The 57,149-nt window shown below is 67.5% G+C and carries 53 protein-coding genes (2 of these 53 cut by a window edge); 40 read left to right on the top strand and 13 right to left on the bottom strand.

Translation table 11 applies throughout. The features are described from left to right. Positions 1–974 carry the 3' portion of a hypothetical protein gene (locus tag AU192_RS03330; RefSeq protein ID WP_242656892.1) on the top strand. Its footprint begins 475 nt before the window's first position, so the window shows 974 of its 1,449 coding nt (coding positions 476–1,449); the start codon falls outside the window, past its left edge; it ends in the stop codon at positions 972–974. A gap of 7 nt (positions 975–981) precedes the next feature. Here the strand turns inward: AU192_RS03330 and AU192_RS03325 are convergent, their stop codons facing one another. Continuing rightward, positions 982–1,191: a hypothetical protein gene (locus AU192_RS03325; protein ID WP_064394305.1), complete on the bottom strand. Its 210-nt coding sequence runs from the start codon at positions 1,189–1,191 to the stop codon at positions 982–984. 197 nt (positions 1,192–1,388) lie between these two features. Here AU192_RS03325 and AU192_RS03320 point away from each other — a divergent pair, with 197 nt between their 5' ends. After that, a complete protein-coding gene (locus AU192_RS03320) occupies positions 1,389–1,955 on the top strand; it encodes a diacylglycerol-binding protein (RefSeq protein WP_064394304.1) in 567 nt (188 codons plus the stop codon). Here AU192_RS03320 and AU192_RS03315 read toward each other — a convergent pair. The 3 genes from AU192_RS03315 to AU192_RS03305 form a co-directional block, all read right to left on the bottom strand. Next, positions 1,952–3,238 carry a DEAD/DEAH box helicase gene (locus tag AU192_RS03315; RefSeq protein WP_064394303.1) on the bottom strand — a complete coding sequence of 429 codons (1,287 nt, stop codon included), beginning with the start codon at positions 3,236–3,238 and terminating at the stop codon, positions 1,952–1,954. The genes AU192_RS03320 and AU192_RS03315 overlap by 4 nt on opposite strands. A gap of 201 nt (positions 3,239–3,439) precedes the next feature. After that, positions 3,440–4,492 carry an LLM class F420-dependent oxidoreductase gene (locus AU192_RS03310; protein ID WP_064394302.1) on the bottom strand — a complete coding sequence of 351 codons (1,053 nt, stop codon included), beginning with the start codon at positions 4,490–4,492 and terminating at the stop codon, positions 3,440–3,442. Positions 4,493–4,529: 37 nt separating this feature from the next. Continuing rightward, complete coding sequence (locus tag AU192_RS03305; protein ID WP_064394301.1) at positions 4,530–5,375, bottom strand: dienelactone hydrolase family protein; 846 nt, start codon at positions 5,373–5,375, stop codon at positions 4,530–4,532. A 55-nt stretch (positions 5,376–5,430) separates the two neighbouring features. On the opposite strand from AU192_RS03305, the gene glmS reads away from it, so the two are divergent. The 16 genes from glmS (at position 5,431) to AU192_RS03225 (ending at position 23,773) form a co-directional block, all read left to right on the top strand. After that, on the top strand, positions 5,431–7,299 hold the full coding sequence (gene glmS, locus AU192_RS03300; protein WP_064394300.1) for a glutamine--fructose-6-phosphate transaminase (isomerizing): 1,869 nt from the start codon (positions 5,431–5,433) through the stop codon (positions 7,297–7,299). Then, positions 7,299–8,192, top strand: a complete 894-nt coding sequence (locus AU192_RS03295; protein ID WP_064394299.1) for an alpha/beta fold hydrolase — start codon at positions 7,299–7,301, stop codon at positions 8,190–8,192. The genes glmS and AU192_RS03295 overlap by 1 nt, the downstream gene beginning before the upstream one ends. Before the next feature lie 36 nt (positions 8,193–8,228). Continuing rightward, entirely contained in the window at positions 8,229–9,650 is a 1,422-nt protein-coding gene (locus tag AU192_RS03290) for an NAD(P)H-hydrate dehydratase (protein ID WP_064394298.1), read from the top strand. 26 nt (positions 9,651–9,676) lie between these two features. After that, a complete protein-coding gene (gene gad, locus AU192_RS03285; protein WP_064394297.1) occupies positions 9,677–11,059 on the top strand; it encodes a glutamate decarboxylase in 1,383 nt (460 codons plus the stop codon). A gap of 51 nt (positions 11,060–11,110) precedes the next feature. Continuing rightward, positions 11,111–12,277: an alanine racemase gene (alr, locus tag AU192_RS03280; protein ID WP_064394296.1), complete on the top strand. Its 1,167-nt coding sequence runs from the start codon at positions 11,111–11,113 to the stop codon at positions 12,275–12,277. After that, on the top strand, positions 12,277–13,398 hold the full coding sequence (locus tag AU192_RS03275) for an alpha/beta fold hydrolase (RefSeq protein ID WP_064394295.1): 1,122 nt from the start codon (positions 12,277–12,279) through the stop codon (positions 13,396–13,398). The genes alr and AU192_RS03275 overlap by 1 nt, the downstream gene beginning before the upstream one ends. After that, positions 13,391–13,858 (top strand): tRNA (adenosine(37)-N6)-threonylcarbamoyltransferase complex ATPase subunit type 1 TsaE, encoded by a 468-nt coding sequence (gene tsaE / locus AU192_RS03270; protein ID WP_064394294.1) that lies wholly within the window; start codon positions 13,391–13,393, stop codon positions 13,856–13,858. The genes AU192_RS03275 and tsaE overlap by 8 nt, the downstream gene beginning before the upstream one ends. Then, positions 13,843–14,472: a tRNA (adenosine(37)-N6)-threonylcarbamoyltransferase complex dimerization subunit type 1 TsaB gene (gene tsaB / locus AU192_RS03265; RefSeq protein ID WP_064394293.1), complete on the top strand. Its 630-nt coding sequence runs from the start codon at positions 13,843–13,845 to the stop codon at positions 14,470–14,472. The genes tsaE and tsaB overlap by 16 nt, the downstream gene beginning before the upstream one ends. After that, positions 14,469–14,921: a ribosomal protein S18-alanine N-acetyltransferase gene (gene rimI, locus AU192_RS03260; RefSeq protein WP_064394292.1), complete on the top strand. Its 453-nt coding sequence runs from the start codon at positions 14,469–14,471 to the stop codon at positions 14,919–14,921. Before tsaB ends, rimI begins: the two co-directional genes overlap by 4 nt. Next, positions 14,918–15,943 (top strand): tRNA (adenosine(37)-N6)-threonylcarbamoyltransferase complex transferase subunit TsaD, encoded by a 1,026-nt coding sequence (gene tsaD / locus AU192_RS03255; protein WP_064394291.1) that lies wholly within the window; start codon positions 14,918–14,920, stop codon positions 15,941–15,943. The genes rimI and tsaD overlap by 4 nt, the downstream gene beginning before the upstream one ends. A gap of 181 nt (positions 15,944–16,124) precedes the next feature. Then, positions 16,125–16,427, top strand: a complete 303-nt coding sequence (gene groES / locus AU192_RS03250; protein ID WP_046754122.1) for a co-chaperone GroES — start codon at positions 16,125–16,127, stop codon at positions 16,425–16,427. A gap of 93 nt (positions 16,428–16,520) precedes the next feature. After that, positions 16,521–18,146 (top strand): chaperonin GroEL, encoded by a 1,626-nt coding sequence (gene groL / locus AU192_RS03245; RefSeq protein WP_064394290.1) that lies wholly within the window; start codon positions 16,521–16,523, stop codon positions 18,144–18,146. A gap of 52 nt (positions 18,147–18,198) precedes the next feature. After that, positions 18,199–19,719 carry an adenylate/guanylate cyclase domain-containing protein gene (locus AU192_RS03240; RefSeq protein WP_064394289.1) on the top strand — a complete coding sequence of 507 codons (1,521 nt, stop codon included), beginning with the start codon at positions 18,199–18,201 and terminating at the stop codon, positions 19,717–19,719. Positions 19,720–19,928: 209 nt separating this feature from the next. Further along, complete coding sequence (locus AU192_RS03235) at positions 19,929–21,326, top strand: sugar porter family MFS transporter (protein ID WP_064394327.1); 1,398 nt, start codon at positions 19,929–19,931, stop codon at positions 21,324–21,326. Continuing rightward, positions 21,323–22,465, top strand: coding sequence for an N-acetylglucosamine-6-phosphate deacetylase (gene nagA / locus AU192_RS03230; protein WP_064394288.1), 1,143 nt, complete (start codon positions 21,323–21,325; stop codon positions 22,463–22,465). The genes AU192_RS03235 and nagA overlap by 4 nt, the downstream gene beginning before the upstream one ends. 252 nt (positions 22,466–22,717) lie before the next feature. Then, a complete protein-coding gene (locus AU192_RS03225) occupies positions 22,718–23,773 on the top strand; it encodes a 3-deoxy-7-phosphoheptulonate synthase (RefSeq protein ID WP_064394287.1) in 1,056 nt (351 codons plus the stop codon). 14 nt (positions 23,774–23,787) lie between these two features. Here the strand turns inward: AU192_RS03225 and AU192_RS03220 are convergent, their stop codons facing one another. Continuing rightward, on the bottom strand, positions 23,788–24,078 hold the full coding sequence (locus tag AU192_RS03220) for a WhiB family transcriptional regulator (RefSeq protein WP_064394286.1): 291 nt from the start codon (positions 24,076–24,078) through the stop codon (positions 23,788–23,790). A 368-nt stretch (positions 24,079–24,446) separates the two neighbouring features. Here AU192_RS03220 and AU192_RS03215 point away from each other — a divergent pair, with 368 nt between their 5' ends. The 3 genes from AU192_RS03215 (at position 24,447) to AU192_RS03205 (ending at position 27,040) form a co-directional block, all read left to right on the top strand. Beyond that, complete coding sequence (locus AU192_RS03215) at positions 24,447–25,229, top strand: hypothetical protein (protein ID WP_064394285.1); 783 nt, start codon at positions 24,447–24,449, stop codon at positions 25,227–25,229. Between the two features lie 88 nt (positions 25,230–25,317). Next, positions 25,318–25,896 carry a sigma-70 family RNA polymerase sigma factor gene (locus AU192_RS03210; protein ID WP_064394284.1) on the top strand — a complete coding sequence of 193 codons (579 nt, stop codon included), beginning with the start codon at positions 25,318–25,320 and terminating at the stop codon, positions 25,894–25,896. Beyond that, entirely contained in the window at positions 25,889–27,040 is a 1,152-nt protein-coding gene (locus AU192_RS03205) for an anti-sigma-D factor RsdA (protein ID WP_064394283.1), read from the top strand. Before AU192_RS03210 ends, AU192_RS03205 begins: the two co-directional genes overlap by 8 nt. Here the strand turns inward: AU192_RS03205 and AU192_RS03200 are convergent, their stop codons facing one another. Further along, on the bottom strand, positions 27,041–27,445 hold the full coding sequence (locus AU192_RS03200; protein ID WP_064345682.1) for a DUF5319 domain-containing protein: 405 nt from the start codon (positions 27,443–27,445) through the stop codon (positions 27,041–27,043). A gap of 177 nt (positions 27,446–27,622) precedes the next feature. On the opposite strand from AU192_RS03200, the gene guaB reads away from it, so the two are divergent. From guaB to phoU, 5 genes are all read left to right on the top strand, one after another. Next, entirely contained in the window at positions 27,623–29,176 is a 1,554-nt protein-coding gene (gene guaB, locus AU192_RS03195; protein ID WP_064394282.1) for an IMP dehydrogenase, read from the top strand. A 56-nt stretch (positions 29,177–29,232) separates the two neighbouring features. Next, positions 29,233–30,360, top strand: a complete 1,128-nt coding sequence (locus tag AU192_RS03190) for a GuaB3 family IMP dehydrogenase-related protein (RefSeq protein ID WP_174522725.1) — start codon at positions 29,233–29,235, stop codon at positions 30,358–30,360. 24 nt (positions 30,361–30,384) lie between these two features. Continuing rightward, a complete protein-coding gene (locus AU192_RS03185; RefSeq protein ID WP_064394280.1) occupies positions 30,385–30,591 on the top strand; it encodes a zinc-ribbon domain-containing protein in 207 nt (68 codons plus the stop codon). Between the two features lie 42 nt (positions 30,592–30,633). Further along, positions 30,634–32,370: a GMC oxidoreductase gene (locus tag AU192_RS03180; protein ID WP_064394279.1), complete on the top strand. Its 1,737-nt coding sequence runs from the start codon at positions 30,634–30,636 to the stop codon at positions 32,368–32,370. Between the two features lie 71 nt (positions 32,371–32,441). Further along, on the top strand, positions 32,442–33,101 hold the full coding sequence (gene phoU, locus AU192_RS03175; protein ID WP_064394278.1) for a phosphate signaling complex protein PhoU: 660 nt from the start codon (positions 32,442–32,444) through the stop codon (positions 33,099–33,101). 6 nt (positions 33,102–33,107) lie between these two features. Here the strand turns inward: phoU and AU192_RS03170 are convergent, their stop codons facing one another. Both AU192_RS03170 and AU192_RS03165 read right to left on the bottom strand, forming a co-directional pair. Then, complete coding sequence (locus tag AU192_RS03170) at positions 33,108–35,459, bottom strand: glycoside hydrolase family 65 protein (protein ID WP_064394326.1); 2,352 nt, start codon at positions 35,457–35,459, stop codon at positions 33,108–33,110. Positions 35,460–35,461: 2 nt separating this feature from the next. Continuing rightward, a complete protein-coding gene (locus tag AU192_RS03165; RefSeq protein WP_235631278.1) occupies positions 35,462–36,214 on the bottom strand; it encodes a beta-phosphoglucomutase family hydrolase in 753 nt (250 codons plus the stop codon). 149 nt (positions 36,215–36,363) lie between these two features. Between AU192_RS03165 and AU192_RS03160 the strand changes: the two genes are divergently transcribed. The 6 genes from AU192_RS03160 (at position 36,364) to AU192_RS03135 (ending at position 41,375) form a co-directional block, all read left to right on the top strand. Then, positions 36,364–36,690 (top strand): CD225/dispanin family protein, encoded by a 327-nt coding sequence (locus tag AU192_RS03160; RefSeq protein ID WP_064394276.1) that lies wholly within the window; start codon positions 36,364–36,366, stop codon positions 36,688–36,690. Then, positions 36,690–37,097, top strand: a complete 408-nt coding sequence (locus AU192_RS03155) for a DUF2752 domain-containing protein (RefSeq protein ID WP_064394325.1) — start codon at positions 36,690–36,692, stop codon at positions 37,095–37,097. Before AU192_RS03160 ends, AU192_RS03155 begins: the two co-directional genes overlap by 1 nt. Positions 37,098–37,125: 28 nt before the next feature. Then, positions 37,126–38,685 carry a glutamine-hydrolyzing GMP synthase gene (gene guaA / locus AU192_RS03150; protein ID WP_064394275.1) on the top strand — a complete coding sequence of 520 codons (1,560 nt, stop codon included), beginning with the start codon at positions 37,126–37,128 and terminating at the stop codon, positions 38,683–38,685. 129 nt (positions 38,686–38,814) lie between these two features. Further along, positions 38,815–39,498, top strand: a complete 684-nt coding sequence (locus AU192_RS03145) for a hypothetical protein (protein ID WP_064394274.1) — start codon at positions 38,815–38,817, stop codon at positions 39,496–39,498. 54 nt (positions 39,499–39,552) lie between these two features. Further along, a complete protein-coding gene (locus tag AU192_RS03140; protein WP_165593260.1) occupies positions 39,553–41,118 on the top strand; it encodes a DNA polymerase Y family protein in 1,566 nt (521 codons plus the stop codon). Positions 41,119–41,147: 29 nt separating this feature from the next. Beyond that, positions 41,148–41,375, top strand: coding sequence for a DUF6480 family protein (locus tag AU192_RS03135; RefSeq protein WP_064394324.1), 228 nt, complete (start codon positions 41,148–41,150; stop codon positions 41,373–41,375). Here the strand turns inward: AU192_RS03135 and AU192_RS03130 are convergent. Further along, on the bottom strand, positions 41,372–42,412 hold the full coding sequence (locus AU192_RS03130; RefSeq protein ID WP_120275395.1) for a nucleoside hydrolase: 1,041 nt from the start codon (positions 42,410–42,412) through the stop codon (positions 41,372–41,374). The two genes, AU192_RS03135 and AU192_RS03130, sit on opposite strands and share 4 nt — an antisense overlap. A 24-nt stretch (positions 42,413–42,436) precedes the next feature. After that, positions 42,437–44,431: an SDR family oxidoreductase gene (locus AU192_RS03125; RefSeq protein WP_064394272.1), complete on the bottom strand. Its 1,995-nt coding sequence runs from the start codon at positions 44,429–44,431 to the stop codon at positions 42,437–42,439. A 55-nt stretch (positions 44,432–44,486) separates the two neighbouring features. Here AU192_RS03125 and AU192_RS03120 point away from each other — a divergent pair, with 55 nt between their 5' ends. Genes AU192_RS03120 through AU192_RS03110 form a run of 3 tightly spaced genes read left to right on the top strand, consistent with a single transcriptional unit; the run spans position 44,487 to position 47,630 of the window. Further along, positions 44,487–45,356: a MaoC family dehydratase gene (locus AU192_RS03120; RefSeq protein ID WP_064394271.1), complete on the top strand. Its 870-nt coding sequence runs from the start codon at positions 44,487–44,489 to the stop codon at positions 45,354–45,356. A 57-nt stretch (positions 45,357–45,413) separates the two neighbouring features. Further along, the gene (locus tag AU192_RS03115; protein WP_064394270.1) at positions 45,414–46,298 is read left to right on the top strand and encodes a universal stress protein; all 885 of its coding nucleotides are present in this window, start codon (positions 45,414–45,416) and stop codon (positions 46,296–46,298) included. An 18-nt stretch (positions 46,299–46,316) separates the two neighbouring features. Continuing rightward, positions 46,317–47,630: an adenylate/guanylate cyclase domain-containing protein gene (locus AU192_RS03110; protein WP_064394269.1), complete on the top strand. Its 1,314-nt coding sequence runs from the start codon at positions 46,317–46,319 to the stop codon at positions 47,628–47,630. On the opposite strand, the gene AU192_RS03105 is transcribed toward AU192_RS03110, so the two are convergent. Then, the gene (locus tag AU192_RS03105) at positions 47,627–49,111 is read right to left on the bottom strand and encodes an HNH endonuclease signature motif containing protein (protein ID WP_064394268.1); all 1,485 of its coding nucleotides are present in this window, start codon (positions 49,109–49,111) and stop codon (positions 47,627–47,629) included. The genes AU192_RS03110 and AU192_RS03105 overlap by 4 nt on opposite strands. 193 nt (positions 49,112–49,304) lie before the next feature. Between AU192_RS03105 and AU192_RS03100 the strand changes: the two genes are divergently transcribed. Both AU192_RS03100 and AU192_RS03095 read left to right on the top strand, forming a co-directional pair. Continuing rightward, positions 49,305–52,601, top strand: a complete 3,297-nt coding sequence (locus AU192_RS03100; RefSeq protein ID WP_064394267.1) for an error-prone DNA polymerase — start codon at positions 49,305–49,307, stop codon at positions 52,599–52,601. A gap of 17 nt (positions 52,602–52,618) precedes the next feature. Continuing rightward, positions 52,619–53,761 (top strand): MFS transporter, encoded by a 1,143-nt coding sequence (locus AU192_RS03095; RefSeq protein WP_064394266.1) that lies wholly within the window; start codon positions 52,619–52,621, stop codon positions 53,759–53,761. Here the strand turns inward: AU192_RS03095 and AU192_RS03090 are convergent. Further along, entirely contained in the window at positions 53,758–54,174 is a 417-nt protein-coding gene (locus AU192_RS03090) for a TIGR03667 family PPOX class F420-dependent oxidoreductase (RefSeq protein ID WP_064394265.1), read from the bottom strand. The two genes, AU192_RS03095 and AU192_RS03090, sit on opposite strands and share 4 nt — an antisense overlap. 22 nt (positions 54,175–54,196) lie before the next feature. Here AU192_RS03090 and AU192_RS03085 point away from each other — a divergent pair, with 22 nt between their 5' ends. Continuing rightward, a complete protein-coding gene (locus AU192_RS03085; RefSeq protein ID WP_064394264.1) occupies positions 54,197–54,835 on the top strand; it encodes a nitroreductase family protein in 639 nt (212 codons plus the stop codon). A 35-nt stretch (positions 54,836–54,870) separates the two neighbouring features. On the opposite strand, the gene AU192_RS03080 is transcribed toward AU192_RS03085, so the two are convergent. After that, positions 54,871–55,335 carry a tRNA (cytidine(34)-2'-O)-methyltransferase gene (locus AU192_RS03080; protein ID WP_064394263.1) on the bottom strand — a complete coding sequence of 155 codons (465 nt, stop codon included), beginning with the start codon at positions 55,333–55,335 and terminating at the stop codon, positions 54,871–54,873. Positions 55,336–55,385: 50 nt separating this feature from the next. Between AU192_RS03080 and AU192_RS03075 the strand changes: the two genes are divergently transcribed. Both AU192_RS03075 and AU192_RS03070 read left to right on the top strand, forming a co-directional pair. Then, positions 55,386–55,991: a class I SAM-dependent methyltransferase gene (locus AU192_RS03075; protein WP_064394262.1), complete on the top strand. Its 606-nt coding sequence runs from the start codon at positions 55,386–55,388 to the stop codon at positions 55,989–55,991. A gap of 267 nt (positions 55,992–56,258) precedes the next feature. Beyond that, a protein-coding gene (locus AU192_RS03070; protein ID WP_064394261.1) for an ATP-binding protein crosses the window boundary here: on the top strand, positions 56,259–57,149 show its 5' end (the start). 1,620 nt of this gene lie beyond the right edge of the window; the window shows 891 of its 2,511 coding nt (coding positions 1–891); the start codon lies at positions 56,259–56,261; its stop codon lies beyond the right edge, outside the window.

Raw genomic sequence — 57,149 nt, 5'->3', positions numbered from 1 at the left:
GCGTGCGCGCCAGACGCGCGGACTGGTTGGCGGCAGCGCACAGCGTCACCACGGGGGTTGGCGATCGGGCGGTCGCCAGTGAGTTGGTCGACCAGGAGGTGAAGCCGTTCGTGGACACGGTGATCGGCGGCGAGTGGCTCGAGGCAATGCGGGCGGCCACCGACGCGATCAATGCGGCTTACGAGGCCGTGGCGGCGGAACTCGCATCCGAGGCGGGCGCGACGTTCGAGATTCCCGGCGACCTCGGACCGGTGTGGACGCCGTCGACGGCGAGTGTCGGCGAGCCCCCGGCGGCGGGTGTCGGCGAAACCGCCGCGCGGAGTGTCCCGGCAACCCCAGGGGCGGTCGTTGCGGCAAACCCGACTCCACCGGCTCCCGTCGTGCCGGCCGGATGGGGCGCATCCGTGGCGAGTCCACCCCTTGCGCCGGCGCCACCCGCGCCGCCGCTGCCGATCGAACCTCCGGTCCCGCAGCCGGCGACCGCTTCGCCGATGCCCTCACTCGGCGGAGGGATGCCCGACTTCGGAGGCGGCCTAACGAGTTTCGGTCAGCAATTGGGAGACATGCTCGGCGGGTTGCTGGGCGACGGTGCGCTCGATGCCGCCGTCGACGACGGGGAGCCGGCGGGCCTGCCCGAAGAGGATCTCGGCGAAATCGACGACAGTGAAACGACAGAGACTGACGAGGCGTCAGAGGCGAGGGAGGCTGGCGAGGACAGCGATGACGCCGCGGCCGTGCCCGGCGAAGTCACCGATCCCGCGGTCGCCGAGCCGATGTGTCAACCCGAGCCGCGACCGAATTCCGATACCGCACCTCCCGAGGAGCCGGCCGCGACGGTGCCTCCAGAACCGCCGACCGTGACTGAAGAACCGCCGGCGGTGACGCCCGAGCCGTTGGTGGCGCCGCCGAAGCCACCGGACGCCGGCACCCCGTGCGAGATCGCCGCCGATGAACTACCGCAGGTCGGCGAATGAGCGACGGTTACGAACCGAAACCGAGGTCGGGGCCGTTGACCAGCAGCCGGACGCACTCGGCGGCGATCAATCGACTCCGGTGGTTCGTACCGCAGTGGTCGCACCAGAAATGGACGGCCCCGGTGTCGATCTCGTGACGCACGTCGCCCCTGGGCGTCATGGAGGTGCGCACACAGCGCTCGGACGTGATGGACGGTGGGTAGGTGATGGTTCCCATTGCCGCACCCCCTTCAGGAGTGAAACCCGGATACCCAAGACTGCATGACGATCACCACATTTGTGGTCACGGTTGGGTAACCAAATTGATGACAATCCGGCGTTGCCGCAACGGAGAGGCGGTCCAGCTACTACTGAAAGTTTGCTGGGCTGAGCAACTTTCGGCGCTGCAGACGAGTGCGCTGTAGCGTCCCTCTGGTGAAGTTGCGGCCGCGGGAGCTTTTGTTCTTCCTCATCCTGGGCGCGGGGGCGTCGCTCGTCGGCGACCACAGCCATGTCGTCACCGGCACCACCGAGTACTTCACCGATGCGGTGCCGTTCGTGTTCAGCAGCCCGATCTGGTTCCCGGTGCTCGTCGCGCTGGCAACGGTGTCACTGGCCGAACTTCGGCTGCGCCTACCGTCGCCGCGCGCCGACGTCACGGCGCGTCAAGGTCTCGCTGGTGTGGCCGCGGTGCTGGGCATCTACGTCACGACCGCACTGATCCACACCGCGCCCGTCGTTCCCGCGACCGCACTGATCGTCACGCTCGCGACCATCACCTGGTGTGCGCTGGGCGACGGTCCGTCGATCGTCGGCGGCTTACTGGCCGCGGTCATCGGCCCCGTGGTCGAGATCGTGATCGCCAAAGCGGGCCTGTTCGCGTATCACGACGCCTGTGACGGTCTGTTCGGCGTCGCGCCGTGGCTGGTGCCGCTGTACTTCGCGTTCGGTGTGGTGGTCTCGTTACTGGCCGAGATCGCGGCCAGGAACTCGCCGCGCTAGGCGCGTGCCGGACGCCGCGACCGCGTCGGGCGCCGACGCCGTTGCTGGTGGCCCCTGGCCGACGACGGCTGGTGCGGCCGCGTGGGTTCGGGCCTGCTGGCCACGATCGGATCACCGAATGTCCGCTCGCCCGGGGCGATTTCGCTCAGGACCGGATGCGACGAGCCGCTGAAGCGGGTGATCGTCGGCTTCACGCCGGCCTTGCGGGTCAGCTGTCGCACGTCGGACACCTGTTCGTCGAGCATCAACGTCACCACGGTGCCGTCGGCCCCCGCGCGCGCCGTGCGGCCCGACCGGTGCAGGTACGCCTTGTGTTCGACGGGCGGGTCGGCGTGCACGACAAGGCTCACGTCGTCGACGTGGATCCCGCGCGCGGCGATGTCGGTAGCGACCATCACGGTTGCCGAGCCGTCGGAGAATGCGGCGAGATTGCGGGTGCGCGCGTTCTGGGACAGGTTGCCGTGTAATTCCACTGCCGACACACCGCGCGAGTTCAGCTGTCGGGCAAGGTTCTTCGCGCCGTGCTTGGTGCGCGCGAACACGATGGTCCGGCCGGGCGATGCGGCCAGGTCGGCCAACACACCGAGGCGGGCGGCCTTGTCGACGTGCAGCACATGGTGTTCCATCGCGGTCACCGGCGATTGCTCCGAATCGACACTGTGCACAACGGGATCGGTCAGGTACCGCTTCACCAGCACATCGACGCCGCCGTCGAGGGTGGCCGAGAACAGCATGCGCTGCCCGTTGCGAGGAGTCTTGTCCAGCAGGCGTTTCACCGGGGGAAGGAAGCCGAGGTCGGCCATGTGGTCGGCCTCGTCCAGCACGGTGATCTCGACGCCCGACAGGTCGGCATGGCGCGATTTGACGTGATCTTCGAGCCTGCCCGGGCAGGCGATGACAATGTCGACGCCTTGACGCAGCGCCTGGATCTGCGGGTTGGGACCCACACCACCGATGATCGTCACCGAGCGCAGGTTGGTGGCCGCCGCCAACGGTGCCAGCGACGCGCTGATCTGGGCAGCCAGCTCGCGCGTCGGCGCGAGGATGAGGGCACGCGGGCGGCCGGGCACGCGTTTGGCCGGGCTCGCAGTGAGTCTGGTCACCACAGGCAGCAGGAAGGCGTAGGTCTTCCCGGATCCGGTGCGGCCGCGGCCGAGGACATCGCGACCGGCCAGTGAGTCGGGCAGCGTCGCCGCCTGGATCGGGAAGGGTGACTCGACGCCGTCGGCGGCGAGAGTGTCGACGACCGCCTTCGGCAGGCCGAGGTCGACGAAAGTGGGCACGGTTGTGCCACTGGGGATTTGCACAGACAAGTGGAAACTCCGAAAGTTCAGTGTGGTCGTCCTGCCCGGCGCGGATGATCCGCGGCGCTCGGTGTGACGATCGAACGGGGTCGATTATCGCCTTCGGCGATGCGGCAAAAGGCAGAACAGAAGATGCCGCTGTGCCCACTGTACAGGGGCAGCGGCGATCGGCGTAATCGGCTAAGGCAGCAAGCCGTGCAGTTCCTCGACGAATCCGACGATTTCACTGCGGTCGACGGAAAGCGGCTGCAGCAGAAGCGTCGTCGCACCGGCTTCGGCGAATGCGGCCAGTCGCTCCTTGACGTACCCACGAGGTCCGACCAGTGACACGCTGCGCACCAGTTCGTCCGGCACCGCCGCGATCGCCTCGGTCTTCTTGCCCGCAAGGTAGAGGTCCTGGATGGTGTTGGCGACCTCGCCGTACCCGTAGCGGGTGGCCAGGTTGTGGTAGAAGTTGCGGCCGCGCGCGCCCATACCGCCGAGGTACAACGCCAACTGCGGCTTCACCCAGGACAGCCGGTCATCGACGTCCTCGCCGATGGCCAGGGGAGCGCTGACCATGACGTCGAGTGGGCCCAACGAGGGGTCACGTTTGGCGAACCCGGCGCGCAGCGCCTCACCCCACACGGCGTCGGCCTGTTCAGGGAAGAAGAACACCGGCTGCCATCCCTCGGCGATCTCCGCGGTGAGTTCCACGTTCTTCGGCCCCAGAGCGGCGATTGTGATCGGAATACGTTCGCGTACAGGGTGATTGATCAACTGCAACGGCTTGCCCAGGCCGGTGCCCCGGGCCCCGGGTCCCTCGCTGGGCAGCGGAATCTGATAGTGCTTTCCGTCGAACTGCACACGCTCGCGACGCCACACCTGCCTGCAGATCTCGACCACTTCGCGGGTGCGCCCCAGCGGCGCGTCGAACGGCACGCCGTGGAAGCCCTCCATCACCTGTGGGCCGGACGTACCGATGCCGAGCCGGAAACGGCCGCCGGAGACATAGTCGAGACCCGCGGCCGTCATCCCCAACAACGTCGGCGTGCGGATGTAGATCGGCACCACGCCCGTCCCGAGTTCCATGCGCGTCGTCCTGGCCGCCAGGAATCCGAGCTGGCTGATCGCGTCGTACGAGTACGCCTCGGCCACCAAGGCGAGATCGACGCCGACCTTCTCGAGCTCGACGACCTGATCGACGGCCTGGAGAAACCCGTCGGTGTAGTTGAGGAAGATCCCGGTGCGCATCATCGAGTTATACACCCAACCGGTTGGTTGGTCACCCTCAGGGCTTCAGCAGCGCGACGACCTTGTTCTCCAGGTCCACCGGGTCTTCGGCGAACGGGTCGACGTTCGGGGCCTTCGGCAGGGCGATGTCGGGATCGGCGAAGTCGCGGTAGGTCTTGTCGCCGGTCAGGGTGTGCAGCAGGTAGCCGGTGATCAGCGCCCGCACCACCTTCTGGGTGCTGCGGTCGGCTCCTGGCAGGCCGACGGCGCGGGCCAGCCGACGGCCCTCGATCAGCCCGCCCGGCTTGGCCCCGTTGACCGTGCGCAGCGTGGCTTTGTTCCACGTCCGGGCCAGCTCGACCGCATTGGAGCGCAGCGTCATCGGGTCACCCGGACCACTGAGCACCAGGCCGGGTACCTCCAGCGTCGCCGCGGGCTCCTCGGCGGGTGGCGAGGTGACTGTGGGGAAAATCGCAACGACGGCTTTCGGCTTGACCGGCATCCCCGCCGCGGTGAACACGGCTGCGGACCCGCCGAACCCGTGCCCGACCACGCCGAGCTTGTTGGGATGCACGCTGATCTCTCCCGCTCCCAGCCGGACCCCGGTGATGATGTCGAGCGTCGTGCCCAGGTCATAGGCGAAGTTCAGCGCCGACGGCGCCAAACCCGTCTCGGTCGCCGGCGCCGCCGCGACGATGCCCCAGGACGCCAGATGCTCCAGCGTGCCGGAATAGCGGTCGGCTGTGGCGAGCCAATCGTGGCCGAACGCCACGCCGGGCAGGCTGAAACCGGAATCGGGGGTGAACACGACACCGGGAAGCCCGGCGAAGGCCAGGTCACCTCGCAAAACGCGGTGCGGACCGCGGCGGGTCAGGGCCTTGAAGAGCTTCTTCGTACTGGCCACCAGACGACCGTAGCCGACGGGGTTCTGAGCTGCTCTTGCACTACCCTGAATGGCTATGTGTGGAATCGTCGGCTATGTCGGGCAGCGTCCTGCCTGCGACATCGTCGTCGACGCGCTGCGCCGGATGGAGTACCGAGGCTACGACTCGTCGGGTGTGGCTCTGCTGGACGGACGCGGCGGGCTCACGGTCCGCCGCCGGGCCGGGCGACTGGCCAACCTGGAAGCCGCGCTGGCCGACGCCGACGCGTCCAGCCTCGGGGGCAACACCGGCCTGGGGCATACCCGGTGGGCCACCCACGGCAGACCCACAGACCGCAACGCCCACCCGCACCGCGACGCCGCGGGCAAGATCGCCGTCGTCCACAACGGGATCATCGAGAACTACGCCGCCTTGCGGGCCGAACTCGAGAAGACCGGGGTGGAGTTCGCCAGCGACACCGACACCGAGGTCGCGGTGCATTTGGTCTCCTGGCAGTTCCACCACGGCCCCACCGCCGGAGATTTCCCCGCGTCCGTGCTCGCGGTGCTGCGGCGCCTCGAAGGGCACTTCACGCTGGTGTTCGCCAACGCCGACGATCCGGGCACGATCGTGGCGGCGCGCCGCTCCACGCCCCTGGTGGTCGGCGTCGGTGACGGCGAGATGTTCGTCGGTTCGGACGTCGCCGCGTTCATCGAGCACACCCGCGACGCAGTGGAGCTTGGCCAGGATCAGGCAGTGGTCGTGACCGCCGACGGATATCGCATCACCGACTTCCACGGTGTGGACGACGGTGCGAACGCGCGGTCGTTCCATATCGACTGGGACATGTCGGCTGCCGAAAAGGGCGGCTACGAGTACTTCATGCTCAAAGAGATCGCCGAGCAGCCCGCTGCGGTTTCCGACACGCTGTTGGGCCACTTCGTCGACAACCGTATCGTCCTGGACGAGCAGCGGTTGTCCGATCAGGAACTGCGTGAGGTCGACAAGATCTTCGTGGTGGCATGCGGCACCGCTTACCACTCCGGGCTGCTGGCCAAGTACGCGATCGAGCACTGGACGAGGCTGCCCGTCGAGGCCGAGCTCGCCAGCGAATTCCGTTACCGCGACCCGGTTCTGGACAGCCATACCTTGGTGGTGGCGATCTCGCAGTCCGGCGAGACCGCCGACACCCTGGAGGCGGTGCGGCACGCCAAGGAGCAGAAGGCCAAGGTGCTGGCGATCTGTAACACCAACGGCAGCCAGATCCCGCGCGAATGCGATGCGGTGCTCTACACCCGTGCCGGACCCGAGATCGGGGTGGCGTCGACAAAGACGTTCCTCGCCCAGATCGCGGCCAATTACCTTGTCGGGCTTGCGCTCGCGCAGGCGCGCGGCACGAAGTACCCCGACGAGGTGGAGCGCGAGTACCGCGAGCTGGAGGCCATGCCCGAGCTGGTCGCGCGGGTGCTGGAGATCGTCGAACCGGTCAGGGCGTTGGCCCACCGCTTCGCCCAGTCGCAGACGGTGCTGTTTCTCGGCAGGCACGTCGGTTACCCGGTCGCGCTCGAAGGTGCGCTCAAGCTCAAGGAGCTGGCGTACATGCACGCCGAAGGCTTCGCGGCGGGTGAGCTCAAACACGGTCCGATCGCGCTGATCGAGGACGACCTCCCGGTCATCGTCGTGATGCCTTCACTGAAGAACGCGCCGATGTTGCACGCCAAGCTGCTGTCGAACATCCGCGAGATCCAGGCGCGCGGCGCGATCACCATCGTGATCGCCGAAGAGGGCGACGACACGGTCCGCCCTTTCGCCGATCACCTGATCGAGATCCCGGCGGTGTCAACGCTTCTGCAGCCGCTGCTGTCGACGATCCCGCTGCAGGTGTTCGCCGCGGGGGTGGCGCAGGCGCGCGGCTATGACGTCGACAAGCCCCGTAACCTGGCCAAGTCCGTCACCGTCGAGTAGTGGCGGGCCGGGTCGGGAACTTCAAGGGCGATCGGGCTCGCCGCCACTTCCTCGAGGTCTACCGGGCCGCGATGGCAGAGCTGCCCGAGGTCGCCGAATCACACGACGTTGCAACGTCATTCGGGTCCGTGCGGGTGTACCGGTTCGCCGGGCCGCCCGATCTGACGCCCGTCGTACTGCTCCCCGGTCGCAACGCTTCGGTCCCGATGTGGCGGGGCAACATCCCCCTGCTGCAACGGCATCGGCCGGTGATCGGGATCGACCTGCTCGGGGAGGCGGGGCTCTCCGTGCAGGAAAAACCGATCACCGGACCCGACGACGAGGCGCACTGGCTCGACGAGGCGTTCGCGGGCGCCGGGCTGGACCGAGTGCATCTGATGGGAGTGTCGATCGGTGGCTGGACGGCGGCCAACTACGCCGCCCGCCGCCCCGGCCGAGCCGCCTCGCTGGTGCTGCTCGATGCCGTGTTCACCTTTGCCCCGGTCGCAGTCAAGGCTGTACTGGCCTCGCCCGCGTTGTTCCTTCCCGGTGTGCCCGAGAATTTGCGCAGGCGCGTGCTCCGCTGGATCTCCGGCGGCGCCGACATCGACGAGGCGGCAACCGAAGCGGCACTGATCTCCTCCGGCTCAACCGATTACACCGTGCGCAAGGCGATGCCGAAGATGATCACCGACGAACAGCTGGGCTCACTGGTCATACCAGTGCTGGCCCTGATCGGGGGGCGCAGCGTGATGCACGACGCCGACCGGGCGGCGCAGCGGGCGCGGCGCCTGCTTCCGCGGGGCCAGGTCGAAGTGTGGCCCGGTGCCTCGCATGCGATCAACGGCGAGTACGCGGTCGAGATCACCGAACGGGCAGTCGATTTCTGGGCCGATGCAGACGGGCGAAACTGAGCCTCTCGGCACTGTTTGCCACTAACGTGAGCAGCGATGCGGCACTACTACACCGCGGACCAGATTCGCGAGGCTGAAGCGCCGCTATTGGCGTCCCTGCCCGACGGTGCCCTGATGCGCCGCGCCGCAAACGGTCTTGCCGTCGCGATCGCGCGCGAACTGGTGTTACGCACCGGCGGAGTCTCCGGGAGACGCATCTGCGCCGTGGTCGGTTCGGGCGACAACGGCGGCGACGCGCTGTGGGCGGCGACATTCCTCTGCCGGCGCGGCGCCGGTTCCGCCGCCATCTTGCTCAATCCGGACCGCACCCACCGCAAGGCGCTGGCAGCGTTCATCGCCGCCGGTGGGCGTGTCGTCGAATCGATTCCGGCGAGCACCGCTCTGGTGATCGACGGCGTGGTGGGGATCTCCGGGTCCGGGCCGCTGCGGCCGAACGCCGCCGAGGTGTTCGCCGCCGTCCACGAAGCGGGCGTTCCGGTGGTGGCCGTCGACATCCCCAGCGGCATGGACGTGCGGACCGCGGTCACCGAGGGGCCCCATGTGCGGGCCGCGTTGACCGTCACGTTCGGCGGTCTCAAACCCGTTCACGCACTGGGGGAATGCGGTCATGTCGAGTTGGTCGACATCGGTCTGCAGTTGCCGGCGTCCGACATGGTGTCGTTCGATGCCGCCGATGTAGCTGCTCGCTGGCCGGTGCCCGGCCCGACCGACGACAAATACACCCAGGGGGTCACGGGCATCCTGGCCGGCTCGGCCACCTACCCCGGCGCTGCGGTGTTGTGCACGGGTGCGGCCGTCGCGGCGACCTCGGGCATGGTCCGGTACGCCGGATCCGCCGGGCAGCAGGTTCTCTCGCAGTGGCCGGAGGTGATCGCCGCGCCGAACGCCAGCGCGTCGGGGCGGGTGCAGGCGTGGGCCGTGGGGCCCGGCCTGGGTACCGATGACACCGGCGCGGCCGCCCTGTGGTTCGCGTTGGACAGCGGGCTGCCGGTGGTCGTCGACGCCGACGGGCTGACCATCCTGGCCGCCCATCCCGATCTCGTCGACGGTCGCGAGGCGGCGACGGTGTTGACGCCGCACGCGGGCGAGTTCGCGCGCCTTGCCGGTTCGCCGCCCGGCGACGATCGCGTCGGTGCCACCCGCAGGCTGGCCGACCGGCTCGGTGTCACCGTACTGCTGAAGGGCAACGTGACCGTCATCGCCGAACCCGGCGGCCCGGTCTACCTGAACCCGGCGGGTCAATCATGGGCCGCCACAGCGGGTTCCGGTGATGTGCTGACCGGCGTCATCGGCGCTTTGCTCGCCGCGGGTTTACCCGCCGGCGAGGCGGCCGCCGCTGGTGCGTTCGTCCACGCCCGCGCCGCGAACCTGGCCGCCTCCGACCCAGGACCGCATCCCGCCCCGACGTCGGCGTCGCGCATTCTAGCGCACGTCCGAACCGCCTTAGCCAGTCTGTAAGCCAGCCTGTTACGAGAGGAAACCTCATGTCGCCCAGCCGCAGTCACGCACCGCAGGTTGCCCCCGCCTACACCGGACGGCTGGCGATGGCGCCGGTGCCGTCGCTGCGGTTGCCCGACGATGCGATGGATCCCGATGCCGCGTACCGGTTCATCCACGACGAACTGATGCTCGACGGCAGTTCCCGGCTGAACCTGGCCACGTTCGTCACGACGTGGATGGACCCGCAGGCCGAACGGCTGATGGCCGAGACGTTCGACAAGAACATGATCGACAAAGACGAGTACCCGGCGACCGCCGCGATCGAGCAGCGGTGCGTATGCATGGTGGCCGATCTGTTCCACGCCGAAGACCTGCGCGACGACGACCCGTCGAGCGCGATCGGTGTCTCGACCATCGGTTCCAGCGAGGCGGTGATGCTGGCCGGACTCGCGATGAAGTGGCGGTGGCGCGACCGCGTCGGCGACAAGTGGAAAGGTCGCACACCGAACCTGGTGATGGGCGCGAATGTTCAGGTGGTCTGGGAGAAGTTCTGCCGCTACTTCGACGTCGAGGCGCGATACCTGCCGATGGCCGAGGACCGCTACGTCATCACACCCGAACAGGTGCTCGACAACATCGACGAGGACACCATCGGTGTGGTGGCGATCCTCGGCACCACCTACACCGGGGAGTTGGAACCCATCGGTGAGATCTGCGCCGCGCTCGACAAACTCGCCACGGACGGCGGCCTGGACATCCCCGTTCACGTCGATGCGGCAAGCGGCGGCTTCGTGGTGCCGTTCCTGCATCCGGACCTGGAATGGGACTTCCGGCTTCCGCGTGTGGTGTCGATCAACGTCAGCGGCCACAAGTACGGCCTGACCTATCCCGGGATCGGCTTCGTGGTGTGGCGCAGTGCGGAGTACCTGCCCGAGGGCCTCGTTTTCCACGTGAACTATCTCGGCGGCGACATGCCGACGTTCACGCTGAACTTCTCCCGGCCCGGCAACCAAGTCGTCGGGCAGTACTACAACTTCCTGCGGCTCGGCCGTGGGGGCTACTCACAAGTGATGCAGTCGCTTTCGCAGACCGCGCGGTGGCTTGGTGACCAACTGCGCGAAAGCGAACACTTCGAGGTCGTCGCGGACGGATCGGCGATCCCGGTGGTGAGTTTCAAGCTCGCCGGCGACTTCGGTTACACGGAGTTCGACATCTCCCAGGGCCTGCGCGCGTTCGGCTGGCAGGTACCGGCCTACACGATGCCGGAGGGCGCCACCGATGTCACGATGCTGCGCATCGTGGTGCGGGAGGGGTTCTCGGCGGACCTGGCCCGAGCGCTGCACGACGACATGGTCACCGTGCTCTCCCACCTCGACGAGCTCAAACCGCGCGGCCACTTCAACCAGTTCCAGCCGTTCGCCCACTGACCGTCGGGCCTCCGCCCGTCGTCTGGGACAATCGGCCGTGGTGAAACGACGATGCACACGACCGAGCTGACGACGCCGACCGCGACCGCGGCCCCCCAGGCGGTGGTCGACCTCGACGCGATCGCCCACAATGTGCGGCTGCTGCGCGACCTCGCGGGCACCGCGCAGGTGATGGTCGTCGTCAAGGCCGACGGATACGGACACGGCGCCACCCAGGTGAGCCGGGTCGCGCTCGCCGCGGGCGCCACCGAACTCGGGGTGGCGACCGTCGCCGAGGCGTTGGCGCTGCGCGGGGACGGCATCACCGCTCCGGTGCTGGCCTGGCTGCATCCGCCGGGCACCGACTTCGCGCCCGCGCTGGCCGCCGACGTGCAGATCGCGGTGTCGTCGGTGCGCCAACTCGACGACCTGCTCGACGCCGTCGCACAGACCGGGCGCAGTGCCTCGGTGACCGTCAAGGTCGACACCGGGCTGAGCCGCAACGGCGTCGGTCGCGACAACTACCCGGCGATGATCGCGGCGGTCGAGCGGGCGCAGGCCGCCGGAGCGGTCAGCGTACGGGGGCTGATGTCGCACCTCGTGCACGGTGACCGGCCCGACGATCCGCTCAACGGCATACAGGCGCAGCGGCTCACCGAGATGCGGACCTACGCGGCCGAACAGGGTGTGCAGTTCGAGATCACCCACCTGAGCAACAGCCCGGCCGCGATGACACGGCCAGACCTGGGCATGGACCTGGTGCGCGTCGGTATCGCGGTGTACGGCCAGACCCCGATACCCGAGCGCGGCAACATGGGCCTGCGTCCGGCGATGACCCTGAAATGCCCTGTGACACTGGTCCGCTCGCTGCGCGCGGGCGACGGCGTATCCTATGGGCACACCTGGGTCGCCGACCGCGACACCACCGTGGCGCTGTTGCCCGTCGGGTACGCCGACGGGGTGTTCCGCCCGCTGAGCAACCGCATCGACGTGATGATCAACGGCAGGCGGTGCCGCAACGTCGGCCGGATTTGCATGGACCAGTTCGTCGTGGACCTCGGACCGGAAGGCAGGGCGGCAGAAGGTGACGACGCGATCCTGTTCGGGCCTGGCATCCACGGTGAACCGACGGCCCAGGAGTGGGCCGACCTGCTCGGAACCATCAACTACGAGGTCGTGACGAGCCCGCGTGGCCGGTTCGTGCGGACCTACACCGGATCGACGGACAAGACACCTTGATGGACAACGGGATTCCGATTTCACGCCGCGGCCGCAACGCGAACGGGCGCTGGCTCGCGGGTGCAGCCGGCCTGACCGCGGTCGGCAGCGCGGCGGGGATGTCGGCCGCGCGCTCGCTGCGGCGTCGACTCGACACCGTGGACCACTACAAGGACGAGGATTTCGAACTCCTCGACGCCGACCGCAGCTCCGTCGTCACCACACCCGACGGCGTGTCGCTGGCGGTCCGCGAGGTCGGCCCGCAAGACGCGCCGCTGACCGTGGTGTTCGCGCACGGATTCTGTCTGCGCATGGGTGCCTTCTACTTTCAGCGCGTCCGGCTGACTGAGCAGTGGGGACCTCAAGTCCGGATGGTGTTCTACGACCAGCGCGGACACGGTCAGTCCGACGAGGCGCCGCCGGAGACCTATACGGTGACCCAGCTCGGACAGGATCTCGAGGCCGTGCTGGCGGTCGTGGTCCCGCGGGGCCCTGTGGTGCTGGTCGGACACTCGATGGGCGGAATGACCGTACTGTCGCATGCGCGACAGTACCCGCACCACTATCCGAAGCGGATCGTCGGCGCCGCGATCATCGCGTCTGCCGCCGAAGGGGTTTCGCGCTCGCCGCTCGGTGAGATCCTGAAGAACCCGGCACTGGAGGCGGCCCGATTCGCGGTCCGGTACGCGCCCAAGATGGTGCACCGAACCCGCGGCGCCGCGAAGTCGGTGATCGCGCCGATCCTGCGCGCCGCGTCCTACGGCGACGAGAAGATCAGCCCGAGCGTCGTGGCGTTCTCGGAACGGATGATGCACGACACCCCGATCGCGACGCTCGTCGAATTCCTGCACGCGCTCGAGGTGCACAACGAGATCGACGGCCTGACCACGCTGGCCAAGGTGCCGACCCTGATCGCGTGTGGTGACCGCGACCTGCTGACGCCGATGGAGTACTCGCAGGCCATGGCCGCGGTTCTGCCGAAGGCGCAAGTGGTGATCGTCGGCGGCGCTGGACATCTCGTCCAACTCGAACAACCCGAGGCGATCAACGAGGCACTGGTCCGACTCGTCGAACGCGCGACACCGTCCAAGCTCGTCGCGTTGACGAGGCGGGTGCGCGAGAAGGTCCGCCATAATGGGTGAACGCAGCTCGGGCACGGCCGAACTGTCGACCGCAGAGGACACCGTCGCGCTCGGCGCCGAACTCGGTAGACAACTGCACGCGGGCGACGTCGTCGTCCTCTCCGGACCGCTCGGCGCGGGAAAGACGGTGCTGGCCAAGGGTATTGCTCAGGCGATGGAGGTGGAGGGTCCGGTGATCTCGCCGACCTTCGTGCTGGCACGCGTACACCGGGCGCGCCGATCGGGTGCGCCGGCCATGATCCACGTCGACATGTATCGCCTCCTCGACCACCCGTCGGTCGACCTGCTCGCCGAACTCGACTCGCTGGACCTGGACACCGATCTCGACGACGCCGTCGTGGTCGTCGAATGGGGTGAGGGGCTGGCCGAACGGCTCTCCGACAGCCACCTCGACGTGCGGCTCGAGCGTGCCCGCGACACCGAGGTTCGCACCGCGGTGTGGGAATGGAGCAAGGCGTGAACGTACTGGCCATCGACACCGCGACGCCTGCGGTGACGGCGGGCGTGGTCGGCCTCGACGGAGTGCAGGTGCTCGCCGAGCGGGTGACGGTCGACGCTCGGGCACACGCCGAGCAGCTCACCCCGAATGCGGTGGCGGCGCTGGCCGACGCGGGGCTCGGTGTCGACGAATTGGACGCGGTGGTCGTCGGGTGCGGCCCGGGACCGTTCACCGGCCTGCGCGTCGGGATGGCGACCGCCGCGGCCTACGGGCACGCGCTGGACATCCCGGTCCACGGCGTCTGCAGCCTGGATGCGATCGGTGTGGACACCGTCGGCGACGTGCTCGTGGTGACGGACGCGCGCCGTCGAGAGGTCTACTGGGCGCACTACCGCGACGGGGTGCGTGCCGACGGACCCGCCGTCTGCGCAGCCGCGGACGTGCCAGCGGGCGCCACGGCGGTCGCCGGGTCACCCGAGCACGCGACGCTGTTCGACCTGCCGCGTCAGGCTCCGGTGTATCCGACCGCGTCGGGGTTGGTGCGCGCAGTGGCGGACTGGAACATCGAACCGGCCCCTCTCGTCCCGCTGTATTTGCGCCGCCCCGACGCCAAACCGTCGGTGGCCAAGCGATGAGCATCGAGTACGGGCCGTTGAAGCCGTCGGATGCGGCCAGATGCGCCGAGCTGGAGGCCCAGCTGTTCGACGGCGACGATCCGTGGCCCGAGCGCGCCTTCCTCGCCGAACTCGCCGCCAAGCACATCCGCTACGTCGCCGCACGCGATCAGGACAAGCTCGTCGGATACGCCGGTATCGCCCGCCTTGGCCGAAAGAAGCCCTACGAGTACGAGATCCATACCATCGGCGTTGACCCCGCCTACCGGGGCCAGGGGATCGGCAAGCGCATGCTGGCCGAATTGCTCGACCACGCCTCGGGCGGGTGCGTGTTCCTCGAGGTTCGCACCGACAACGAAGCGGCGATCAAGATGTACGAGAGTTTCGGCTTCACCAATGTGGGGCTGCGCAAACGCTATTACCGGGCCAGCGGCGCCGACGCCTATACGATGCGACGAGACGCGACATGACGATCATCCTGGCCATCGAGAGCTCCTGCGACGAAACCGGCGTCGGCATCGCCGAATTGGGCGCCGACGGTTCGGTGCGGCTGCTGGCCGACGAGGTCGCGTCCAGCGTCGACGAACACGCTCGGTTCGGCGGCGTCGTTCCTGAGATCGCATCCCGCGCGCACTTGGAGGCGCTGGGACCGACGATGCGCCGCGCGCTGCAGGCGGCCGGCGTGACCAGACCCGACGTCGTCGCCGCGACGATCGGACCGGGCCTGGCGGGTGCCCTGCTGGTGGGAGTGGCTGCGGCCAAGGCCTATTCGGCGGCCTGGCAGGTCCCGTTCTACGCCGTCAACCACCTGGGCGGGCATCTGGCCGCCGACGTTTACGACCACGGCTCGCTGCCGGAGAGCATCGGTCTGCTGGTCTCGGGCGGGCACACCAACCTGCTGCACGTGCGATCGCTCGGCGAGCCGATCGTCGAGCTCGGCAGCACCGTCGACGACGCCGCAGGGGAGGCCTACGACAAGGTGGCGCGCCTGCTGGGCCTGGGCTATCCCGGCGGCAAAGTGCTCGACGAGCTGGCCCGCGATGGCGACCGGGACGCGATCGTGTTCCCGAGGGGGATGACCGGCCCGCGCGACGATCCGTACGCGTTCAGCTTCTCGGGGCTCAAGACCGCAGTCGCCCGCTACGTCGAGAGTCACCCGGAAGCGTCGACGGCGGATGTCGCGGCCGGCTTCCAGGAGGCGGTCGCCGACGTGCTGACGCTCAAGGCGGTGCGGGCATGCACGACCCTGGGGGTCGACACACTGCTCATCGCCGGCGGCGTGGCGGCGAACTCGCGGCTGCGCGAGCTGGCCGAGGAGCGATGCGCCGCCAACGGGCTGACGCTGCGCATTCCGCGACCACGCCTGTGCACCGATAACGGCGCGATGATCGCCTCGTTCGCGGCGCACCTGATCGCTGCGGGGGCCCGGCCGTCCCAGCTGGACGCGGCCAGCGATCCGGGTCTGCCCGTCGTGCAGGCACAAGTGGCCTGATCTTGTCGATACCCGGCCTTGAGTGCTAGCACTCTCGTGTATAGAGTGCTAGGTGGCACGCGACCAATCCCTGCGCCGGCACCCGCGACGACGGTGCGTGGGCACGGACGCATGCCGAACACCTGGTAACTGAGAGATCCGGATACCCGGATCGACACCCGAACTAGTGGAGGGCTCCATCGTGGCGAGCGTGAACATCAAGCCACTCGAGGACAAGATCCTCGTTCAGGCCAACGAGGCCGAGACCACGACCGCATCCGGTCTGGTCATTCCCGACACCGCCAAGGAAAAGCCGCAGGAAGGCACCGTCGTCGCAGTTGGCCCCGGCCGCTGGGACGAGGACGGCGAGAAGCGCATCCCGCTGGACGTCTCCGAGGGCGACACCGTCATCTACAGCAAGTACGGCGGCACCGAGATCAAGTACAACGGCGAGGAGTACCTGATCCTCTCGGCACGCGACGTGCTGGCCGTCGTCAACAAGTAAGCACCCGTGTTCCGCCCCGGGAATCCCCGTCTCACGGGTGATTTCCGGGGCGGCATGCGTCTATAGCGAATTGCGACTCAAAGAAAGACACCTATGAGTAAGCAGATTGAGTTCAACGAAACTGCGCGCCGCGCAATGGAAGCCGGCGTGGACAAGCTGGCCGACGCGGTGCGGGTGACCCTTGGGCCGCGCGGCAGGAACGTGGTGTTGGCCAAGTCGTGGGGCGGGCCGACCATCACCAACGACGGTGTGACGATCGCCCGTGAGATCGACCTGGAGGACCCGTTCGAAAACCTCGGGGCCCAGCTGCTCAAGTCGGTCGCCACCAAGACCAACGACGTCACCGGCGACGGCACCACCACCGCGACTGTGCTGGCGCAGGCCCTGGTCAAGGGCGGGCTGCGCAACGTCGCCGCCGGCGCCAACCCGATCGCGCTCGGCGCGGGCATCGCCAAGGCCGCCGACGCCGTGTCGGAGGCCTTGCTGGCCGCGGCGACGCCGGTCTCGGAGAAGAACGCCATCGCCCAGGTCGCGACGGTCTCGTCTCGTGACGAGACGGTTGGCGAGCTGGTCGGTGAGGCGATGACGAAGGTCGGCGCCGACGGCGTCGTGTCCGTCGAGGAATCCTCCACGCTGGAGACCTACCTGGAGATGACCGACGGCGTCGGCTTCGACAAGGGCTACCTTTCGGCGTACTTCGTCACCGACTTCGACGCCCAGGAGGCGGTGCTCGAGGACGCGCTGGTGCTGTTGCACCGGGAGAAGATCAGCTCGCTGCCCGACCTGCTTCCGCTGCTGGAGAAGGTCGCCGAGGCGGGTAAGCCGCTGCTGATCGTCGCCGAAGACGTTGAGGGTGAGCCGCTCTCGACGCTGGTGGTCAATGCCATCCGCAAGACCTTGAAGGCCGTTGCGGTCAAGGCGCCGTTCTTCGGCGACCGCCGCAAGGCGTTCCTCGACGACCTCGCCATCGTCACCGGCGGCCAGGTCGTCAACCCGGACGTCGGCCTGGTACTGCGCGAGGTGGGTCTCGAGGTGCTGGGCACCGCTCGGCGCGTCGTGGTGGACAAGGACAGCACCACGATCGTCGAAGGTGGCGGCACCAAGGAGGCCATCGAGGCGCGAAAAGCGCAGCTGCGCTCCGAGATCGAGGCCTCCGATTCCGACTGGGATCGCGAGAAGCTCGAGGAGCGGCTGGCCAAGCTGGCCGGCGGCGTTGCCGTCATCCAGGTGGGTGCGGCGACCGAGACCGACCTGAAGAAGCGTAAGGAAGCCGTCGAGGATGCGGTCGCGGCGGCCAAGGCCGCTGTCGAAGAGGGTGTCATCGCCGGTGGCGGTGCGGCGCTGCTCCAGACGCGCGGCGCGCTGGAGAAGCTGCGTGACAGCCTGTCCGGCGACGAGCGTCTCGGTGTCGAGTTGTTCGCGCGCGCCCTCGGTTCCCCGCTGTACTGGATCGCCACCAATGCCGGGCTGGACGGCGCGGTCGTGGTAAACAAGGTCGCGGATCTGCCTGCGGGACAAGGCTTCAACGCCGCGACACTCACCTTCGGTGATCTGGCGGCCGACGGCGTCGTCGACCCGGTCAAGGTCACGCGTTCGGCGGTGCTCAACGCTGCCTCGGTGGCCCGCATGGTGCTGACGACCGAGACCGCGGTGGTCGACAAGCCCGAGGAGCCGGAGGACGACGGCCACGGCCACGGCCACGGTCACCACCATCACTGAGCAGTAATACGAAACACCCCCGGTCACCAGGCCGGGGGTGTTTTGTTTTGCCATGGACCGCATTTTTCAGTGGGCATGGGATCGGTACGGGCCGCGGTATTCATGGGCCTTCTTGACGATCAGCTTCACGGTGTTGCTGCCGACCAACCTCGTTTTATCGTTCTGCATCGTTTCGTTGGAAGGCAGCGATAAACACGTCGAGGCGGCAATCGTGACGGTGATGGCGGTGCTGGCACTCGTATACGTATGGGTACTTCCCGGGGTTGGACATATTCGGCTCATGGAACGGTGGGCAGCTGGCAAAACAACCGAGCGCGCAGAGGTTTTGCGAGCCACCTACACCTGGGGCCGAGAAGCAGTCGCCCGTGCAGTAGTTAGCGGTGCGCTTATAGTCGCCCTCCTCGCGGCTTTTGTCGGTGTGATCGCGGGGGCTGACGGGTCGAGGCTCGTCCAGTATTCGATTCTGGGGGCCACAATCGGTATCGCGATCGCACTGATTGGGGTGCACAGTTTCGCTGAAGCTGCGATGAGACCGGCAAGACTTCACCTCGCCGGCGCAAGCGAGATTGGGGATGCCCTGCCGAGGACCCGTCCGAGTTTCGCCGCGTGGTCGAGCATCTCGATGATTGCTGCTATGTTCGCGTTCACCGTGGGCGGTGCGTTGGTGTCAGCCGCTGTCGATCACGTTCAGGAGGCGCCGGTTCTCGCCTTCCTCATCGCGGGTGCATTCACGCTCTTGTCTGCAGCGCCCGCCACTGTCGGCGCTGTCTTTGTCCCCTCCCTCCGTCCCATTCGTGACCTCGCCGAGGGAACAAAACGTGTTGCCGCCGGTGACTACGGCCAGCGCCTTCCCGTGGTACAGGACGATGATCTCGGTGCATTGGCGGCGTCGTTCAATCGGATGCAGGCGGGTTTGGCCGAGCGGCAACGACTTCAGTCTGCTTTCGGTACCTACGTCGATCCGTCGCTGGCGGCGCGGTTGCTCGAGCAGGGTGACGATGTGTTCACCGGTGAGCGGCGCGAGGTGACGGTGATGTTCGTCGACATCCGCGACTTCACACCATTCGCTGAGGCGAGTCCCGCAGAGGACATCGTCGCCCGACTCAATGCGCTGTTCGAGATCGTGGTACCCGCGGTGGTCGACGCCGGTGGGCACGTGAACAAGTTCCTTGGCGACGGCGCACTGGCAGTGTTCGGCGCTCCGAACGATCTCGCGAATCATGCTGACGCCGCGGTGACCGCGGCTGTGTTGATTCACCGTCTGGTCACCGACCGATTCGCGGGCGATCTGCGCATCGGTATCGGGATCAATACCGGAGTGGTGATCGCCGGGACCATTGGCGGGGGCAGCAAACTGGAGTTCACCCTGATCGGCGACACTGTCAACGTCGCGGCCCGCGTCGAACAGCTCACGAAGACCACCGGCGATCCGATACTTCTCACCAGCCAGACCGTCGACGGCCTAGATCGTCGACCTTTTGGGCTCCTCGACCGCGGCGCACACGCGTTGAAAGGGAAGTCCGCCAGGACGCAGGTATTCGGGCTCGACTCAACCATGAATCGTCTCGGTTGAGGTGGCTCACCTCTAGCACCTGTAGAGACATGTTTCAAGTCGTCGAGCGTGCGGCCACTGCGACAAATTCGTTGATTCTTCGCAACCAATGCATGCTCGACGTTGGGTCGGGCGTCGAAGGGAAAGGCGGCGCGCCTGCCGTTGCCGGTCCAGCCGTTTCCTTAGAATTTTTCTCCACCGGCGAGAGGATCAACGTGGGCAACACTGCTATCCGGCGATCCCCGCGACTGGGACTGCTGGTAGCCATCGCGGCGGCCAGTGTCGGTGTCATCTACGGCTACGACCTTTCCAACATCGCCGGTGCGCTTCTGTTCATCACCGACGAGTTCGGCTTGACCACTCGGCAGCAGGAATTGGTAACCACGGCGATAGTCATCGGCCAGATCGCCGGGGCGGTCGGCGGCGGGATGCTCGCCAACGCGATCGGGCGCAAGAAGTCGATGGTGCTCGTCGCCGTCGCGTACGCGGCCTTCGCGCTTCTCAGCGCGTTGTCGGTGTCGGTGCCCATGCTGCTGCTGTCGCGTTTTCTGCTTGGCCTCACCATCGGTGTGTCGGTGGTGGTCGTGCCGGTGTTCGTCGCCGAGTCAGCACCGGCGAAGGTCCGCGGTTCGCTGTTGGTCGCCTACCAGGTGGCCACGGTCGTCGGCATCATCATCGGTTACCTGGTCGCGTACTTCCTGGCCAGCTCGGGCAGTTGGCGGTGGATGCTCGGCCTGGCCGCGATACCGGCAGTGCTCGTGACGTTGCTACTGCTGTGGATGCCGGACACTGCGCGGTGGTACATGCTCAAGGGCCGGGTCGAGGAGGCCCGGCAAACCTTGCGCCGGGTCGAGCCGAGCGCCGACGTCGAGGCCGAACTCGCCGAAATCAGGCGCGCGCTCAAGGAGGAAACCGGCGGCGCGGTGCGCGAGATGCTCCGGCGGCCCTACCTTCGCGCCACGGTTTTCGTCGTGGTGCTCGGTTTCTTCATCCAGATCACCGGCATCAACGCGATCGTCTACTACAGCCCGAGACTGTTCGAGGCCATGGGCTTCGAAGGGTACTTCGCGCTGCTGATACTTCCAGCGCTGATCCAGGTCGCCGCCCTAGTAGCGGTGTTCGTCTCGCTCATGCTGGTCGACCGGGTAGGTCGACGACCGATACTGCTGGGCGGCATCGCGATGATGGTCGCCGCTAACGCCATGCTGATCGGCGTTTTTGTTGCGGGCACGGAGTTCGGTGGTGCGCTCACCGCGGTCGGGTTCCTCGGCGTGCTGTTGTTCACGATCGGGTTCACCTTCGGCTTCGGCGCGTTGGTCTGGGTATACGCCGGTGAAAGCTTTCCTACCCGGCTCCGGTCGACGGGTTCGAGTGCGATGCTCACCTCCGATTTAGTGGCCAATGCCATCATCGCCGCCTTCTTCCTGACGATGCTCAATTCGCTGGGTGGTGGCGGAACGTTTGCGCTGTTCGGCGTTTTCGCGCTGGCAGCCCTCGTGTTCGTCTATCGATTCGCGCCGGAAACCAAGGGGCGCCCGCTCGAGGAGATCCGGCATTTCTGGGAGAACGGCGGGCGCTGGCCCGATGAAGCCGGCGAGGCGCCCGAGGATGCCGGCATGTTGAAGTGACGCTCATCGCCGCGGGGACCATGGTCTTGGAAGACCGGGTCTGCAAACCGGGTTGGTTGGCTACAGCAGCCGGTCGAATCATCGATTGCGCACCGGGCCCGGCGCCTCGACCGCCCGACCACGACTTCCCGGATCACGTCGTGGTGCCCGGGTTCGTCGACATGCACGTGCACGGCGGCGGCGGTGCGTCCTACACCGACGGCGTCAGCTCAGAGATCGAACAGGCCGCCGAGTTCCACCTGCGCCACGGCACCACCACGACGGTGGCCAGCCTGGTTACCGGCTCACCCGACGACCTTCTGCGCCAAGTCCGGGTGCTCACCGAGGTGACTCGACAGAAAACCGTCGCCGGCGTGCACCTGGAAGGCCCCTGGCTGAGCGCGGTGCGATGCGGTGCCCACGACTCGACGCTGATGCGGAACCCCGACCCCGCCGAGATCGATGCTCTGCTTGACGCCGCAGACGGCACTATCCGGATGGTCACGCTGGCGCCGGAACTGCCGGGCAGTTTGGACGCCATTACCCGCATCGCGGACGCCGGTGTGGTCGTCGCCGTCGGCCATACAGATGCCAGTTACGACGACGCCAAGCGTGCGATCCAATCGGGCGCGACCGTCGGCACCCATGTGTTCAACGCGATGCGGCCGCTACACCACCGCGACCCGGGGCCGGCGTTGGCGCTGTTAGAAGACCCGCGAATCACTCTCGAGCTCATCGCCGACGGCGTACATCTCCATCCCGCGCTCGTGCGGCAGATCATCGAGGCGGCCGGGCCTCGACGGGTCGCGTTGATCACCGACGCGATGGCGGCGGCCGGACTGCCGGACGGCTCGTTTCGGATCGGCGCAGTCGAGGTGGAGGTCACCGAGCGCGTCGCCCGCGTGCGCGGGAGGCCGACCATCGCCGGCAGCACGGCGACCATGGATCAGCTTTTCCGGACCGTGGTCGGCCAACTCGGCGGCTCGGACGAGGCGCTGGCCAACGCGGTGCGGATGACGGCGACCACCCCCGCCAGTGCGTTGAAGCTCGACCATGTCGGCAGCCTACGCGCCGGCAGAGACGCCAATTGTGTTGTGCTGGATAACAATCTAGGTGTTCATACAGTGATGCGCGACGGTTCGTGGCTGCCCCGCCGCTAACAACGCGCGGATTCGAGCAGCATCGAATTTGGCCCACCTTCGCCCTCCGTATATCCTGGTCGGCGTGAACATCGTGACGCGCGCCGGCTATTGGCGCTTTATCGAGGCTCCGGGCGGAGCCGATAAGGCGCAGCGCTAAGCGACGCATCCACCCGGAGCCCAGGCAGTGACCACCAGGTCGCTGCCTTTCGTCATTCAAGGGCCCCGGGCTTTCACCGGGCGCCCACAATCTCTCCAGAAAGGCACCCGAACATGAATCTGGCGCAGACCGCCACCCCGCCCGCCACCTCGGACCGGCGGGTCCGCGGTTTCAGCGAGATCCCCAGCCCGCACGAGGTGCTCACCGAGTTCCCGCTGGGAGCCCGGCGCGCCGAGCGGGTGGTGCGCGACCGGGAGGAGATCGCCGACATCCTCGCTGGCCGCGACGACCGGCTGCTGGTTGTCGTAGGACCGTGCTCGGTGCACGACCCGTCAGCGGCACTCGACTACGCCAGCCGGCTGGCCAAGGTGGCCGACAAGCTCAGCGACCGCCTCAAGGTCGTGATGCGGGTGTACTTCGAGAAGCCGCGCACCACGATCGGCTGGAAGGGCCTGATCAACGATCCCGGCATGGACGGCACCTTCGACGTCGCCCGCGGTCTGCGCATCGCCCGTCACCTGCTGCTCGACATCGTCGACATCGGCCTGCCGGTCGGGTGTGAGTTCCTCGAGCCGACCAGTCCGCAGTACATCGCCGACGCCGTCGCGTGGGGTGCGATCGGCGCCAGGACCACCGAATCCCAGGTGCACCGACAACTGGCATCCGGGTTGTCGATGCCCGTCGGCTTCAAGAACGGCACCGACGGCAACATCCAGGTCGCCGTCGACGGGGTCAAGGCCGCCGCCGCACCGCACGTCTTCTTCGGCATGGATGATCTCGGGCGCGGTGCGTTGGTCAATACCGCGGGCAACGAGGATTGCCACGTCATCCTGCGAGGTGGCACCAACGGGCCGAACTGCGACGCCGAAGCCATCCGGACGACCGCGGCCAAGCTGACCGCGGCCGGGTTGCCCGGCCGCGTCGTAATCGACTGCAGCCACGCCAATTCCGGAAAAGATCACGTCCGCCAGGCCCAGGTCGCCGCGGACGTCGCGCAGCTGGTGCGCGACGGCTTACCGGTCAGCGGGGTGATGCTCGAGAGTTTCCTCGTCGCCGGTGCGCAGGCCCCCGAAGCCCGTCCCCTGACCTACGGGCAGTCGGTGACCGACAAGTGCATGGACTGGGCGACAACCGATTCGGTGCTGCACACGCTTGCCGACCGCGGGTAGGGCACCCGCGGCGGTCAGGAGGCGCGTCGGATACCGCGCTTCAGCAACAGTTCGCGCTCCGACTCGGACAGCCCGCCCCAGATGCCGTAGGGCTCACCGACGGCGAGGGCGTGTGCGCGGCACTGAGCGATCACCGGGCACTTACGGCACATCGCCTTGGCGCGCATCTCGCGTTGCGCGCGGGCGCGGCCGCGCTCCCCGTCGGGATGAAAGAACATGGAGGAATCTTCGCCTCGACAGAGCCCGGCCATCTGCCAGTCCCAAATGTCAGCATTTGGTCCGGGCAGTTGCTGCGGTTGTGGCATTGGAAACCCCTCTCTGCACATCCATTTCGGAAACGAACGGATGAGTGAGTTCAAAACCGATTCGAGCTCAAGTCGCCGATGACCACTCGTGCAGACAAAGTATGGGCGCTCACGAAATCTCGTCAATAGCTCGCACATGTCTTATTGACATAAGCGCAGGCCGAGAATTTACTTCACGTTCATCATTGCGACGCACAGACAACGAGAACGGTGCTAAACGGACCGATCGCGGTGGACCGCGGGACCCATTTCTCCAGTTCGCGTCAATTAGCCGTTCACGGGCAAACTTCGCCCGCTTACACGGAAGTAACATTGCGAGCACCAATTGTTAACCAGCGCGTCGCCGCAATTGATACGGTCGCGACTCGATGTCCGCAGAGACCGTTCTGGCCGCAGCTGCATTCGGCGACGATCCGGGCCGCTGGCCGTTGCCCGCCGGCGCCACCGCGCGCGAATTGTGGTTGCGCGCCGTCGCGGCGGGCGGACAGGGCCGCTATGCCAGCGCGCGTGTCGAACTGGCCAAGCTCTTCTTGGCCGCAGGACCCGAACGATCATTGGCCCACAGCACTGAGGCGTCGTTCCTGCGTCAGCTCGGCTGGCACGCCCGGGCGCGGCGATGGGATGGTCGGGCGTTGGCGCTTGCCGGATCGGATACCGAGGCGGCTGCCGATGCCTTGATCGGTCTGGCCGCCGACGCGCTGGGAGTCGGCCGGTTCGAGGCGTCGGCGCACGCGCTGGCCCGTGCTGCCGACCTGATGTCTGATCCGGCGCCGCCGAGACTGCGGGTTCGACTGGGGTGGGTGTCGGCCGAATTGGCCATGGCGCAGGGCCGCGGCCAGGCGGCCGTGGGTCACGCCGAACGCGCCGTCGACGACGCCGCTGCCTTCGGCTCGGTACGCCACGAGGTGAAGTCCTCGGTCGTGCTCGCCGCCGCCTGGTGCAGCGCGGGTGACCTGGCCGCCGCCCGGTCGGTGGCCGACGCGGCGCTCGACGAAACGCAGCGCTTCGGAATGGTTCCGCTGCAATGGGCGTTGGCCTGCTTGCTGGCCGACATCGGCAGCGGCGCGCATCCGGCACTCGACATGGTGGCGATCCGCGACCGGTGTGCCGATACAGTGCGTCGGCGGGGCGGCGTGTGGTCGGTGCGGTAACCGGGTCCACACGGAAGTGAAAGTTATTGTTTAGCTGACCGGCCTACCGGATCCGGTCCTGTTCGTAACGTTGGAGAGATCGCCCACGATGACATTTTCGGGAGAACGTCTCGATGCTGTCGTTGCTGAGGCCGTGGCAGGGAACCGAGACGCGCTCCGGGAGGTACTGGAGACCATTCGTCCGATCGTCGTTCGGTACTGCCGGGCGAGGGTAGGGGCGACAGAGCGCAGTGGCCTCTCAGCCGACGACGTTGCGCAGGAGGTTTGCTTGGCCGCCATCACGGCGCTGCCGCGTTACAAGGATCAGGGACGACCGTTCCTGGCCTTCGTGTACGGCATTGCCGCCCACAAGGTTGCTGACGCGCATCGCGCAGCAGCCAGGAATCGATCCGACCCGACCGATGTCGTGCCGGAGCGATACTCGCTGGACGCCGGACCCGAGCAGATGGCGCTCGATGCCGAGGCGTCGGCACGCATGAAGAAGCTCCTGGCGGTGCTTCCCGAGAAGCAGCGCGAGATCCTCATCCTGCGCATCGTCGTCGGGATGAGCGCCGAGGAGACCGCAGAGGCGGTCGGCAGCACGCCGGGCGCGGTCCGCGTCGCCCAGCACCGTGCGCTGGCGCGACTGAAGTCCGAGATCGTCGCGACGGGGCGTGACTATGCCTGACTTCGGACGCTGGACTTCCAACGGGGGAGATCCCTCGCTCAACGAGATCAACCGCACCGATCGGTTCCTCGATGCGCTGGCCACCGCGCAGCCGGTGTACTCGACCGATCCCAGTGAAGCGGAACTGGCTCAGCTGCTGGAGGGCTGGCGCGACGAGGTCCGCAACGCACCTCTGACCGCGACGGTCACACCGCGCGACGCGGTGCTGGCGCTCGACCGGGCCGCGGCAACGCGACGGCGTACGCGGACGTCGCTGGCGGTCGTCGGGTCGGCCGCGGCGGCGGTGTTGTGCATCGGCGGCTTCGGCGCGGTGGTCGCAGGCTCCGGACCGGGTGACTCGCTGTACGGCCTGCGCACCATGCTCTTCGGCGAGCAACAGGACACCCGCGACGACGCAGTCGTCCTGGCCGCGCAGACGCAGATGGCCGAGGTGCAGCAGCTGATCGACGACGGTCAGTGGCAAGCCGCCCAGGACAAGCTCGAGACGTTGACCACGACCGTGGCGACGGTGAACGACACCGTGCGCAAAGAAGAGTTGGTCACGCAGTGGCAGGAGCTGACGGTCAAGGTCGAGGCCCAGGACCCCGCGGCGACCCTGCCGCCGAATGCGCCGCCGCCGACCTTCCCCGAGGTCGTGGTGATTCCGAGCGACGGCGCGACCTCGTCGGAGACGACTGTGCCGCCGGGCACCTCTGAGCCGACCAGCACCTCCGAGACGTCCGCGCCGACCAGCCCGACCACTCCCTCGGCGTCCGCGCCGACGACACCGTCGACGTCGCCATCCGGGAGGCCCTCGCCATCCCCGTCGCCTTCGACGACGGCTGCGCCGGGCGCACCGTTACCCACGTCGGTGCCCGGCACTCCGCCGCCGACAGTGAGTGCCACGCCGCAGCCGACGTCGGCTCCGAACTCGCCGACGGCGCTGCCGACACCGACGGCGCAGCCGACCCCGTCGGCCACGCCACGGCCGACGCCGACGGCGGATACACCGCTGCCGACTCCGAGCACTTCCGTGGTCGAGCAGCAGGAGGATGAGGTACCGACGGCCGCGCCGACGTCACAGCAATCGACTGTGCAGGCGCCCGCGCCGAGAACGGCCGCTACGACGGTGACCGTCCCGGATGCGGTCGAGGAACCGAGCTAGTCAGCGATAGCCGTCGGATTCCGACGTCGCCTCGTTGAGCGAGGCATCGGCGTAGCCGCGGCAGTAATCCCACGTCACATAGGCGTCGGGTTCGGGATCGTAGGCGGGCTCGTGCGGGCGCACCGTGCCGTCGACCAGCAGTTGCAGCAGGTTGGCGCGCAGCATGTCCCAGTCGTGATAGTGGTCCTGCTGGCATTCGTCGCAGCACACGACCAGTCCGCGGATGCCCCTGTGCGCCAGAAGCGCCTCGTATACCGCCAGATCGGCGAGATCAGCCTCGACCGCGGTCCGCTCCTGCGGGTCCAGCGGCTGGCCCGGCTCGAGCGCGTCGAGGGCGGCCGAAGGGTCGCACGGGTCGTCGGCGAACGGGTCCGGTGGCAAACCCGGTGGCAGGTGGTCACGCACGAGTCCACACTACGCAGCGGAGCCGGGATAACGCTAGCCGTCACGCCGACGTCGTCGACGTATCAATAGTTACGTGCGTCATGGCACGTGAGACCGGGATGCCGGCCGCTAGCCGATAGGATGGTTTCTTAGCTCGACGACAGTGTTCGGCTGCGTTTGTATCTGGAGGCCCCCACCATGTCGATCGCCGAAAGCAGCATCCCCATCGCGGTGCCGGTGCCTACCGGTGGGGATGACCCGACGAAAGTCGCCATGCTCGGCCTGACCTTCGACGACGTGCTTTTGCTGCCCGCCGCCTCCGATGTGGTGCCCGCGACCGCCGACACTTCGAGCCAGTTGACGAGAAAGATCCGGCTCAAGGTGCCGTTGGTGAGCTCCGCGATGGACACCGTCACTGAGTCGCGCATGGCGATCGCGATGGCCCGCGCCGGCGGGATGGGCGTGCTGCACCGCAACCTCCCGGTGGCCGAGCAGGCCGGCCAGGTCGAGACGGTCAAACGGTCCGAGGCGGGGATGGTCACCGACCCGGTCACCTGCTCGCCGGACAACACGCTGGCCGAGGTCGACGCGATGTGCGCGCGATTCCGGATCTCCGGGTTGCCCGTCGTCGACGACACCGGCGAGCTGGTCGGCATCATCACCAACCGCGACATGCGCTTCGAGGTGGACCAGTCCAAGCCGGTCTCCGAGGTGATGACCAAGGCTCCACTCATCACCGCCCGGGAGGGCGTCTCCGCCGAGGCGGCGCTAGGACTGTTGCGGCGCAACAAGATCGAGAAGCTTCCGATCGTCGACGGGCACGGCAAGCTGACCGGGTTGATCACCGTCAAGGACTTCGTCAAGACCGAACAGTTCCCATTGTCGACCAAGGACAAGGACGGCAGGCTGCTCGTCGGGGCGGCTGTCGGTGTCGGTGACGACGCCTGGACGCGGGCGATGACGCTGGTGGACGCGGGCGTCGACGTGCTGGTGGTCGACACCGCGCATGCGCACAACCGCGGCGTGCTGGACATGGTCAGCCGGGTCAAGGCCGCCGTGGGGGACCGGGTCGAGGTGATCGGCGGCAACGTCGCGACGCGTGCGGCAGCGGCTGCGCTGGTGCAGGCCGGCGCCGACGCCGTGAAGGTCGGGGTCGGGCCGGGGTCGATCTGCACCACCCGCGTGGTCGCCGGTGTGGGAGCACCGCAGATCACCGCGATCTTAGAATCCGTAGCGGCCTGTCGTCCGTATGGTGTGCCGGTCATCGCCGACGGCGGACTGCAGTACTCCGGCGACATCGCCAAGGCCCTGGCCGCGGGTGCGTCGACCGCGATGCTGGGCTCGCTGCTCGCGGGCACCGCCGAGTCGCCCGGTGAGCTGATCTTCGTCAACGGCAAGCAGTTCAAGAGCTATCGCGGCATGGGCTCGCTCGGCGCCATGCAGGGCCGCGGTGCGGCCGGGGCGTTGCGCGGGTCCTACTCCAAGGACCGCTACTTCCAGGACGACGTGCTCAGCGAGGACAAGCTCGTGCCCGAGGGCATCGAGGGCAGGGTGCCGTTCCGCGGTCCGCTGGCGACGGTGATCCACCAGCTCACCGGCGGGCTGCGCGCGGCGATGGGGTACACCGGATCGGCGACGATCGAACAGTTGCAGCAGGCCCAGTTCGTGCAGATCACCGCGGCGGGGCTCAAGGAGAGCCACCCACACGACATCACGATGACGGTCGAGGCGCCGAACTACTACACCCGCTGACGAGCGCTTGCGCGAGGAACAGAACGTACTGACAGGAGAAACTGGCCATGCGAGACATGGTTGAGCTCGGCATGGGCAGAACCGCCCGCCGCACCTACGAACTCGACGACGTCAACATCGTGCCGTCGCGGCGCACCCGGTCGTCGCAGGACGTGTCGACGGCCTGGCAACTGGACGCCTACCGATTCGAGATCCCGGTGGTGGCCCACCCCACCGATGCGCTGGTGTCGCCGGAGTTCGCGATCGAGATCGGTCGGCTCGGCGGGCTCGGCGTGCTCAACGGCGAAGGCCTGATCGGCAGGCACGCCGACGTCGAAGCCAAGATCGCGCAGGTGATCGAGGCGGCGGAGAAGGAACCGGAGCCCTCGGCCGCGATCCGACTGCTGCAGCAGTTCCACGCCGCCCCGCTGGACCCGGATCTGCTCGGCGCGTCCGTGGCGCGCATCCGCGAGGCCGGCGTGACGACCGCGGTGCGCGTCAGCCCGCAGAACGCCCGCGCGCTGACGCCGACACTGCTCGCCGCGGGAATCGACCTGTTGGTCATTCAGGGCACGATCATCTCCGCCGAGCGGGTTGCCTCCAACGGGGAACCGCTGAACCTCAAGACCTTCATCTCCGAACTCGACGTGCCGGTCGTCGCGGGCGGCGTCCTCGACCACCGCACCGCGCTGCATCTGATGCGCACCGGTGCGGCCGGCGTCATCGTCGGCTACGGCTCGACCAGCGGCGTGACCACCAGCGACGAGGTGCTCGGGATCAGCGTCCCGATGGCCACCGCGATCGCCGACGCCGCCGCCGCGCGCCGCGAGTACCTCGACGAGACCGGCGGACGCTACGTCCACGTCCTGGCCGACGGCGACATGCACACCTCCGGCGATCTGGCGAAAGCCATCGCGTGCGGTGCGGACGCGGTGGTGCTCGGAACTCCGCTGGCGACCTCGGCCGAAGCGCTGGGCGCAGGCTGGTACTGGCCGGCCGCCGCCGCGCATCCGTCGCTGCCACGGGGTGCGTTCCTGCAAGTCGCAATGGGCGAGCGCCCGTCGTTGGAACAGGTCCTCACCGGTCCCTCCGACGATCCGTTCGGCTCGTTGAACCTGGTCGGAGGGCTGCGGCGCTCCATGGCCAAGGCCGGTTACTGCGACCTCAAGGAATTCCAGAAGGTCGGCCTGACCGTCGGGAGCTGAGTTTTCGCGCCTACCCTGGACGAGGTGTTCTTCTTCCTCTTCAGCTACGGCACCAAACAGAAGCATCTCGGTGCCGGGGAGGTTAGGACCTGCCCCCGCTGCCACAACACCACGCAGTGGTCGCGGGTTCGCGAGTTCAAGCAGTTCTCGCTGTTCTTCATTCCGGTGGCGCGTTGGAACCGTCGTCAGTTCGAGGTGTGCGGCATCTGCGGCACCGCCGTCGCGGTCTGACCGACGTGGAAAGTTACCCCTCGGTAACGCCATACTGGACGCATGGAACCTGACTACGACGTCCTGGTTATCGGTTCGGGGTTCGGCGGCAGCGTCACGGCGCTGCGGCTCACCGAAAAGGGGTACCGCGTCGGTGTGCTCGAGGCCGGCAGGCGCTTTGCCGACGAGGACTTCGCCAGGACCTCGTGGAACCTGCGCAAGTTCCTGTGGGCGCCGCAATTGGGCATGTACGGCATCCAGCGGATTCACCTGCTGCGCAACGTGATGATCCTGGCCGGCGCGGGTGTCGGGGGCGGCTCGCTGAACTACGCCAACACGCTCTACGTACCGCCGGACCCGTTTTTCAACGACCCGCAGTGGAAGGACATCACCGACTGGCGCGCGGAGCTCATGCCGCACTACGACCAGGCCCAGCGCATGCTCGGCGTCGTCACCAACCCGACGTTCACCGACGCCGACCGCGTGGTCAAGCAGGTCGCCGAGGAGATGGGTGTGGGCGACTCGTTCGTGCCGACGCCCGTTGGCGTCTTCTTCGGCCCGGACGGCACCAAAGCGCCCGGCGAGACCGTGCCCGACCCGTACTTCGGCGGCGCCGGACCGGCGCGCAGGGGATGTATCGAGGTCGGCGAATGTATGACCGGCTGCCGCCATAACGCCAAGAACACGCTGGTCAAGAACTATCTGTATCTGGCAGAGAAGTTCGGCACGACGATCCACCCGATGACCACCGTCACCGGCTTCGAGCAGCGCCCGGACGGGCTGTGGAACGTGCACACCGTCCGGACCGGTCGCTGGGTTCGCAAACAGAAGCGGACCTTCATCGCGTCGCACGTCGTGCTGGCGGCCGGCACCTGGGGCACGCAGCGGTTGCTGTTCAAGATGCGCGACAAGGGCAAGTTGCCGAACCTGTCCGACAAGCTGGGTGTGCTGACCCGCACCAACTCCGAATCCATCGTCGGCGCCGGACGATTCGAGGTGTCCGACGACCTCAACCTGACGCACGGCGTGGCGATCACCTCGTCGTTCCATCCCACCTCCGACACCCACATCGAGCCGGTGCGCTACGGCAAGGGCTCCAACGCCATGGGCCTGCTGCAGACGCTGATGACCGACGGCGACGGCCCCGAGGGCACCGACACGCCGCGGTGGAAACAGCTGTTCATCAACGCGCGCAAGGATCCTCGCGGCACGGTGCGGTTGCTCAACGTCCGGCGGTGGAGCGAACGCACGTTGATCGCACTGGTCATGCAGCACCTCGACAATTCGATCACCACGTTCACCAAGCGCAACAGGCTGGGCATCAGGCGCTATCTGAGCAAACAGGGCCACGGGGCGCCCAACCCGACGTGGATTCCGGTCGGGAATCGGGTCACCCGCCGGATCGCCGAGAAGATCGACGGCGTCGCGGGCGGCACCTGGGGCGAGTTGTTCAACATCCCCCTCACCGCGCACTTCCTCGGCGGCGCCGCCATCGGCGACGACGCGCAGCACGGCGTCATCGATCCGTATCACAGGGTGTACGGCTACCCGACCCTTTCGGTGCACGATGGTGCGTCGATCTCGGCGAATCTCGGTGTCAATCCGTCACTTTCGATCACCGCCCAGGCCGAGCGCGCGGCGTCGCTGTGGCCGAATAAGGGTGAGTCCGATCTGCGGCCGGAACAGGGACAGCCGTACCGCCGGTTGGCGCCCGTCGCGCCGCAGAACCCGGTCGTTCCGGCCCACGCACCCGCTGCGCTGCGCTGGTTGCCGATCCAACCCGTCACCTCGGCTGGTTGAGAATCGGCCGATTCGGGTAACTAACCCCCGCTTATCGCGACCGCACATCCTGCGAGTGAGGGGAGTCGCCGATGCGGACCGCTTATCAAGAGCAACTGACCGCACTGAGCGCCGATCTCGGCAAGATGTGCGGGCTGGCGGTCAGTGCGCTCGAGCGGGCGACGGAAGCACTGCTCGGCGCGGATCTCTCGCTCGCGGAGCAGGTCATCGCCGACCACGAGCACATCATCGAGCTCAACTGGCAAGCCGAGGAGGCGGCGCTGCGGATCCTCGCGCTGCAACAACCTGTCGCCAGTGACCTACGCAGGGTGGTCGGCTCCATCCACATCGCCGCGGACATCGACCGGATGGGCGCGCTGGCGGCCCACGTGGCCGGCATCTCGCGGCTTCGGCACCCGGATTGCGCGCTACCTGCCGACGGGCGCGCGAGCTTTGCCGAGATGGGTGCGCGCGCGGTGCAACTGGCGAAGACGGCACAGGAGGTGCTGCTGTCGCGCGATCCCGACAAGGCAGCGCGGTTGCGCGACGAGGATGACGCCGTCGACGCCGAGCACCGGCACCTGTTCACGCTGTTGATCGACCACAAGTGGCAGGATGGGGTGTGCTCGGCCGTCGATGTGGCGCTGCTGGGGCGCTACTACGAGCGGTTCGCCGACCACGCCGTCGAGATCGGCAAGCGCGTGGTGTTCGAGGCGACCGGCGGTCTGCCCGGTCACAAGCAGATCGGTTAGCAGGGCCTACGTCGGGCGCCGGCGCACCGGCTCGCGCCCCGGTGGTTGCTGAGGTGTCGGCAGCAGCGGCCGGCAATGGCGAACCGGAACGGTTGTGGGCTGCCGGGAATCCAGATGCAGGTCTTCGCCGCCGTGGCGGATCAGCAGTTCGCCCTCCGGGCCGTCACGCAGCGTATAGGTGACCTCGTCGTGATCGGCATTGATAGTGAGGCGAAAGTTCCTCCACCGCAATCGAAATCGAAGGCGAGAGATCCCGTCGGGCAGTCGGGGGTTGAGCTCGAGTACCCCTTCATCGTCACGGAGCCCGCCGAATCCGGCGACCATTGCGGCCCATGCACCGCCGAGCGACGCCATGTGCAGGCCGTCGCGGGTGTTGTGGTGGAGATCGCGCAGATCGATGATCGCCGCCTCGTAGGCGTAGTCATGGGCGAGTTCGAGATGACCGACGTCGGCGCACATCACCGCCTGTGTACACGCCGACAGCGACGAATCCCGTGTGGTTCGTCGTTCGTAATAGTCGACGTTGCGGGCCTTTTGTTCGGCGGTGAACGCATGGCCCTGCCAGTGCATCGCCAACACCAGGTCCGCTTGTTTGATCACCTGCGCCGGGTAGAGCCGAACATACGGCTCGTTCATCAGCAGTGGATAGATCGTGTTGGCGTGAAAGTCCCACTCGCGCAGCGTCGTGAAACCGTCACACTGCTGATGCACGCCCAGCTCCTCGTCGAACGGGATGTGGACCGTGTCGGCTGCGTGGCGCCACACCGCCATCTCTTCGGTGGTGACCCCGGCTGTCTGGGCGGCGTCGACATTGCGCGCACACGCCTCTGCGGCCGCCCGAAGGTTCGCGGCCGCCATCAGGTTGGTGAACACGTTGTCGCGCACGATGGCCGTGTACTCGTCGGGTCCCGTCACCCCGTCGACGTGCCACACCCCGTGACGGTCGTGGTGACCGAGCGACGCCCACAGCCGCGCGGTCTCGATGAGCACCGTCAGCCCGCATTCCTCTTCGAGCGAATGGTCCCCTGTGACAATGCGGTAGCGCTCGAACGCCATTGCGATGGCGGCGTTGACGTGGAAGGCCGCGGTGCCCGCCGGCCAGTAAGCCGAGCACTCCTCACCGCGGATGGTGCGCCACGGGTAGGCGGCACCGTCGAGGTCCAGCAGCGTCGCTCGCTCCTTGGCCAGCGGGAGAATCGAAGCGCGCCAACGCAATGCGTCGGCAGCCGCCGAGGGTTGGGTGTAGGTCAGCAGCGGCAGGACGAAACCCTCGGTGTCCCAGAAGGCGTGGCCGTCATAACCTGTTCCGGTGAGCCCCTTGCCGGGGATCGCGCGGCGCTCGGCGCGCGCGCTGGCCTGCAGGACGTGGAAGAGGGCGAACCGTACCGCCTGCTGACAGTCGGGGTCGCCCTCCACCTCGACGTCCGCACCGTCCCAGAAATCGTCGAGGTAGGCCCGCTGGGCATCGAGCAAACCCTGCCAGCCGGTGTAGCGCGCGCTGCTGAGCGCCGCCGCCGCCTGGTCGCGCAGTGCCGGGCGCGACCGCAGGCTGGACCAGCCGTAGGCGAGGTACTTGACGATGCGCAGACGCTGGCCGGGACGCAGCCCGCAGATGACCGTCGTGTTGGCCCAGTCCTTGCCGGCACCCGTGTCCACCTCGACACGACCGGGAACCTCGATGTCGTGGTCCATGGCCGCGGCCATCATCAGGTTGCTTCCACGGGTGCGGTGCAGGAGGATCGCGCCGTGTTCGGAGTGCTCGTGCTGCACCGGCTCCAACGGTCTTTCCAGGACGGCCGATACCCGCGGGTCCTTCGTTGACGGCGGCAACTCCTCGTTGGCCACCAGTTCCGATTGCGCCGTGACACGGACGAATTCGTCCTGCGCCTCGACGATGTACTCGATGGCCGCGACGCTGCGTTGGGTCAGTGAAACGATCCGCGTGGAAGTGATTTTGATCCGCTTACCTGCCGGTGAACACCAGCAGGCGGTGCGTCTGAGGGTGCCCGTCCGAAAATTTAGAACTCGTTCGTGGTCGAGCAGTTCGCCGTAACGCACGTCGAACGGTTCGTCGTCGACCAACAGGCGCATCAACTTGCCGTTGGTGACGTTGACGACCGTCTGCCCGTCCTCGGGCCAGCCGTATCCTGCCTCGGCGTACGGAAGGGGGCGAACCTCGTAGAACGAATTGAGATAGGTGCCGGGCAAAGCGTGTGGTTCGCCTTCGTCGAGATTTCCACGCATGCCGATGTGGCCGTTGGACAGCGCGAACAACGACTCCGACTGTGCGAGCATGTCGAGGTCGAGCGATACCTCGCGGATCTGCCACGGTTCGACGGGGTAGACGTCGTCGTGCAGGCTCACGTGAGCAGCTCCGCCAGGTCGGTGACCACGATGTCGGCTCCGTTGTGCCGCAACGCTTCTGCGTGGCCTACCCGGTCGACGCCGATAACAAGGCCGAATCCTCCGGCCCGTCCTGCCGCCACCCCGGAGATCGCGTCTTCGTACACAGCACCCTGTTCGGGTGTCACGCCGAGAAGCTCGGCTGCGCGCAGGAACGAATCGGGCGCGGGTTTTCCTGCGATGTTCTCCTCGCGCAACACGACACCGTCCACCCGGTGTTGGACGAATTCGGCCAGCCCAGTCATGTCGAGCACCTCGCGGGTATTGGCGCTGGACGACACCACCGCGATGCCCAGCCCCGCATTCGCGGTCGCTTCGAGATAGCGGCGCGAACCCTCGAACACCTCGACCCCGTCGGTCCGCAGAATCTGTTGGAACATCTGGTTCTTGGCGTTGCCCAGTGCGTGGACGGTTTCGTTCTGAGGCGGGTCGTCGTGAGCGCCCTCGGGTATCTCGATGCCCCGACTCGCCAGAAACGACCGCACGCCGTCCTCACGTTTCTTGCCGTCGACATAGGTGAGGTAGTCACTTTGCACGTCGAACGGTGTGAACGCCTCGCCGGTGAGCTCCGCTCGTCGACGGAGGAAGTCGTCGAACATCGCCTTCCATGCTTTCTTGTGCACGCTCGCGGTGTCGGTCAACACGCCATCGAGGTCGAACAATGCGGCGCGGATCCCAGCGGGCAGACCTAGTCTTTCGGTTTCAGGCACAAACCACCCATTCCCGTTATCGCGCGCAGACATACCTGCGTGTCGATGAACATACTGCAGCTTTGAAATTGACGCACTCAGCAAACAATTGCCTTATATTGAGCGAGCTTGTCCGTCCGACAGGGTGCTACTCGAGAAAAGGGACCCCCATGACCTATCCGCCTCAGCCTCCGCCGCCACCACCGCCGCAGGGTTATGGGCCGCCTCCCGGGGGTGGTTACCCAGCGCAGCAGCCCGACAGCAACCTCGTATGGGGAATCCTGGTTACGGTGTTGTGCTGCTTGCCGTTTGGCATCGTGTCGATCATCAACGCCGCCAAGGTGTCCGGCCTGTGGAGCCAGGGTCAGTACGCGCAGGCGCAGAAGGCATCCGACGATGCCAAGAAGTGGGCGATCTGGGGTGCGATCGCGGGTGTCATCGTCATCGTCATCTATCTCGTCATCGGCCTGGCGGGCGGCGGACTGGCTTACATGTGATCCACGTGCACTCGCTCACCGCGCCGCTGGCGGTCGCCACCGCCGCGGTGGGCGGGTGCGCGGTGATCTGGTTGGCGGATCCGACCGTGTCCGGCGGGATACTGCCGGTCTGCCCGACCAAGGCGCTGCTCGGCATCGACTGCCCCGGGTGCGGGAGCCTGCGGATGATCTATTCGCTGCTGCACCTCGACGTCGCCGCGGCGGTCCGCTTCAACGCACTCGGTGTGCTCGCGTTGGTGTTCCTGCTGTGGGCATACGGGACCTGGGTCTACGGGTCTCTGGCGGGCAGGCGGGTGCGCAGTTGGCAGCACCTGCGGTGGTCGGCTCCGGTGGCGGTGGTGCTGACCGCGGCGTGGTTCGTCATGCGCAACTTGCCGTTTGAGCCGTTCACCGCGCTGCACGTCTGACGTCCTCGCGGCCAACTAGACTGACCGGGTGACATCAGGATCTCCCCGACCCGTACTGGTTGTCGATTTCGGGGCGCAGTATGCGCAGCTGATCGCCCGACGGGTCCGCGAGGCGCGGGTGTATTCCGAGGTGATCCCGCACACCGCCAGCGTTGAGGAGATCAAGGCGCGCGACCCTCAGGCCATCGTGCTCTCCGGAGGGCCTGCGAGTGTCTACGAGGACGGCGCCCCGCAACTGAACGCGGAGCTGTTCGACCTCGACGTTCCGGTGTTCGGAATCTGCTACGGGTTTCAGGCGATGGCGCAGGTGCTCGGCGGTACCGTCGCGCGGACGGGAACCCGTGAATACGGCCGCACAGAGCTGAAAGTCACTGGGGGAGAGCTTCATTCGGACCTACCGACTACCCAGCCGGTATGGATGAGTCATGGCGACGCGGTCACCGAGGCGCCCGACGGCTTCGAGGTGGTGGCCGCCAGCAGCGGTGCGCCGGTCGCGGCGTTCGAGCATCGCGGCCGCCGGCTGGCGGGTGTGCAGTACCACCCGGAGGTGATGCACACCCCGCACGGCCAGCAGGTGCTGAGCCGCTTCCTGCACGAGTTCGCGGGGATCGACTCGACATGGACGCCTGCCAACATCGCCGACGCGCTCGTCGAGCAGGTCCGCGAGCAGATCGGTGAGGGGCGGGCGATCTGCGGGCTGTCAGGTGGCGTGGACTCGGCGGTCGCCGCGGCGCTCGTGCAACGCGCCATCGGGGACCGGTTGACCTGTGTGTTCGTCGACCACGGCTTGCTGCGGGCGGGGGAGCGGGCTCAGGTGCAGCGCGACTTCGTCGCCGCCACGCACGCCAACCTGGTCACCGTCGACGTCGCCGACCGGTTTCTCGAGGCGTTGTCCGGTGTGACGAATCCCGAAGGCAAACGCAAGATCATCGGACGGGAGTTCATCCGGGCGTTCGAAGGGGCGGTGCGAGGGCTTGTCGAGGGCGGCGGTCCGGACGTCGAATTCCTGGTGCAGGGCACGCTGTATCCCGACGTCGTCGAGTCCGGTGGAGGGTCGGGCACCGCGAACATCAAAAGCCACCACAACGTCGGAGGCCTGCCCGACGACCTGAAGTTCAAGCTCGTCGAACCGCTGCGGTTGCTGTTCAAAGACGAGGTCCGGGCGGTGGGTCGCGAGCTCGGCCTGCCCGAAGAAATCGTTGCGCGGCAGCCCTTTCCGGGGCCGGGGCTGGGTATCCGGATCGTCGGCGAGGTCACTGCCGCGCGGCTGGAGACGCTGCGTCGCGCCGATGCGATCGCGCGCGAGGAACTGACCTCCGCCGGGCTCGACAACCAGATCTGGCAGTGCCCCGTCGTCCTGCTCGCCGATATCCGTTCGGTGGGTGTGCAGGGTGACGGCCGAACCTACGGGCATCCGATCGTGCTGCGCCCGGTCTCCAGCGAGGACGCGATGACCGCCGACTGGACGCGCGTGCCGTACGAAGTCCTCGAACGCATCTCGACCCGCATCACCAACGAGGTGGCGGAGGTCAACCGGGTGGTGCTGGACGTGACGAGCAAGCCGCCCGGCACCATCGAGTGGGAGTAGTTCTCCCCTCTGTTTTGCATCCCCTGATCGACTGAACCCGCTTGACGCTGTCGGTGGGTGGGTGTTTACTCAGGGTATCGAACAAACGTTCGAAAAACCAGTGAGACAGACGATGCGGGAGGTGCTGTTGTGATAGCCGCCGTGAGCCTGAATCAGCGTCAGCTTACCCGCGCTGAACAGGTGGAACACCTGCGTCGCAAGATTGCGGCGGTATCCAGCAAGGTGGGCGGCAGCCGTCGTGGAGCGGCGTCGACGAGCGAGCCGCTTCCGGGCTCGGAAACTTTGCTGCCGATGCCCGAATCGCTGGACGGGCTGCTTCCGGCACCGTTGCCGCGCGGAACGGTGGCCGTGGTCTCGGGGGCCAGGTCGCTGCCGCTGAGCATGGTCGCGGCGGTGACGGCGAAGGGCGGGCACGCCGCGATCGTCGGCCAACCCGACGTCGGTCTGCTGGCGGCCGTGGAGATGGGCGCCGACCTGAGCCGGATCGCGGTCATCCCCGAACCGGGCGCCGATCCGGTCGAGGTCGCGGCCGTGCTGATGGACGGTATGGATCTGGTGGTGCTCGGCCTGGGCGGGCGGTCGGTGCCGGCCACCCGCGCGCGGGCGGTGGTGGCCCGGGCCCGCCAGAAGGGCTGCACGCTGCTGGTCACCGGTGGCGACTGGCAGGGTGCGTCGGCCCGGTTGGAGGCCTCGGTGTGCGGCTATGAGATCACCGGGCAGGGACGACCGGGCTTCGGCCGCATCAGCCGGGTCCGGCTGGCCACCCGGGCATGGGGGCGGTCGTTCGGTTCCGTCCGCGCGGTGGGCGGATGAGTGGCCCGCTCTTCCCGCGACTCGTCACGGTCGCGCGTTCTGGCCATCTGGTGTATGGACTGGCCGGCCGTCGCCGCGGCGGCCGCAGCCGACCTGCCGCCGACCGCCTCGATCGCGGTGACGCTGGCCAACCGGGTCATCGCCTGTTCGGCCTCGGCCCGATCGGCGGGAGTGCGACGCGGGCTGCGCCGCCGGGAAGCCCAAGCCCGGTGCCCGGAACTGCATGTGGTCACCGCCGATCCGGCGCGCGATGCCCGCCACTTCGAAAACGTCACGATCGCGGTGGACGACTTGGTGCCGCGTGCCGAGGTGTTGCGGCCGGGCCTGCTGGTGCTGCCGGTCCGGGGCGCGGCCCGCTACTTCGGGTCCGAACAGGCCGCCGCCGAGCGGCTGGTCGACGCGGTGGCCGCCGCCGGCGCCGAGTGTCAGGTGGGGGTCGCCGACCAGTTGCCCACTGCGGTCTTCGCCGCGCGGGCGGGGCGGATCGTCGAGCCCGGACAGGATGCGCTGTTCCTGTCGGCGCTGTCGATCCGCCAGTTGGCCACCGAGCCCAGCCTGGCCGCCCCCGGCCGGGAAGACCTGGCGGACCTGCTGTGGCGCATGGGAATTCGCAACATCGGACAGTTCGCCGCGCTGTCCCGCAGCGATGTAGCCTCGCGGTTCGGGGCCGACGCGGTGGCCGCACACCAGTTCGCCTGCGGCGAGCCCACCCGTGGTCCGTCCGGCCGGGACCCCGATCCCGACCTCGACGCCGTCATGGACTGCGATCCGCCGATCGACCGGGTGGATGCCGCCGCTTTCGCCGGACGGTCGCTGGCCGCCGACCTGCACCGCACCCTGGCCGCGTCCGGTGTGGGGTGCACCCGGCTGGCCATCCACGCCTGCACCGCCAATGGTGAAGAGCTGGAACGAGTTTGGCGTTGCGCCGAACCGCTGACCGAGGACGCCACCGCCGACCGGGTGCGCTGGCAGCTCGACGGCTGGCTGAACAGGCGCAACCCCAACGACCGGCCCACCGCGCCCATCACGGTGATCCGGTTGCGCCCGGTGGAGGTGGTGTCGGCCGAGGCGCTGCAGCTGCCGCTCTGGGGCGGGGTGGGTGAAGAGGATCGACTGCGCGCCCGTCGCGCGCTGGTGCGCGTGCAGGGTCTGCTCGGCCCGGAGGCGGTGCAGGTCCCGGTGCTCAGCGGTGGTCGGGGCCCGGCCGAACGCATCACGTTCACCCCGCTGGGGGATGAGCAGGTGCCGCGGGCCGATCCGTGTCAGCCTTGGCCGGGCCAGCTGCCCGAACCGTCGCCGACCGTGCTGCTCGACGATCCGGTCGAGTTGTTCGACGCCGACGGCCGTCCGGTGCGGGTGACCGCTCGTGGCCTGTTCTCCACCGATCCCGCGCGGTTGGACGCGCCGGGCAAGGCCGTCAAGGCGGGCAGATTGACCTGGTGGGCAGGACCATGGCCGGTCGATGAACGGTGGTGGGATCCGGAAGGCCGCAAAGCCGGCCGCACCGCCCGCGCACAGGTGTTGCTCGACGACGGGTGCTCGCGCGAAGCCCGACCGGGGCAGGCCTTGCTGCTGTGCTACCGGCAGCGACGGTGGTACGTCGAAGGGATTTATGAATGACGACCGCGCGATGGGGTACCCGTGCGTCGATGACCGCCATACCGCCCGACCCAGAACCGTCCAACACGCCGGACCTCGAACCCGGTGGTGGAGTGCCGCCGGGGTCGACGCCGCCCGACTCCGACCAGATCTCCGGTGTGGGCGCCGTCGAGTCCCGGCCGCGGCACCGGTGGACACCGACAGCCGTCGTCAGCGTCATCGCGCTCGCGATCTTTCTGCTGTTGTTCCTGGCGGTCGTGGTCTCGGTGATCCTCTAACCGTTCAGCGCTCGCGCGAGCGCGCCGACGCGGGCGATGAACCGGTCGAAGAACGCTCCCGGGTCGACGCCAACACCGATGAGCGCGTTGGCTTCCCGACCCCACCGGTTGCTCCAATCGGCGATGGTCATGCCGCGGGTCAGTGTGCCCGTCAACTCGACGTCAACGGTGGTCGGCCGGTAGGTGACGAGGTCGGGGTCCAGCGCCACCGCCGCGGCCAGCGGGTCGTGCAGATGCGCCAGATAACCCTCGCCCTGGTCGAAATGGAACTCGAAGTAGAACCGCATCGCGTCCTCCAGCACCCCGATCAGCGGGTTGTCCGACGCCGACCGGGTGCCGCGGTCGTCGGACACGCTCATCGCCACCGATTCCGCTCCGGCCTCCTCCGCGAGCCGGTTTAACAGGGCGGGTGTCATCGCGATGTGTTCGGTCAGGTTCAGCCCCAACACGATTGGGAGGTGCGAGGGTTTCTCGGCTCCCCACGCGGCCGACCACCCGGTGAACACCTCGGCGGCTGCTTCCGGGTCCACGCTGACGTTCCATTCGGCGACCGGGGTCGTGTTACCGCGGTAGTCGAACGCGCCGCCCATGATGACCAGCCGGCGCAGCAGCGTGGGAAGGGCGGGTTCGGCGCGAAGCGCCAGCGCGAGATTGGTCAGCGGACCCACGGCGATCGCGATCAGATCGCCGGGATGGGCGTGAGCGGCACGCACCCACGCCTCGGCGGCGTCGTACTCGGTGAGCCTGCGCTCGGAGGCGGGTAACTGCGCGTATCCCATTCCCTCAGGACCGTGGGTGTCCTCTGCGGTGCGCAGCGGCGAGCTGACGGGCTGCTCGGACCCTTTCGACACGGGGATGTCCCGCATCCGGCACACGTCCAACAGGCCGAGGTTGTTGCGGCAAACCTGTTGTACCGGAACGTTTCCCGCCGTCGATGCGATGCCGACCACCTCGGCGTCGTCGCTGGCGAACAGGTACGCCAGCGCCATCGCGTCGTCAACGCCGGTGTCGACGTCGACGAAGACTGGCTGTTTCACCTGGCCAACGATAGGGATCCGCGGTTACCAGTGCACACCCGGTACCAGGCGCACCGCGGACTTCACCGGCCGCGGAACTCGCACGGGCCGGGCGGGTCGCTTGGGGCGTCGCGCGGGGAGCGAGGCCGAAGGGGGTGTCGGTACGCCCCGAGCCGCAGCCGAATCCGGATACCCGAGGTAGAGCTGGTGCAGGATCCGCCGCGACAGCTTCGGCGTGAGGTAGTTGCCGAAGTCGGCGAGCGTGCCCAGTGGGGTGTCGATCCGGGCCGGCTTGTCGATCAGCGCACGCACCACCATCGCCGCGGCGTGCTCGGCGCTGATCGCTGGAACAGGATTGAGCCGGCGCGACGGGACGATCATCGGAGTGCGCACCAACGGCATGTGGATGGTGGTGAACGTGATGTGATCGGAAAGGGTCTCGGTCGCGACCACGTCAGCGAACGCGTCGAGGGCAGCCTTCGTCGGGAGGTAGGAGCTGTACTTCGGGTTGCGTGCCTGCACTCCGGCACTGGACACGTTGACCACGTGGCCGAATCGCCTTTCGCGCCAATGCGGGAGCAGCGCAAGGACCATCCGCACCGCGCCGAAGTAGTTGACGGCCATCACCCGCTCGTAGTCGTGCAGGCGGTCGGTGGAGGCGATCACCGAACGGCGGATCGATCGGCCCGCGTTGTTCACCAGATAGTCGACGTGGTCGAACCGGCCGAGGATGTCCTTGACGGTGCTCTCCACCGACGTCGAGTCGGTGACGTCACAGGTGAACGCGTGCGCTTGCCCGCCGGCGGCGCGGATCTCGGCCACCAGTTCGTCGAGCGCATCGGCGTTGCGCGCCAACGCGAATACTGTCGCGCCACGTTCGGCGATCGCCATGGCCGAAGCCCGGCCGATCCCGCTCGATGCGCCGGTGACGATCACGTGCCTGCCGACCAGCGGGCCGCGGGGATGGTCGCGGCGGGCCCGGTCGGGATCAAGATGTTCGGCCCAGTAGCGCCACAGGGCAGGCGCGTAATCGGCGAAATCGGGAACCGTGATTCCCGTGCCGCGCAACGCTTCCGAGGTGCGCTCGGCGGTGAACGTCGGCATCAGGTCAACGACGTCGAGGATCTCGGCGGGCAGGCCGAGTTGGGTGGCCACCATGTTGCGCACCACCTTCACGCGGCCGGTAGTCCTCAGCACGGGCGCCGCCGTGGAACGGGGCAGCGACATGCGCAGCGGTGGAAGCCCGGCGGTTTTGGCCACCGCGCGGTAGATGCCGCGCAGCCCAATCGATTTCGGTGCCGTTAGGTGGAACGTCTCACCGTCGCGGTCGGGCAGGTGCATGAGAGCGACGAGAGCGTCGACCACGTAGTCGACCGGCACGAGGTTGGTTCGGCCCGTGTCGGGCAGGGCGATCGGCGTGATCGACGGTAGCTTGGCCAGCTTCGCGAGCACCGGGAAGAAGTAGTACGGGCCGTCGACCTTGTCCATCTCGCCGGTGTTCGAATCGCCCACGACGACGGCAGGCCGGTACACGCGGTACCGCAAGCCGGGGGTCGTGCGGACAATCTGTTCGGCCTCGAACTTGGTGCGGTGATACGGGGTGGGCAGGTTCTGGCCGACGTCGAAGTCGTCCTCGGTGAACTCGCCGCGGAAGGTGCCCGCGACCGCGATAGACGACACATGGTGCAGCGTCGCGTCGAGCCGCAAGGTCAGGTCGACCGCCGCGCGGGTGCCGTCGACGTTGGCCGCGCGCTGATCGGCGTCGGAGGCGGTGATGTCGTAGACCGCGCCGCAGTGCACGATGTGATCGACGGCGCCGATGTCGGTGAGGTCGTTGGGTGTGAGTCCAAGGTGCGGTTCGCCGAGGTCGCCGATCAGGGGTTTCACGCGTTCACCCCAGGTCGTGGCCAATCGCTCGAACCGCGACAGCGAAGTGCGTCTGACGAGCACCAGCACCTCCGCGTCGCTGCTGTGGGCCAACAATCGCGTCACGACCCGTCGGCCGATAAACCCGGTACCGCCGGTAACGACATAGCGCATGCGAGCAATCGTGGACCCCCGCGGGCGAGACGTCAATGCGGATATCGTTCGAGGTATGCCTCTCGACCCCAAAGCCATCGGCGCCAAGACCGACCCGCATCTGTTCGAATGGACCGACCGCGACACGCTGCTGTACGCGCTGGGCGTCGGCGCGGGCACCGCCGATCTGGCGTTCACCACCGAGAACAGTCACGGCATCGAGCAACAGGTGCTGCCGACCTATGCGGTGATCGCCTGCCTGCCGTTCGCGGCGGTCGGCCTGGTCGGCTCGTTCAACTTCGCGATGCTGCTGCACGGGTCGCAGGGGATCCGGCTGCACGAACCGCTGAAACCGGCGGGCAAGCTCAGCGTCGTAGCCGAGGTCGCCGACATCCAGGACAAGGGTGAGGGCAAGAACGGGATCGTCATGCTCAAGGCGACGGGTACCGACCCCGACACGTCGAACGTCGTCGCCGAGACCTTCACCACCGCCGTCATCCGCGGTGAGGGCGGCTTCGGTGGGCAACCGGGGCAGCGGCCCGCCGCTCCGGAGATACCCGACCGCGAGCCCGACGCGCGAATTGCCTTGCCCACGCGCGAAGATCAAGCGTTGATCTACCGGTTGTCGGGTGATCGCAACCCGCTGCACAGCGATCCGTGGTTTGCGCGGGAACTCGCCGGGTTCCCGAAGCCGATCCTGCACGGACTGTGCAGCTACGGCGTGGCGGGTCGGGCGCTGGTCGCTGAACTCGGTGGCGGCGACGCGACGAAGGTCAGCGCGATCGACGCCCGGTTCACCTCGCCGGTGTTCCCGGGGGAGACGTTGACCACCTCGATCTGGCGGACTGAGGCTGGTCACGCGGTGTTCCGCACGGAGGCGGCCGAACCCGACGGGTCGAACTCGCGCCTCGTTCTCGAGGACGGTGCCGCCGAGTATCGCGACTGACGCGCATTTGGTGGATCCACGGGCGTCCGACGCTCCAGGTTGAAAGGATGATCGACCATGAGGCTCGTCGTTGGATACCTGGCCACTCCCGGCGGTGCGGATGCGCTGGCGCTCGGTGTGCGGTTCGCCCGAACCCTCGGCGCCGACCTCGATCTGTGCATGGTGCTGCCGCCGGACCGGGTGACGCCGTCGATCAAGCCGGTCGGCGACTTCGAGAAGCACCTCGTCGCGCAGGCCGAACAGTGGTTGGAGGAGGCTCGCGCAGCGGTGCCCGACGACATCGTCGTGCGCAGCCACGTCCGCGTCGACGACTCGCCCGCTGATGCGCTGATCCAGGAAGCGGCGCGCGTCGAGGCCGACATGATCGTCGCCGGCGGATCGGGTGGCCTCGTCGCCAGCTACTCCCTGGGATCGACGGTCAACGCGCTGTTGCACTCGGCTCCGCTGCCGGTGGCCGTGGCGCCTCGGGGTACGAGGCATTCGCCCGTCGACCGCACACGCGAAGTGACATGTGCGATTGGCGAGCGCGAAGGTGCAGATGTGTTGTTGGACATCGCTGTTCAATACAGTCGGGTGGCGGGCGCGCCGCTGCGTCTGGTGTCCCTGGTGGCCCTGGACCCCACGTTCGGGACGTTGCGCGGTGACGGTGACGCGGTACGGGAGCATGCTCTCGCTCATGCGCGCCACGTCCTTGAGTTGGCGAAATCCGAGCTACCGCAGGATTTCCCGGTCACCTCGATGATCGTAGAAGGCCGGACGATCGAGGAGGCGGTGGGCAAGCTGGACTGGCAAGACGGAGACCTGATCATGGTCGGGTCGAGCCGGCTCAGCGCGCCACGGCGGCTGTTCCTCGGATCGAAGGCGGCCAAGATGTTGCGGGTGCTCGATGTCCCCATGGTGGTGGTGCCGCGTGAACAACTCGGCCCCGACGACTTGCCCTAGCGAAGACTGACTCTGGTCATGTTCTCCGAGACGCGCTACGCGATGAATGGAGATCTGCGAATCGCCTTCCGCGCGTCCGGCGAGGGCGAGCGCGACATTGTTTACATCCCCAACTGGTTCACAAACAGCGAGCTCGCACCGGAACTTCCTGTCATGCGTGGCTGGGTTGAGGCGATGACATCGCTCGGCCGCCTCATCTTCTTCGACCAGCCGGGCATGGGGGCCTCTGATCCCGTCCCAGGTGGTGCGTTGCCGACTTTGGAGCTGTGGGTCGACAGCATCAGCGCGGTGCTCGACGAACTCGGCAGTCGCGAGGCCATCCTGATCGCGGGCGTCGGCGCGTTGGCGGCGGGGATCCTCTTCGCGGCCACGCATCCTTCACGCACAATCGCACTGGTGGTGCTGGAGGGCTATGCGGACCCCAACGCTGCGCGCGTCAGTGGGCCCTCTCCTGAGGAAGTCCTCGCGGCGATGATTGATATGTGGGGCAGAGGAGAGTCGCAACATATCTTGAACCCGGATATGCCCTGGAACGAGGAGATCAGGGCAGCGTACGCTCGGTTCGAACGCCTGTCGGCGAGTCCGAGCACCGCCGCTTCGATGATGCGATTCATGTCCGAGATGGACGTGCGCGCACTGCTGCCGGCGATCCGGGTGCCCACGCTCGTCATTCAACACACGGATGACGCTGTGGTCCCGCGGGATTGGGGAAAGTACGTCGCGGATCACATTCCAGCTGCGAAATATGTCGAGCTGCCCGGACGGAACCTGTTGCATGTTGTCGAACCATGGCGAGATTCCTTCGAGGAAATAGCGCAGTTCCTCACCGGACATCGGCCGGAGGTGGTGGACGATCGCGTGCTTGCGACGGTGTTGTTCACCGACATCGTGGATTCGACGCGCCGCGCATCGGAGATGGGTGATCGCGACTGGCGCGCCCTGCTCGATGCACACGATGCCATTACCCGCGCGCAGTTGGCGCGTTTCCGTGGTCGTGAGGTGAATACCACCGGGGACGGCTTTGTCGCGATGTTCGACGGTCCGCAGCGGGCCATCCGCTGCGCCAAGGTGATCCGCGATGCCGTGCAGGCGCTCGGCATCGAGGTGCGCGCCGGTCTGCACACCGGCGAGTGCGAGATGCGTGGTGATGACATCGGCGGTATCGCCGTGCATATCGGTGCGCGCATTGCTGCTCTGGCGGGGCCCAATGATGTGCTGGTGTCAAGCACCTTGCGCGACCTGGTGATCGGATCGGGGCTCGAGTTCGAGGATCGTGGGACACACCAACTCAAAGGTGTGCCCGGGGAATGGCCACTGCTCGCCGCCACCTAGAACGGCGGAGGTCTGTTGCGCTCGTCGGCGTAGGGCTGGTTGCGCTGACGCTCCGCTTCGATGGCGGCGGCGCGGCTCTGCTCGCGGGTTCGGTTGCGGCGCGGCATCTTCAAGCAACGGGCCGCATCGTCGATAAGGTCGACGCTGGGGTCGACCACCGCGGGCGCGGTCGGCCGGCACAGCGACGGGAACAGCAGCTTGCTACCTGGATGCGTGGTGTACTTCTGCCCGCCCGGTGAGAGCCACTCGACAGTGCCGTCGGGATGTTGTCGATCGCGCCAACCGATGAACGTCTTGTAGAGATGGTGAATTCGGCACAGGCACTTGAGGTTCGACGCTTGCGTGGCACCCCGTGGATAGGGGATGGTGTGATCGATGTCGCAACGGATGGCCGGCTTGTCGCAGTTTGGGAAGCGGCACGTCAGGTCGCGGCAGCGGATGAACCACGCCAGGGCCGCCGAGGGATTTCGTCGCCTTTCCGGAGGCGCATCCCCTGGGTGTTTCACGGGGCGACGCCGAGCGACGGCCAGCTTGGCGGCCACAATCGGGGCAGGCACCACGCCGCGGCCCATCACAAAACCTGGCGATGTCGCGGCCGGGCCTCCCAGGCTGGGATCGTCGGGTTCGACCGCCTCGACTGGCTTGTCACCGTCCAAATCCGCTGGGGTTTCGTCATTTAACGTGTCTTCGCTCGCCACGACGTGCACCATCACGTTGTCGACGGTGAGACCCGCGGCAGGGCACTCGTCCGAACCACACGCACACGGCAGCGCTTGCGCGCCGTTGACGGCGGCGGCGAGGGCGTCGGCGCGGCGCTGCTCTTGGGTGCGGGGGTCGTTGTCACACACCGTCGCGGCCAAGGCTTCGAGGCGTTGGTCGATCGACTCACCGTCGTGGGCGAAAACCGTCGCCTCGATGTAGGCGACGCCCAAGCCATTCTTACTGTTCCTCACGTCGACGTAGCGGGTGCGGGAGCTGTTCTCGGCACGGCGCACCGCGGCGGGGTCGAAGCGGTCGACCCAGTAGTCGATCGAGGTCTGCAACTTCATCGATGACAGCGTCGTCCACCCCTCGACGTGCGCAGCGATCGCGGCATCGACGTTGGCCAGCGCGTCGCGGTCTTGGATCAAGCGGGTGCGAGACACGATGGTGGTCACCTCGCGGTAGGAGATGGCGCCGGTCAGGAACACCGCGTTGACGCCGGGAAGACGGTCACGCAGGGTGATCGCGGTCTCCAGCAGGGATGCGGCTATTCCGAGCGACACACGCTGGGCGGGGGCGATCTCGGCGGCAACCGCGGCGTAATTGTCGAGGATCCATTGGTCGCGTTCGGCCGAGCCGTCGGCGGCGTACATCCGATCCAACACATCGGCCGCCGCCGAGAGCCGGCGCGCGCAGGCGGCGTTCTCGATGCGCGCCCACGCACCGGCCGCTCCGGCACCGCTAGTGCCGTCGGCCGCCTGAACCAGCTGTTCGAACATACTAGCGAATTTAGCCACGGGGACAGACGCGGGTCGGCCGCCAGTGCACTCCGTCGCCCAACCTGTAGATGAACCTGAGCTTGGGGATAACGTGCGCTTTCGTCGGGATTCAGGCGTACGCGCGCATTTCTGATGAGGCAACGGGGGATGGAGGACCCAAGTGGTTCGAACACAAGTTCGATACACTGCAACCATGGGCTGGCATACCGGGCCACCGAGCTGGGTGGAAATGGAGCGGGTGCTCAACGGCAAACCGCGCCGCGCCGGCGCTTGGCCCATCGACGAGCAGATCGGCGACGGCGGCGACAGCCCGGCCTGGTCCAGTAGGCGAGGCGAGTACCAGCCACTCGACGTCGAGCGACCCACGTCGACGGTTCCCTACGCCGAACTGCACGCGCATTCGGCTTACAGCTTCCTCGACGGCGCCAGCACGCCGGAGGAACTGGTCGAGGAGGCGGCCCGACTGGACCTGCGGGCGATCGCGCTGACCGACCATGACGGCCTCTACGGCGTGGTGCGCTTCGCCGAAGCCGCCAGGGAACTGGAGATGTCGACGGTATTCGGCGCCGAACTGTCCCTCGGCGGGGGCAACCGGACCGAAGACCCCGATCCGCCCGGCCCGCACCTGCTGGTGCTCGCGCGCGGCCCCGAGGGCTACCGGCGGTTGTCACGCGAACTCGCCAAGGCGCACCTGGCCGGCGGTGAGAAGGGCAAGCTGCACTACGACTATGACGCGCTGACCGAGGCCGCAGGCGGACACTGGCACATCCTCACCGGCTGCCGTAAAGGGCATGTCCGACAGGCGCTTTCAAAAGGCGGTCCGCAGGCCGCCGCCACCGCGCTGGCTGACCTGGTCGACCGCTTCGGCCGCGACCGGGTCAGCGTCGAACTCACCCATCACGGGCACCCCTGTGACGACGAATGCAACGCCGTCCTTGCCGAGCTGGCGCCCCGGTTCGGCCTGAGCGTGGTCGCCACCACCGCCGCGCATTTCGCCGAACCGTCGCGGGGCCGGCTTGCCATGGCGATGGGGGCGATCCGCGCCCGGCACTCGATGGACGAGGCCGCCGGTTACCTTGCCCCGCTGGGCGGTTCGCATCTGCGGTCGGGTGAGGAGATGGCCCGGCTGTTCGCCGACCGGCCTGAGGTGGTGACGGCCGCGGCCGACCTCGGTGAGCAGTGCGCGTTCGGTCTTGCGCTGATCGCACCGCAGTTACCGCCGTTCGACGTCCCCGACGGCCACACCGAGGACAGCTGGCTGCGTCATCTGGTGATGGAGGGCGCGCACCGGAGATATGGCCCACCGCAGCGGGCGCCGCGCGCATACGCGCAGATCGACCATGAGCTGAAAGTCATTGAGCAGCTGACCTTTCCCGGGTACTTCCTGGTGGTCCACGACATCACCCGGTTCTGCAGGGAGAACGGCATCCTGGCCCAGGGCAGGGGATCGGCGGCCAATTCCGCGGTCTGCTATGCCCTCGGCGTCACCAACGTGGACCCGGTCGCCAACGAATTGCTGTTCGAACGCTTCCTGTCCCCGGCGCGCGACGGCCCACCCGACATCGACATCGACATCGAATCGGACCTGCGGGAGAAGGCCATTCAGTACGTCTACGACCGCTACGGCCGCGACTACGCCGCCCAAGTGGCCAACGTCATCACCTACCGGGGTCGCAGCGCGGTACGCGACATGGCCCGCGCACTGGGCTTCTCGCAAGGTCAGCAGGACGCCTGGAGCAAGCAGCTCGGCCAGTGGGGCAACCTCGCCGAGGCGCCGCACACCGAAGACATTCCCGAGCAGGTCATCGACCTGGCCAAGCAGATCTCCAACCTGCCCCGCCACATGGGCATCCACTCCGGCGGCATGGTCATCTGCGATCGGCCCATCGCCGACGTGTGCCCGGTCGAATGGGCGCGGATGGAGAACCGCAGCGTCCTGCAGTGGGACAAAGACGATTGCGCGGCAATCGGTTTGGTGAAGTTCGACATGCTCGGCCTCGGCATGCTCTCGGCGCTGCACTACTGCATCGACCTGGTGCGCGAGCACAAAGGTATCGATGTCGACCTGGCGAAACTGGACCTGTCCGAGCCCGCCGTGTACGAGATGCTGCAGAAGGCGGACTCCGTCGGGGTGTTCCAGGTGGAGTCGCGCGCCCAGATGGCCACCCTGCCACGACTCAAGCCTCGCGTGTTCTACGACCTGGTCGTCGAGGTGGCGCTGATCCGGCCCGGCCCCATCCAGGGCGGGTCGGTGCATCCGTACATCAAGCGGCGCAACGGCGAAGAACCCGTCACTTACGACCACCCGTCGATGGAGCCGGCGTTGCACAAGACGCTGGGGGTGCCGCTGTTCCAGGAACAGCTCATGCAGCTGGCGGTGGACTGCGCGGGTTTCTCTGCCGCCGAGGCCGACCAGCTGCGCCGCGCGATGGGATCCAAGCGGTCGACCGAACGGATGCGCCGACTGCGGAGCAGGTTCTACGACGGGATGCGCCAGCGCCACGGCATCACCGGCGAGATCGCCGACCGCATCTACGAGAAACTGGAGGCCTTCGCGAACTTCGGCTTCCCCGAAAGTCATTCGCTCAGCTTCGCGTCGCTGGTGTTCTACTCCTCGTGGTTCAAACTGCATCACCCCGCCGCGTTCTGCGCCGCGCTGCTGCGCGCGCAGCCGATGGGCTTCTACTCACCGCAGACGCTGGTGGCCGACGCCCGCCGACACGGTGTCACCGTGCACGGACCCGACGTCAACGCCAGCCTGGCGTACCCGACCCTCGAGAACGTCGGCACCGAGGTGCGGATGGGTCTGGGGGCGGTCCGGCACATCGGCGACGAACTGGCCGAGCAGCTCGTCGAGGAACGAAAGACCAACGGCGCGTTCACATCCCTGTTGGATCTGACTCATCGAGTGCAGCTGTCCGTGCCGCAGACCGAGGCGCTGGCCACCGCCGGGGCCCTGGGCTGCTTCGACATCGCCCGACGCGAAGGGTTGTGGGCGGCGGGTGCGGCCGCCAGCCAACGACCCGACCGGCTGCCGGGTGTGGGCGCCTCGTCGCACATCCCCTCGCTGCCGGGTATGACCGAACTCGAGTTGGCCGCCTCCGACGTGTGGGCGACCGGTGTCTCACCGGACAGTTATCCGACGCAGTTCCTCCGAGAGGATCTCGATGACCTCGGTGTCATCCCGGCAGGAAGCCTGCTCGACGTGCCCGACGGCACCCGCGTGCTGGTGGCCGGGGCGGTGACGCACCGGCAGCGGCCGGCGACCGCGCAGGGGGCGACCTTCCTCAACCTCGAGGACGAGACCGGAATGGTCAACGTCATCTGCTCGCGCGGGGTGTGGGCGCGGCACCGCAAGCTGGCGCAGACGGCTCCGGCACTGCTGATCCGGGGTCAGGTGCAGAACGCGACCGGCGCCGTCACCGTCGTCGCCGAACGGATGGGCAAGCTCACCTTGGCGATCGGCTCCAAGTCTCGCGACTTCCGCTAGCCCGCTACGGTTGAGCGGTGCGGCGACCCGTCTACCTTCTCGTCGGTGCGGGCACCGCGCTGATCGCCTGCTGCTACGGCTTCGGGCGGTTCTCCTACGGACTGTTCGGCCCGGTGTTCGGCGAGACCTTCCACCTGAGCCCCACCATCGCCGGCGTGATCGGTGCGGGCAGCTACATCGGCTACTGCGCGGCGATCACCGCCAGCCTGCTGCTGACCGACCGCATCGGCCCGCGACGGGTCGCGGTCGCCGCCGGAGTCGTTGCCACGCTGGGGATCTCCATCATCGCGCTCGCGCCCTCGGCCTGGGTGCTCGCGGTCGGTGTGCTGGTCGCCGGCTGTAGCACCGGCATCGTCTCACCGCCGCTGGCCGCCGCGGTCGCCCAACACGTGCCGCCGAACACGGCAGAACGCGCCCAGACCGTCGTCAACGGCGGCACCGGAATCGGTGTGGTGCTGTCGGCGCCGATCGCGCTGCTGCTGCTGAGCCAGTGGCGCGCGGCGTGGGTGGTGTACGCGTTGGTCTCGGCGGCGGTGACCGTCTGGGTGTTCCTCGCCGTGCCGGCCAACTCGCAGCGCGCGGCGAAACGGGTCGATCCGCTCTGGCGCACAGGCACTTTCGGCTTGCTGCTGGCATCCTTGCTGACGGGCGTTGGCAGCGTCGCGGTGTGGACCTTCGGCCGCGACCTGATCGCCACGGTCGGCGGGGCGGACGCCACCCGCTCGTCGTTGCTGTGGATCGTCATCGGCGCGGCGGGCATCGCCGGGGCGCTCGCCGGTGATGTGGTGCGGCGGATCGGACTGCAGTGGGCCTGGGTGTGCGCGACCGTCGCGATGGCCTCGGCGACGGCGCTGTTGGCGGCCGCCCCGTGGAACCTCGGCGTCATGATCGCGGCCGCCACGCTGTTCGGCGGGGCCTACATCGCGTTGACGGGTTTGGCGCTGCTGTGGAGCGCCCGCCTGTATCCCGACAGCACCTCATCCGGGGTCGGCCTGTCGTTCTTCACGCTCGCGGCCGGTCAAGCCCTCGGCGCGCCCGTGGCCGGTGCGCTCATCGACCTGGCCGGTGGACGGGCCGCGTTCCTGGCGATCGCCGCGGTCGGCCTGTGTGCGCTTGCGGTGCGGCCCGTGAAAACGGCGCCGGTGCCCGCAGCGCGCTAACCCTCGGTGGGCGTGGTCCAGACCTTGTCGACGCTGATCCTCAGCCGCGTGTCGTAGGCGGCGAGAAACTCGTCGCTGAAACCGAGGCTGGCCGCCAACTCGGCGTATTTCGCGCGATACCGCTCGTCGTGCAGCGGATTCGCGCCCTCGGCATCGACGGTCGCGGGTCCGCCGACGACGATGATCCCGCTGCCGTTTCCATCGGAGTCCAGATTGAGGCTGACCCGTGGATGCGCCCGTATATGCCTGACTTTCGCGGCACTCGGTTCGGTGTAGACGAGCACGTAAGTCCCGTCGAAGTAGAACCACACCAATTTCGGGACGGGTTGTCCGGACTTGGCCACCGTGGTCAACCAGCCGTGCTTGTCCGACGAGAGCCGGTCGACGACTTCCTGGGTGAAATTGACTGCCATACCGCGAATGTAGTCTCGGAAAATGACCCTGAACCTGTCTGTCGACGAAGTCCTGACCACCACGCGTTCGGTGCGAAAGCGGCTCGATCTCGAGAAGTCGGTACCGCGGGAAGTGCTGCTCGAATGTCTGGAGCTCGCCATCCAGGCGCCGACGGGATCGAACGCCCAAGGGTGGCAGTGGATGTTCGTCGAAGATCCGGACAAGAAGACGGCCCTCGCCGACATCTATCGGCACAACGCGACGCCCTACCTCGACGCGCCCAAACCCACCTACGGCGACGCACGCGATCAGCAGCGCCCACGCGTCACCGAATCCGCCAAGTACCTCAACGATCACTTGCACGAAGTGCCGGTCATGCTGATCCCCTGCCTGGAGGGCAGCCCCGAGGTCGCCACTGCGGGAAGCGCCGGGTTCTGGGGTTCACTGCTGCCCGCGGTGTGGAGTTTCATGCTCGCCTTGCGTTCGCGCGGCCTCGGATCGGCGTGGACGACACTGCATCTGGTCGGTAAGGGGGAGAAGCTGGCCGCCGACGTGCTGGGTATCCCGTTCGACCAATACCGTCAGGGCGGGTTGTTCCCGATCGCTTACACCAAGGGCACCGACTTCCGTCCGGCCAAGCGGCTGCCCGTCGAGCAGATCGTCCACTTCGACTCCTGGTGAGTCTCTTCGCGCAAGCGCTCATCGGAAGGTGATGCTCAGGTCGCGCCGCTGAACCCATGCTGGCGCCACGCCTCGTACACCGCGACCGCCGCCGCGTTCGACAGGTTCAGCGAGCGCCTGCCGGCCAGCATCGGGATCCGTACCTGCGCGGTGATGTGCGGGTCGGCCAGCGTCGCCTCGTCGAGGCCAGACGGTTCCGGCCCGAACATCAGCACGTCACCCGGCTGGTAGTCGATATCGGTGAACGACGTCGTCGCGTGCGCGGTGAACGCATAGACCCGCTCGGGCGCCATCGCGGACCATGCAGCGGCCAGATCGGGATGGACGGAGACCGACGCCAGGTCGTGGTAGTCCAGGCCGGCCCGCCGCAACTTCGGCTCGGACAGGTCGAATCCCATCGGTTCCACCAGGTGCAGTTCGCAGCCGGTGCCCGCCACCATCCGGATCGCGTTACCCGTATTGGGCGCGATGCGCGGTGAGTAGAACATCAATCTGAACAACTGGCACCTCTCGGTGGAGAGCGCTTAGGGGGCGAAGGGATAATGCTCGCATGGTCGCGAAGAGCCTCTGGATGCAGAAGGTGGCGGCCGACCCCGGCCATTCCCACTGGTATATCGAGCGATTCCGCGCCATGGCGCGAGCCGGTGACGACCTGGCGGGTGAGGCGCGCCTGATCGACGCGATGGCTCCCCGGGGCGCCCACATCCTCGATGCGGGGTGCGGACCGGGCCGCCTGGGCGGCTACCTCGCTGCCGCCGGTCACCGCGTCGTCGGCGTCGACGTCGACCCGGCGCTGATCGAGGCGGCCGAACAGGACCATCCGGGCCCACAGTGGCTCGTCGGCGACCTCGCCGAACTCGACCTGCCCGCGCGGGGCATCACCGAGAAGTTCGACGTCATCCTGTCGGCGGGCAATGTCATGACGTTCCTGGCGCCGAGCACCCGTGGCGAGGTGCTCACCCGGCTGCGCGCCCATCTGAAGGACGACGGGCGGGCGGTGATCGGCTTCGGCGCCGGTCGTGACTACGCGTTCGCCGACTTCTTCGACGACGCCTCGAACGCGGGTCTCGCGCCGGATGTGCTGTTGTCGACGTGGGATGTGCGGCCGTTCACCGACGACTCCGACTTCCTCGTCGCAGTCCTTCGCCCGGCGTAGGCGGCCGCTGCTGCCGGGGTCACATCACGATCGGGTCCCGGTATTTGCTCGGTATCCTCACACCGCTTTTCACCTGCGGTTTTCAACTCTGTCTGTTCAGTAAGAATGGTGGATTCGGCCGCACATCGCTGGCATACTCGTCCAATTGCCAGGGCCGGAACAGGCCCGCCGGGGTGGGCAGATCAGTAGAAAATCAGTGGGAAGTCTCATGAATGACGTGCCATCGCTGACGATGAAGCCGCCGGCCCTGCGAACAGCCGTGCGCCGATGAGCGTGTTCTCCCCGCGCGAACCCGAGCCGCCGGTCAAACGGCCGTCGCGGTGGGCCTTGTCCAACTGGCCGGTCCGGTGGAAAGTGCTCGCGATCGTCCTGGTGCCGTTGATCGTGGCCGCAACGTTCGGCGGCCTGCGCATCTACGGCGACGTGACCGCGGAGGCCGATCTACGACGCGCCGCCGAACGCGCCGAAATGGTGCCCGCGATCGAGCGCTACATGGAGGCGTTGGAAGCGGCGATGCTGGCCACCTCGCCCAATGGTGAGGCCAACGGTGACATGCAGGCCGCGCTGAGCCGATTCGACAGCAGCCGTCGTGAACTCCAGCTCCGGATGGAGGCCACCGACGTCGCTCCGGACGTCCGCCAGGGCATCACCACCATGATCGACGACGGTCAGGCGCTGATGGACAGGGTCACCTCGAACAGCGTCGGACTGCGCGACAGCATCCAGGCCTACGCGCTGTTGCTGCTGCCCGCCGAGGATGCGGTGACCGGCTCGGTCCGCGTCGACGACGAACGCATCCGCGCGGAGACCGTCGGGCTGGCCCGGGCGATCGGGGCGCGCGGCCAGATGACGATGCAGACGCTCGCGCTCACCCGCGGTGCCGAGTTGCCCGAGCCCGATTTGCGGACCGCGGTGATCGCACTTGCCGGCACCGAGCCGTCGACGTTGTTCGGTATGAGCCAGGTGCTCGGGGTGGGATCGCCCGAGGCCAAGGCGCTGCAGGCCGAGTTCGTCAAGCGGATGGCGCTGATGACCGACCCGGCGGTGCCACTGGTCAACAACCCCGAACTACTGGGGTCGGTGGCCGCAACCGATCAGATCGCGTCCCAGATCATCGAGCGGACCACCGGGGCGGTCACGTCGGCCGTGCGGGACCGA

The sequence above is a fragment of the Mycobacterium lehmannii genome (assembly GCF_001499925.1).
Taxonomy (GTDB): domain Bacteria; phylum Actinomycetota; class Actinomycetes; order Mycobacteriales; family Mycobacteriaceae; genus Mycobacterium; species Mycobacterium lehmannii.
The sequence above is the reverse complement of the archived record's forward strand: the minus strand, read 5'-3'. Positions and strand labels throughout refer to the sequence as shown.

Bases quoted from the DNA above. Each gene is read 5' to 3' on its own strand.
- AU192_RS03325 (WP_064394305.1), bottom strand. From the start codon at position 1,191: ATGGGAACCATCACCTACCCACCGTCCATCACGTCCGAGCGCTGTGTG.
- AU192_RS03310 (WP_064394302.1), bottom strand. From the start codon at position 4,492: ATGCGCACCGGGATCTTCCTCAACTACACCGACGGGTTTCTCCAGGCC.
- glmS (WP_064394300.1), top strand. From the start codon at position 5,431: ATGTGTGGAATCGTCGGCTATGTCGGGCAGCGTCCTGCCTGCGACATC.
- AU192_RS03290 (WP_064394298.1), top strand. From the start codon at position 8,229: ATGCGGCACTACTACACCGCGGACCAGATTCGCGAGGCTGAAGCGCCG.
- gad (WP_064394297.1), top strand. From the start codon at position 9,677: ATGTCGCCCAGCCGCAGTCACGCACCGCAGGTTGCCCCCGCCTACACC.
- alr (WP_064394296.1), top strand. From the start codon at position 11,111: ATGCACACGACCGAGCTGACGACGCCGACCGCGACCGCGGCCCCCCAG.
- AU192_RS03275 (WP_064394295.1), top strand. From the start codon at position 12,277: ATGGACAACGGGATTCCGATTTCACGCCGCGGCCGCAACGCGAACGGG.
- tsaE (WP_064394294.1), top strand. From the start codon at position 13,391: ATGGGTGAACGCAGCTCGGGCACGGCCGAACTGTCGACCGCAGAGGAC.
- tsaB (WP_064394293.1), top strand. From the start codon at position 13,843: ATGGAGCAAGGCGTGAACGTACTGGCCATCGACACCGCGACGCCTGCG.
- rimI (WP_064394292.1), top strand. From the start codon at position 14,469: ATGAGCATCGAGTACGGGCCGTTGAAGCCGTCGGATGCGGCCAGATGC.
- tsaD (WP_064394291.1), top strand. From the start codon at position 14,918: ATGACGATCATCCTGGCCATCGAGAGCTCCTGCGACGAAACCGGCGTC.
- groL (WP_064394290.1), top strand. From the start codon at position 16,521: ATGAGTAAGCAGATTGAGTTCAACGAAACTGCGCGCCGCGCAATGGAA.
- AU192_RS03240 (WP_064394289.1), top strand. From the start codon at position 18,199: ATGGACCGCATTTTTCAGTGGGCATGGGATCGGTACGGGCCGCGGTAT.
- AU192_RS03225 (WP_064394287.1), top strand. From the start codon at position 22,718: ATGAATCTGGCGCAGACCGCCACCCCGCCCGCCACCTCGGACCGGCGG.
- AU192_RS03220 (WP_064394286.1), bottom strand. From the start codon at position 24,078: ATGCCACAACCGCAGCAACTGCCCGGACCAAATGCTGACATTTGGGAC.
- AU192_RS03215 (WP_064394285.1), top strand. From the start codon at position 24,447: ATGTCCGCAGAGACCGTTCTGGCCGCAGCTGCATTCGGCGACGATCCG.
- AU192_RS03210 (WP_064394284.1), top strand. From the start codon at position 25,318: ATGACATTTTCGGGAGAACGTCTCGATGCTGTCGTTGCTGAGGCCGTG.
- AU192_RS03205 (WP_064394283.1), top strand. From the start codon at position 25,889: ATGCCTGACTTCGGACGCTGGACTTCCAACGGGGGAGATCCCTCGCTC.
- guaB (WP_064394282.1), top strand. From the start codon at position 27,623: ATGTCGATCGCCGAAAGCAGCATCCCCATCGCGGTGCCGGTGCCTACC.
- AU192_RS03190 (WP_174522725.1), top strand. From the start codon at position 29,233: ATGGTTGAGCTCGGCATGGGCAGAACCGCCCGCCGCACCTACGAACTC.
- AU192_RS03180 (WP_064394279.1), top strand. From the start codon at position 30,634: ATGGAACCTGACTACGACGTCCTGGTTATCGGTTCGGGGTTCGGCGGC.
- phoU (WP_064394278.1), top strand. From the start codon at position 32,442: ATGCGGACCGCTTATCAAGAGCAACTGACCGCACTGAGCGCCGATCTC.
- AU192_RS03160 (WP_064394276.1), top strand. From the start codon at position 36,364: ATGACCTATCCGCCTCAGCCTCCGCCGCCACCACCGCCGCAGGGTTAT.
- AU192_RS03140 (WP_165593260.1), top strand. From the start codon at position 39,553: ATGGACTGGCCGGCCGTCGCCGCGGCGGCCGCAGCCGACCTGCCGCCG.
- AU192_RS03135 (WP_064394324.1), top strand. From the start codon at position 41,148: ATGACCGCCATACCGCCCGACCCAGAACCGTCCAACACGCCGGACCTC.
- AU192_RS03125 (WP_064394272.1), bottom strand. From the start codon at position 44,431: ATGCGCTATGTCGTTACCGGCGGTACCGGGTTTATCGGCCGACGGGTC.
- AU192_RS03120 (WP_064394271.1), top strand. From the start codon at position 44,487: ATGCCTCTCGACCCCAAAGCCATCGGCGCCAAGACCGACCCGCATCTG.
- AU192_RS03115 (WP_064394270.1), top strand. From the start codon at position 45,414: ATGAGGCTCGTCGTTGGATACCTGGCCACTCCCGGCGGTGCGGATGCG.
- AU192_RS03110 (WP_064394269.1), top strand. From the start codon at position 46,317: ATGTTCTCCGAGACGCGCTACGCGATGAATGGAGATCTGCGAATCGCC.
- AU192_RS03105 (WP_064394268.1), bottom strand. From the start codon at position 49,111: ATGTTCGAACAGCTGGTTCAGGCGGCCGACGGCACTAGCGGTGCCGGA.
- AU192_RS03100 (WP_064394267.1), top strand. From the start codon at position 49,305: ATGGGCTGGCATACCGGGCCACCGAGCTGGGTGGAAATGGAGCGGGTG.
- AU192_RS03090 (WP_064394265.1), bottom strand. From the start codon at position 54,174: ATGGCAGTCAATTTCACCCAGGAAGTCGTCGACCGGCTCTCGTCGGAC.
- AU192_RS03085 (WP_064394264.1), top strand. From the start codon at position 54,197: ATGACCCTGAACCTGTCTGTCGACGAAGTCCTGACCACCACGCGTTCG.
- AU192_RS03075 (WP_064394262.1), top strand. From the start codon at position 55,386: ATGGTCGCGAAGAGCCTCTGGATGCAGAAGGTGGCGGCCGACCCCGGC.